Below are 57671 nucleotides of genomic sequence, written 5' to 3'. Positions count from 1 at the left end.
CAATTTACCAAGGAACTTTAGACTTCGGCACAGGGCTCGGATACCCGAGCCGGCCGCAGCGCCCAAAAAACCTTAACGGAATGGTTACCAAGCCGAGGGCCGGTACCGCGCCGTCGTCTTTCTGCATGATGCCTCAACGCGTAGACGGAAGCGAACGACGGCGGGGCTCAGCTGTGGATAGCCAGGATGGCCGCCGCCGCAGGCGCGCGAGGATGCAGTGCGAGAACCGGATTTCCCAGACCCGTCGGCGGCGGTGCTCCTCGATGCCGACCACCTGTCGCGCCAGACCTTCGGCGACGCCGCGCTGGCCGCGGAGCTCCTCGGGCTCTTCGCGGACCAGTGCCACCGCCTCCTGCCGGGAATCGTCGATCCGGACCGGGAGCCGGCCGAGCGGGCCGACCTCGCCCACACCCTGAAGGGCTCGGCTCTCGGGATCGGTGCGGTCCGCGTCGCCCGGATCTCGGGGGCGATCGAGGACGCGCTGCGCGCCGGTGGGACGGACGTCCCCGCCGAAACGCTCGCCGCCGCAATCGCCGAAACCCTCGCGACCTCGACGCGACCCCTCTGAAATACCGGGCCCGGACGTCGCGTCGCGGATCGTCGATGGAACGGCGCGGCCGCTGCGGCGTAAGCGCAGGAAACATCGCCCGGTCGGCGAGCGCGCTTGCATTCGGAGGCCTGCCCCTTCAAGGCAGGCTCTGCGCCGCACAACCGGCCGTACTACGCGTTGTCCGAGCCCGGAGCCCCCGATGCCCAAGATCACCTACGTCGACCACGCCGGAACGGCCAGGACCGTGGAGGGCGACGTGGGATCGACCGTGATGGAAGCGGCGATCCGCAACAACGTACCGGGGATTGATGCGGAATGCGGCGGCGCCTGTGCCTGCGCCACCTGCCACGTCTACGTCGATGCGGCCTGGGCCGAGGTCGTGGGTCCCGCCGAGGCGATGGAGCAGGACATGCTCGATTTCGCCTCCGACGTGCGCGCGACCTCGCGGCTGTGCTGCCAGATTCGCATCACCCCGGAGCTGGACGGGCTCAGCGTCACGACGCCGGCGCGTCAGGGCTGAAGGGGCGCTCGGAGCCCGCCATCGCGCGAGGCCGCCCGAGCCCGGCGCCGGATTTCCGATGGCGGTAGAGTAATTTACCGGACCAAAGTCCGCATCGCCGCATCGATGCCTTCGAGGTTGAGCGGGAACATGCGCTCTCCCATCAGCCGGCGGATCATCCCGATCGACTGGGTGTAGGCCCAGTGTTCCGCCGGAACGGGGTTCAGCCAGACCGTCTTCGGAAACCGCTCGAGGATGCGGTTCAGCCAGACCTCGCCAGGTTCCTCGTTCCAGTGCTCCACCGATCCGCCCGCCATGGCGATCTCGTACGGGCTCATGGAGGCGTCGCCGACGAACACCACGCGATAGTCCGGCGGATAGGTCCGCAGCACGTCGAGGAGTGGCAGTGTCTCGTCGTGCCGGCGCCGGTTCTCGCGCCAGACGCGCTCGTAGGGGCAGTTGTGGAAGTAGAAGTGCTCGAAGTGCTTGAACTCCGAGCGGGCAGCGGAGAACAATTCCTCGGCCAAAGCCACGTGGAAGTCCATCGAGCCGCCCACGTCGAGGAACAGCAGCACCTTCACGGCATTGCGCCGTTCCGGCCGGAGCCTCACGTCGAGATAGCCCTTGGCGGCGGTCTCGCGGATCGTTCCGTCGAGGTCGAGTTCGTCCGCGGCGCCGCTGCGGGCGAAGCGGCGCAGGCGTCGCAGAGCCACCCGCATGTTGCGTGTGCCGAGCTCGACCGTGTCGTCCAGGTCCCGGAATTCTCGCTTGTCCCAGACCTTCACGGCGCGGAAGTTGCGGTTGCCGTCCTGGCCGATCCGGATGCCCTCCGGATTGTAGCCGTAGGCCCCGAACGGCGAGGTGCCGCCGGTGCCGATCCACTTGTTGCCGCCCTGGTGGCGCTCGCGCTGTTCGGCGAGGCGCTGTTTCAGGGTCTCGAACAGATTGTCCCAGCCGAGCGCCTGCAGTTCCGCCTTCTCGGCATCGGTAAGGTACTTCTCGGCGAGCTTGCGCAGCCATTCCTCGGGGATCGGCGTCGGTTCGGATGCCGCGCCCAGGGTCTCGATGCCCTTGAACACGGTGCCGAACACGCGGTCGAAACGGTCGAGGTTGCGCTCGTCCTTCACCAGGGCCGTACGGGCCAGGAGGTAGAACTCCTCGATCCGCTTCTCGGCAAGGTCCCGGTCGAGCGCACCCAGGAGCGTCAGGAACTCCCGCAGCGTGACGGGGACCTTGGCGTCGCGCAGGGCGGTGAAGAACTGGAGCAGCATGGGGTGACAACGCGGGAAGCCGGTGTCGTGGTCAAGACCCGACCCGCGCCCGACGCCTGGCCGAGTCACATACGTTAAGCTGGGTATAACCCAGGATTTCTGTTGATAGTGCCAAGCGGACGTTATTCCAGCGAACAGGACTTGTCATCTGAATCGAACATCTTGGCCCCACGGTCTCGTGCAAGTCAGGGCAAGTCGTCAGGGCGCATGGTCTTCGGGTTGAGTTGGGAGTGACCGACATGGCGCTCGCGTTGCGCTCGTTGAGCGATTTCAAGCGGTTCCTTTCGGAGCCGGGCGCGACGATTCAGGTGGTGCGCAACACCTTCATCGACCGGCAACCCGCCTCCTTCGCGGACGCCTACCGGGCCAAGGGAATGTACGAGCCGCGCACCATCCGGGCGGTCTCCAAGAAGGCGGCGATCTTCTCGATCCAGGGGCATCCGACGACGATCTGGCTTTACTGGGACAAGGGCACGCGCAAATGGCGCTTCAACGACGATACGGTGACGATCCCGCTCGACACCGGCCTCGGTCCGCCGGACGAGATCGTCTATCGCTGCAGCTACGCGCCCGGCATGGATCCGGCAGCCCATTCGTCCGTCCGTCGGGCCAAGCCCCGAACGCCGAAGCCGCCCGTTGCCCTCAAGCCGGCATCTCCGAAGCTGCCACCGGGGCTCAAGGCCGGGCGGAGCGGCACGGTCCCCAGTCCATCCAAACCATCCGCTTCGAACTCCCTGTCCGTGCCCGTGATGCCCCCCCGTGGCCAGGGCCGGCTGCTCTGAAGCGCTCGGGTTCGTTCCTCAGGCGGTCTTGCTGACCGATTTGGCCTCGTCCGCAGGCGTCGCGTCCCGGACTTCCACGACCTTGCCGACGGTGCGGCGAGCCCGAAAGGCCGGCCGGACCTCGGTCTCCTTCCGCTTCAGCATCGCCCGATACTCGTCGCGTCGTTCGTGGATCGAAGCGATCACGAGCCCCATCGGCACGCCGACATCGACGAGGACGGCTTCAGAGAGCTGGAGCGACGCCTCGATGGTTTCGGGAACCGCATCATCGACGCCCATCTCATAGAGCGCGGTGGCGTGTCGGGCATCGCGCGCCCGCGCCACGATGGTGATATCGCGCCGCTCGGCCCGGGCTGCTTCCACTACCGCCTCGACGGCCCTGGGATTGTCCAGGGTAACGACGAGGGCCCGGGCATTGGCGATGTCGCAGCGGCGCAGCAGCTCGGGATTGGCCGAATCCCCAAAGTAGACCGGATTACCCAGACGCCGATGTTCCGAGACTCGGGCCGCATCCGCGTCGAGGGCGAGATATGGAATCTTGTGTCGGACCAGCATCTCGCCAACGAGCCGCCCGACGCGGCCGTATCCCGCGATGATGACCCGGTTCTGCTGACGATCCGGCACCGGCTCGGCCCGCGCCCGGCCGAGCTGCGCGGTCGAGAGCCGCTTGCCGAGGCGTCGTGCCAGCACGGCTAGGGCCGGGATCGCGATCATGGTCACCGTGGTCACGACCAGGGCGGCCTGCCCGACCTCCTCGGGCACGAGCCCGCCCGCCAAGGCGCCACCGATCAGCACGAAGGCGAACTCGCCGCCGGGACCCAGCAGAAGGGCTGCTTCGACGGCCACTGCCCGGGACAGCTTCAGGAAACGCGCGGCGATGACGATGACGGCGCCCTTGATGAGGATCAGGGCCAGGGCGAGCCCCAGCACCGCGCCCGGGGCCGACATGAGGTGGGCTGGATCGAGATTCATGCCCACGGAGACGAAGAATACCCCCAGCAGCAGGCCCTTGAACGGGTCGATCGTCGCCTCGATCGCGCGGCGATACTCGGTCTCCGCCAGCAACAGCCCGGCCACGAAGGCGCCGAGGGTCATCGAGAGCCCGGCGGCGGCAGCCGTCACGGCGGTGCCGATGATGACCAGGAGGCAGGCCGCCATGAACAGCTCGGGCGAGCGCGTTCGGGCCACCAGCTGGAACAGCGGCCGCAGCGCCACGCGTCCCACCACGACGATTACCACGATGGCGACAGCCGCCTGACCGAGCGCGAGGGCGAGGGCGCCCCCCACATCCGAGCCGTCGTTCCTGCCGAGCACCGCGATGGCAAACAGGACCGGGGCCACCGCGAGGTCCTGGAACAGCAAGACCGCGAAGCTTGCGCGGCCCGCCGGGGTATTCAGTCGCTTCTGGTCCGCCAGGACCGGCAGCACGATCGCGGTCGAGGACAGAGCGAGGGCCAGTCCGACGATGATCGCGGCGGCGAGCGGCACTGACAGGGACAGGAGGATCAGGCCGATCACGACCGAGGAGGCAAGGACCTGGATGGAGCCGAGGCCGAAGACGAGGCGGCGGAGCGTTCGCAGACGCTCCCACGAGAGCTCGACGCCGATCATGAACATGAGGAAGATCACGCCGAACTCGGCGAGGTGCGCGATCTCCGCCCGGTTGGCGATGGTGAAGGTCGAGACCCAGTGGTGCGTCTCGGCGAAGCGTCCGAGACCGAAGGGACCGAGGAGTGCGCCCGCCCCGATGAAGCCCAGCACCGGACTGATGCGCAGCCGATGGAACAACGGCACCACCACGCCCGCGGTGACGAGGAATAGGATCGCTTCCTTGTAGGAGCCGGCGTGCACGTCCGTCATCAGTCGGGGATGTCTCCAGCGGCCGGAGCAATGGACGGGCGCGCCCCGGCCCAGTCCGTCTATGACCATGGGCACCGGGGCCATCCCGGCGCAACAGCGCACACACGCGGAAACAACAAAATGGTCGGCTGCGACCATTCGGATGGGGAGACCGTGCTGGTCAGCACCGCTGATGCGGCGCAAAAACGGCACAATATGCGCATAAGGCAAAGCCTTAACGGACGGTTAAGCGCGCAGCGTCGCGTTTCGAGACACGAGTGCCCCATGCGAAAGACGCCGCCCAACCGCGACGTGCAACGTGAAGCCCGAGACTGGCGCCGGGAGTCCGACCGCTGGACTCACGAACGACATATCGAGAGGGGCTACCGCATCAAGTGGGGCTACGTCGCGATCGCGTATCTCGTCGAGTTCATGGTCATCGGTGCCTCGCTCTGGGGAGCGTGGCTGTTCGCTGGCGTCTACAGCGACGGCGACTCGCAGGCGTTCTACTTCATGCTCCTCGCCCCGCTGGTCTACGCGGCGGTGGAGCTGTGCCGCGTCCCCCTCGGGATTCTGGCCCGCACGCAGCGCTCTTATTTCATCCGCGCGCTGGCGATCGTCGGCATCATCTTCGCGGCCGGCGTTACCACCAAGTCGGTGTCTCAGCTCGGCGAAATGATGTTTCATCCGCGCCTGATGGACGCCGCCAAGGCGAAGACCGCCCTGAAGGACGCACAGGCTGATCGCGGCACCATCGACAACCGCATCGCCACGGCGGATGCGCGGGTCGCGCAGTACACGACCGAGCTCGATCAGATCGAGAAGCGCGCTGCCGAGAACGCCAGCCAGCTCGCCGGCTTGCCGGCGCAGCGCTGCGAACGCGTCTACGGCACCAACAGCCGTGGTCAGCGCTACTCGAACATGAAGTGCGTCACCGATCCGCGCACGGCGACCCTCAATGCGAGCGTCGCGAAGGCCGGCTCCGACCGGGGCGCCGTGACGAAGATGCTCGAAGAGGCACGCAAGGCCCGCGGCGACCTCGATCGGGGCGCGGCGGAGCGCAAGGTCGCCGACGCCGAGCAGGCCTATCGCAACTCGGTCAACCGCTCGCAGCTGCACTCCTTCACCGCCATGGTCTACGGCGTCGACCCGATCGACGTGAGCGAGGCGCAGGTCCACGCCTTCCTGCGGATCTTCGTGTTCGTGCCGGCGGTCTGTGCCGCTTTCGCGTCGACGATCCTCGCCCTCTGCGCCGTGTCGGTGCGCAAGACCTTCATGGACGAGGATGACCTCGGTGCCACCGTCGACCCGGCCGCGACCCCTTACATGCTCGACTCGATCACCGACGCCCTGCGCCAGGAAATGGCCTTGAGCCAGCCTCGAGGCGTGCCGGATGAGCCTTCCGTCGCTGCCCAGGCGCCGGCCCCCGCGGCTCCGGCTCCGGCAACGGCCGCGGCCGGCGGCGCGGTGATCCCGATCGATCGACGTGGCTCTGCACAGGCCGCGAGCGCAGGAGCCGGCGCGTGAGCATCCATACCTCCGGCACCCCCGAGAATGTCGTCCTCGCTCAGAGCGTGAACGGACGCCTTCGGGCCGAGGCGCGCATCATCGCCGCGCGCGCTTTCCTGTTCCGCTCCATCGGGGCAGGCGCCTTCCTGCTTCTCGCCGGCGCCGGACTTGGCGCGGCGTCCTACGGCTATGCCTACATGAACCAGTTCGATTCGGCGGCGGAGAAGATTGCGGCCGCGATGCAGGCGGCCCTGTCCGACGTGACCCTGAAGACCAAGGGCGAGGTCACACTGACGGATAACGTCCTCAAGCTCGAGGGCGGGGTGCCGAAGGCGGGTGGAGCGCCGATTCCGACGAAGGCGCAGCTCGGCAACGACGCCGCGCCGGCCTCGAAGGCCCCCGTGAACACCACCTTCACCGTGTTCAAGCAGGTGCCCTACATGGACGGCCAAATCGTCACCGGCTGGAACTTTCGTGCGAACGAAGACCAGCCGTTCCAGCAATACTGCTACTTCTCCCGGCGCCAGAACGAGGCGAAGGGGCAGGTCGAGATCAAGATCGATCTCGCTATGGACGGAAAGACGCTGCCCCAACCGCAGAAATCCGACGTCAACCTCGGCATCCTGGCATCGAACTGCGTCTGGCACGACGGAAAGACGCTCTAGCACGACCGGTCTTCGTCGGCCGCGGACGGTGCCTTGCGGGGATCCCGGCCGCGCCCTAACCCCGGATGTCTCAGCGTCCCCATCCCGCGAGTTCCGCCATGCGCTTCACCGGTACCGCCGACTACGTCGCGACCTCCGACCTGACCACGGCGGTGAACGCCGCCATCGTGCTGGAGCGACCGCTGCTGGTGAAGGGCGAACCCGGTACCGGCAAGACGGTGCTGGCCGAGGAAATCGCCAAGGGCCTCGGTGCGCCATTCCTCACCTGGAACGTCAAGTCGACCACCAAGGCGCAGCAGGGCCTCTACGAATACGACGCAGTCTCGCGCCTGCGCGACAGCCAGCTCGGCGACCCGCGCGTCTCGGATATCGGCAACTACATCCGGCGCGGCAAGCTGTGGGAGGCCTTCACCGCCCCCGAGCGCCCGGTGCTGCTCATCGACGAGATCGACAAGGCCGACATCGAATTTCCGAACGACCTCCTGACCGAACTCGATCGGATGGAATTCTACGTCTACGAAACCGGCGAGACGGTTCGGGCCGAACGGCGCCCGATCGTCATCATCACCTCGAACAACGAGAAGGAGCTGCCGGACGCCTTCCTGCGGCGCTGCTTCTTCCACTACATCAAGTTCCCCGACGCCGAGACCCTGAAGGCCATCGTCGAGGTACACTATCCGGGCATCAAGCACCGTCTGGTCGAGGAGGCCCTGCGCGTCTTCCTCGAGACCCGCGAGGTCCCGGGTCTGAAGAAGAAGCCCTCGACCTCCGAGCTACTCGACTGGCTCAAGCTTCTCGTCTCCGAAGACGTGGCGCCCGAGACCCTGCGCGAGCGCGATGGGCGCAAGCTGATCCCGCCGCTGCACGGTGCGCTCCTGAAGAACGAGCAGGATGTCGGGCTGTTCGAGAAGCTCGCCTTCCTCATGCGGCGCGAGCAGCGCGGTAACTAAGCCGCACCATCGGGCGTCGGCCCCTGGCCCGGCGCATCGGCGGAACCCAGATAGATCGGGTGGCCCGCGCAAGGTTCGTCTCCAGTGGAACGCTTCCGATGAATCTGAAGAAGCTCGGCCGCACCGGCCTCGACGTCTCGCCTCTCTGCCTCGGCTGCATGACCTACGGGGTTCCCGAGCGCGGTCCCCATCCCTGGACCCTGCGCGAGGACGAGAGCCGGCCGATGATCAAGCGGGCGCTCGATCTCGGCATCAACTTCTTCGACACCGCCAATGCCTATTCGGACGGCACCAGTGAGGAGATCGTCGGGCGCGCCCTGCACGACTATGCCGACCGCGACGCCGTCGTGCTCGCCACCAAGTGTTTCTTTCCTCTGAAGAGCCAGCCCAATGCCGGTGGACTCTCGCGCAAGGCGATCTTCGCCTCCATCGATGCCAGTCTCAAGCGCCTCGGCACCGACTATGTCGACCTCTTCCAGATCCACCGCTGGGATTACGGGACGCCGATCGAGGTCACGCTGGAAGCGCTCCACGACGTGGTGAAGGCCGGAAAAGCCCGCTACATCGGCGCCTCATCGATGTACGCTTGGCAGTTCGCCAAGGCGCTCTTCACGGCCGACCGCTACGGCTGGACCCGCTTCGCCACGATGCAGGACCACTACAACCTGCTGCACCGGGAAGAGGAGCGCGAGATGCTGCCGCTCTGTCTGGATCAGGACATCGCGGTGCTGCCCTGGAGCCCTCTGGCCCGGGGTCGGCTGACCCGCGACTGGGATGTGCGCAGCGCGCGTCAGGATAGCGACGAGGTCGGCCGGCATCTCTACGCCTCCGCGGATGCGGCCGATCGGGCCATCGTCGCCCAGGTCTCGACCATCGCCACCACGCGGGGCGTGCCGCGCGCCCAGGTCGCCCTGGCCTGGTTGCTCCAGAAATCGGTGGTGACCGCGCCAATCATCGGCGCGTCAAAGCCGAGCCATCTCGCGGATGCAGTCGCGGCTCTCGATCTCGACCTTACGAGCGAGGAGGTGAGTGCCCTCGAAGCGCCCTATACCCCGCATCCCGTCGTCGGATTCACGTGAAAGTCCAAGCCCGCATGCGTCGCCTGATCCTCCTGCGTCACGCCAAGTCCGACCGTCCGCCCGGCATCGCCGATCTCGATCGCCCGCTGAACAACCGCGGCAAGCGCGCCGCCCCGCAGATGGGGGCGTACCTTTCGGCCGAAGGCTTGATTCCCGAGGCGGTCGTCGTGTCTCCGGCACAGCGCACCCGCGAGACCTGGGATGCGATACAGAGCGCCCTGCAGGGGCCCGAGGCCGAGATCGTCCCATCGATTTACGAGGCGCCGGAAACGGCCTTGCTCGCCATCGTGCGGTCGACGCCGAATATGGTGGGGAGCCTCCTGATGATCGGTCACAATCCCGGCCTGCAGGATCTGGCGATGCGGCTGGCCGGCTCCGGCGACAAGGACGGGCGCAAGCGGCTGGCGCTGGAGTTTCCCACCGCTTCCGTGGTGGTCCTGGATTTCGACGGGGACGCCTGGAATGCGGTCGCTGCCGGGATGGGACGGCTGGAGCGGTTCGTCGCCCCGAGGGACATCGACATCGCGGATTGAACCCTTCTGGCCCGGACGCCGTTGCCCTGATCCCGAACAAGCTTCGCAGATCCCGTGCTCCTGACCACGCTCCTCGTCCTCTCGACGCTGCTGCCGCGCCTGGAGGGGACGATCGAAGATCTTCGACCGGACGCGACGCGCTGGCGGACGACATCTGCGGCATCCGAAAGGAATTCTGCGCCCTTCCCGGTCTTCGAATCCGAGGGCCGGGCCGTCTCGAACTGGCGCTATGAGGCAGCCGAAAGCCTGCGCCCCGCCTCGCTCGCTCTAGTGGCCCGCTACACATCCGGCGCCCCGGCCTTCGTCGCCCGTTGCGTCAAGCTGAACAATTACTGGTGCATCAAGAAGGCCCGCTGGAACGGAGAGATCGGCGCGGACAGCGAGGGTCATACCGGATTCGCCACCGCGGCCGATGGCGCCGATGCGGCGGCGCGGCTGCTCCGGCGCTACTATCGCGAATTCGGCCGCCGGTCGGCCCTCGCCATCGTGCGGCGCTGGGCTCCCGCAGAGTGCCGGATCGGCGGGTCGGTCGCACCCCTCACGAGCCGTCGAACAGGCACGAGGATTTCTCCGGAGATCGCGCCCCGCGGGATCGGCGGCACGCTCCGGGCCCGCTTCCTGGCTCGCCATTCGCGCGGCGGCATCTCCCGCGCGGCCATTGTGGGACGGGGCGGCCCTCTGCGGATTCAGCCTTGGTCGCCCCTGGCGCGCCTACGGGGGCGTCCGAGCCCGGTGCGCGAGACAGCCAAAGGTCCAGCTTCCACGAAGTTGGCAGCGGCGACGCCATCGAAATCGGCACTGCTGGTCCGCCCTTCCGAAATTTTGGTGAAGCCCTCGACGATGATCGCCAGGCCATCCGTGCTTCTCGTCGAGCCGAGCGCTGTTCTGAGCGCCGCATCGACGGCTCAACAGCGTGTGCCGCCTACGAAAGCCGGGTCGGTGGCGCGTCTGCAGGAGCGTTTCGTGGCGGAGTCCGCCGCTCTGCCGGCGATTGCGGCGGGCGCGTCGAGCCTGCCGCTTCTCGATCTGAGCGTGCCGGCGCCGGTCTGCGGCAACGATGAAACCCGCATCCGTAACTATGCCACGCGGATCGCCGCCAGCGTCGGCCTGAAAGTCGAGGACGACCTCGAGCTGTTCGGACCCGACGGACGTCCATTGCCGAACCTGCGCCCGGTCATGCAGACGATGTCGAGCGTGGAGCTCGGGGCCCTGCGCGCAGCCCCGGCCCTGGTGGAGACCGCCATTGAGCGTCTCGATGCCAACACCCTTGCCGCCGCCAACGCACCGGTCACGGCACCCTGAGCAGCGAGGCTTGACCCGCACGTCTTGCAGCGGCGTCGTGGTCGCGCCACCTCAGCGACATCGCTGCGGCGTCCAGCCTCGCCTTCCCCAACCCGCCCCATGAGAAGGTTGCCATGAACAGCTTCGCCGCGCGTGCGGGTTCCGCGGTCAAGGCCTTCGCCGAGGCATCGAGCGACCTGCTGATCCAGCCCACCCTGCGGCTCGGCGTCACCGGTCTCGCGCGATCGGGCAAGACCGTCTTCACGACGGCCCTGATCCATCACCTCGTCGAAGCCCATGCCCTTCCGGCCTTTGCGCCGGCCCACGAGGGCCGCCTGCGCCGGGCGCGCCTCGTGCCGCAGCCGGACGACGACATTCCGCGCTTTCCCTATGAGGACCACTACGCTGCCCTGACCGAGCAGCGACTCTGGCCACGCTCGACCGACCGGATCAGCCAGTTCCGCCTCGCCATCGAGTATGAGAGATCCGGAGGCTGGCGCTCCGGTCCGGGCACATTGATGCTCGATGTCGTGGACTATCCGGGTGAGTGGCTTCTCGACCTTGCACTGATCGATCAGAGTTACACCGCCTGGTCGCGCGCCACCATCGCGGGCACGCGCCGAAGTGGCCGCGGAGCGATGGCCGCGCCCTGGCTCGAGATGCTGAGGGGTCTCGACCCGCACGGCCCCCTTGATGAGGTGGTGGCCGAGCGCGCCAGCACCGGTTTCAAGACCTATCTCTCGGCCCTACGCGCCGGTCCCGAAGCCGTGGCGACCACGCCGCCCGGACGCTTCCTGATGCCTGGCGATCTCGCCGGCTCGCCGGCCCTGACCTTCGCGCCCCTCGACAACCTGCCTGAGATCCTGGCGCCGGACAGTCTCGCCGGACTCATGGAACGCCGCTTCGAGGCCTACAAGGCGAAGGTCGTCGAGCCGTTCTTCCGCAACCACTTCCAGCGAGTCGATCGGCAGATCGTCCTCGTCGATGTCCTGGCGGCGGTGGATGCCGGGCCGGCCGCGCTGGCCGAGCTCGAGGAGGCGCTCGATGCCGTGCTTCTCAGCTTCCGCATCGGGCGCAACACGATTCTGTCCCGGCTGTTTGCGCCACGCGCCGAGCGGATCCTGTTCGCCGCCACCAAGGCTGACCATTTGCACCAGACGAGCCACGATCGCCTCGACGCCCTGCTACGGCTGCTCGTTTCGCGGGCGATGCGGCGGACGGAGGCGGCGGGCGCACGGGTCGGCACCGTCGCCCTGGCCTCGGTCCGGGCAACGCGTGAGACCACCGTGCATGACGGAGACGAGATCCTCCGTGCCGTATCCGGTACGCCGGAAGCGGGTGAGCGCGTCGGGGACGAGATCTTCGACGGCTTGAGCGAGGCGGCGATCTTCCCCGGTGAGCTGCCGCAGCGCCCGGAATTGGTATTGGAAGGAGCCGTCCCTCCCGGGTCCTTACGGTTTCCCCGCTTCCGACCGCCCCTCGTGAAACCCGATGCCCTCGGCCGGCCTGGTAACCTGCCGCAGATCCGGCTCGATCGCGCCATGCAGTTCCTCATCGGCGACAAACTCGCCTAAGACCTCCGGGATGTCCCAGTCATGAGCTCGAGCAACCGCCCCCGTGCCTTTCGCATTCCGCCGAGCGGATCCGAGGAGATCGCCGACGGCATTGCGCCGTCTCCCGCGGCGGCGGCCCATGTCCGCATCGTCGAGGAGCCCTTCGAGGTCGTCGATGCGGCCGACGGTGTTGCGGTGCCTGTCGCCCCCAAGGCGCGCGCTCCGTGGCTCAGCCTGCTTCTCATCGCTCTCGGAGGTCTCGTATCCCTCGGCGTCGGGTTGTCGGTGGAGCGCCTGATCGCAGACCTGTTCAGCGCCGCCCCCTGGCTCGGCACCGTCGCCCTGGTCCTGCTGGCCGTCGCGGCAGTCGCATTCCTGGCCCTCGTCGCCCGGGAGTTGTCGGGGATCTGGCGCGAGCGCCAGATCGAGCGGGTCCGCGCCAAGGCGATCGAGGCGATTGCCACCCGCGACCATTCCGCCGCGCAGGCCGTTGTGCGTGACCTGACGGGTCTCTATGCCGAGCGTACCGCGTTGGCGGCGGGCCGTGCTCGTCTCGCCACCCTCGGCGACGCGATCCTCGATGTGGATGACCGCATCGGCCTCGCCGAACACGAGTTGCTCGCGCCCCTCGATCGCCAGGCTCGCAACGCCATCGCGGCCTCGGCCAAGCAGGTGTCGGCGGTGACCGCCCTGAGCCCACGTGCCATCGTCGACGTCGCCTTCGTGATCTTTGCCGCCGTGCGCCTGTTGCGCCGGATCGCCACGATCTATGGCGGACGCCCGGGCTTCTTTGGCTTCCTGCGCTTGGCGCGCGCCGCTTTCGCCCATCTCACCGTGACGGGGGGCATGGCGGTCGGCGAAAGCATGATCCAGCAGGTACTCGGCCTCGGCCTCGCCGCCCGCGTCTCGGCGAAGCTGGGCGAGGGTGTCCTTAACGGCCTGATGACGGCCCGCTTCGGCCTTGCCGCGCTGGCGGTCTGCCGGCCGCTGCCGTTCGTGCGTGAGGCGCCGCCGCGACTTTCGGACGTGGCGGGCGAACTGCTCAAGCCGCTGACGGATGAGGCTAAGGGCTGATCGCTACAGGGTCTTCATGAAGCCGGCGAGGCGCATCAGGCCTTCCGGCCAGGGACCGTGCCCGCTCGCCACGTTGATGTGCCCGGCCTCCCCCGCATCGACCACGACGGCACCCCAGGCATAAGCGAAGTCCTCGGCACGGGCGTAGCTGCAATAGGGATCGTTGCGGCTGGCGACCACCAGGGACGGGAAGGGCAAGGGAGAGCGCGGCACCGGTGCGAAGGCGGTGACGCTGGCGGGCAGGTTCGGCGTCGTCTCCACGTCCGGGAAGGCGACGAGAAGCGCACCGCGCACAACGCCCGGCGCGAAGTCCGAGGCGGCCTGCACCGCGGCCACAACGCCGAGGCTGTGCGCGATCAGGATCACGGGGCGGGTCGCGCCGTTCACAGCCCCGACGATCCGCGCGCGCCAAGCTTGAGCATCAGGGTGATGCCAGTCGTCTTGTACAACGATTCGACCCGTGGAAAGCCGATCGGCCCAGCGAGCCTGCCAATGCTCGCCTTCAGAGCCGGCATAGCCCGGCAAAATTAGGATCTCGCAGTCGGCAATCTTCATGGCTCTGCGATACCGGCGGGGCTCCGCGTCGTCGAGTCGTTCGAAATTCTCGATGTGGAAAGGGGCGGCACGATTGTGTGCCGCCCCTTTCGTGCCTGACTCGAAAGATCCGCGTGATCGATCAATGCGCCTTGGGCGCGGAGGACGGTGACCGAGCTTGTGCCGGAGCGCCGGTCTCCGGCTGCTCGTTGCCGGCGGCCCGCTGAACGGCGGCGTTGAGGTTCTCTGGATCGAGGGCGCTCGCGACGAAGTCCCGTCCGCGATGGGTAACGTCGCGGGCGTAGCGAAGGCCCTGGTCACGCACTTCGTCCGCCCAGGGACCGACATTCTCGTCCTCGGTGCGGGTCCGCGGAAGCAGAGCGCCGATGAGGAGACCGGCCGCGAGTCCGACGACGCCAACGAGGAGTGGGTTTTCAGATACGAAGTCCTCGACGGCCGAGCGGCCATCCTGGAGGCGCGCACTGCTACGCTCGCTAAGATCGTTGATGCGGCGGCGCCCCTCCTGGCGGGTATCCGATGCCCAGCCTCGGGCGTCGTCGTAGACATCCGAAGCCCGTTCACGCAGGTCCTGAACCGTGTCGGAAACGCGGTCGCGGACGTCGCCTGCGGTCTCAGCCGCGCGGTCGCGGAGGTCGCTGGCGCGGGCCTTCACCTCGTCTGTGGTCGAGGAGCCATGGCTGCCCTCCGTCGTGTAGATGCTGTGTGCCTCGGTGCCGGAGTGGTGGGAGCCCGGGCTCGGCACATCGTGCAGGGAGCCTTCGGCCTGACGGCCGCGCGGCATCCCGGCGGCGAGAGCGATATCGTCGGGGAGCGAGCGGTGCTCGTCACCGGGTTTCTGGGTCGAACTCATGGGTTGCTCCTGAGAGTCGCCGAAGGCCGCATGGGCCGGATCGGGTCACGTGCGGTTGTCCGCGAGGGCCTAGATCTGGGTTTCGCTGGCGATATGGTTGACGGGATGCTGAGTCGGAAGATCCGGATCGTAGACGCGGTCGGCGCCCGTCTTCGTCACTGGAAGGCCGTCGACCGCGAGGCGCGCGCGCCGGCGGATTCCCGGTGTCGTCGGATTGGTCGACATGCGGTGGATAAGCCAGCCGACTCCGGCGGCGATGAGGAGCACCGGAACCGGATTGCGCCGCACCGCCTCCAGAGCCCCGTCATAGGCGCCGCTGAGCGGCGTACGCCGAGCGTTGCCCAGCATCTCGTCGACGATGCTGGAGACTGAAAGCCGCTCTTGAATTTGGTCAATGGTCTGGTCGAGACGGGCACGGCTCGCCTCGATGTCCTTCTCCAGATCGTTCAACGATTCGGTCATCCCGAGACCCTCTCAGACAATGTACGGGCGTCCTCGCGGACTTGGCGGGTCGTGCGCACGGGGGCGAGGGTCGAGAGCGACATGGCATTTCGCCCGATCAAGGCAAGCGCCACAGCGACGACGAGGAGGACGCCGCCGACGATCAAGGCGGCGAGCGCCTCCGAGTGAACCATGGTGGCAAGCCATTTCACCAAGGCATCGACGAGGACGAAGAGGGCGACGACGCCGAAGACGGCGGCGCCGACGAGGAGCCCAAGGCCGATGAACAGCGCTCGGACGTTGCTGGTCATCTCATTGCGGAAGAGGGCAATCTCCTTCCGTGCAAGTTCGTTGGTTTCCCGCAGGGCGTCGCCGATCAGGCCCTGGATACTGGATTGCGGACCGGTGGTCATCGAACGGTCCTCAGAGGCGATGGGAGGTCGGATGGGTACTGTTCAGAGGTGCGGCACTCGTCGACTTGATGAAGCGGGCCACCACGAAGCCGGTAAGGAAAGTCGCGACCGCAACCGCCACGGGAGCGCGCCGTGCGAACGCTTCTGCATCCTCGTAGAATTCCGAGAAGCTGCGTTCCTCGATCGAAGTGCCGAGATGCTCGAGACCATCGGCGGCACTGTCGAAGAAGGCCCTGATGTTAGGCTGCGCCTCGAAGGTCTTGCTGGACTCCCGGACGGACGTCGCGAGGTCGGTCACGGAGCGCGCGGCGTCGCCCTTGCGCTGGTCGATGTAGTTGGTTGCGTGCGAACGAGCCGCTTCGACGAAGCTGCGGCCACGCTCCGCCGCAACATCCGCGATCCCCTCGACATCGCCGCGCAGAGTCTTCCAATCGGCCGCCTGGTTCGCCGGCTCCGCGCCCATGGGGCCTGGGGGTTGGTTTGCGGTCACGGTGATACTCCTCGGCACGAGTTGAAAAGAAACGGCATTTGCGACGGTTAAACAGCAGCGGAAGAGACAGGGTTCCGCCTTGGGGTACCGCGTCTCGGACGAGGCCTGGGACGACCGGCGTCAGGCTCCGTTCAGCCGCGGTCTGGCAAGGCGCGAAAGCTTGAGCGTTGCGGTGTTCGGTAGGGTGTTCGGCGATGTCTGCGAGATGCAACGCCGGGCGCCGGAATGAGACAGGACGGGTTTTGAACTGGGTTTGTTTGCCGTGAACCCCACGCATTCAGGTCTTGACCCGGGTCCATCGAACGCGCTTGGCTGCACCGACGGATCGCGCTCGGCTTCCGCGCGTTCACCCAATGTATCAGTCTGGTCGCGCGCAATTCTGCGCGGGACCCGTGAGGACCGGAGCCGGCTTCGTGGCACGTCTCGTCATCGTATCGAACCGCGTTGCAATCCCCGAGGAAGGGGGAAAAGCCGTTGCGGCAGGTGGCCTCGCGGTGGCCGTCAAAGAGGCGTTCACCGCCTATGAAGGCCTCTGGTTCGGCTGGAGCGGCAATGTCGTCGAGAATCCATCCAGCGAACCGACCCTGATCGATCGGGGGCATATCAGTTACGCCGTGGTCGATCTGTCACCGCAGGACCATCGGGAGTATTATAGCGGCTTCGCCAACCGCGCCCTCTGGCCGATCATGCATTACCGGCTCGGCCTTGGAGCCTTCTCGCGCTCCGATTATGCCGGTTATCAGCGTGTGAACCGCATCTTCGCCCGAGCTCTCGCGAACCTCGTCGAACCCGACGACATCATTTGGGTGCACGACTACCACCTGTTGCCCCTGGCTTCCGAGCTTCGCGGGCTCGGGATCGCCAATCCGATCGGATACTTCCATCACATCCCGTGGCCGGCGGCAGACGTGTTCAACACGCTCCCCGCCAGTGGCGATCTTCTGCGCGGCATCGCGGATTACGATCTGATCGGTCTGCAGACCGATCCGGACGTCCACAACCTGACACGCAATCTCATCGACGAGCTTCGAGCGATTCCCCTCGGCGGTGGCTCCCTCATGGTGGACGGCCGCCGCACGCGCATCCGCAGCTTCCCGATCGGGATCGATGTGGCTGGCTTCAAGGAAGCGGCCGAGAATGCCGGGTCCAACCGTACCGTCCGCGAGACGATGGCGGGCCTGCGGACGCGCAAGCTGCTGATCGGCGTCGACCGCCTGGATTATTCCAAGGGTGTGCCGGAGCGGATGGAGGCGGTGGACCGTTTCTTCGCCTCCAACCCGGACCAGCGCGGGAACGTGGTCTATCTTCAGATCACCCCGAAATCCCGGACCGAAGTTCCGGAATACGAGGACCTCAGCCGCGAGGTGAACGAGACCGTCGGACACATCAACGGAACACTGGGCGAGCCGAACTGGACGCCGATCCAGTACGTCACCAAGGCCTATCCCCGTCCTGTCCTCGCCGGACTCTATCGGGCTGCACGCGTCGGTCTCGTTACGCCGATGCGCGACGGGATGAACCTTGTCGCCAAGGAGTACGTCGTCGCGCAGACGGAAGAGGATCCCGGTGTTCTTGTGCTGTCGAAATTCGCTGGCTCGGCCCGACAGTTGCCCGAGGCGCTTCTCGTCAATCCCTATGACCGCTTCGAAGTCGCGGAGGCGATTCGTACCGCGCTCTACATGCCACGCGGTGAGCGCCTCGAGCGCTGGAAGCCCATGGTCGAGCGTATGACGCGCGAGGATGTTGACTGGTGGGCGCGCAATTTCATGGCGGAACTCGAGAACTTTCGAACGATCGAGCGTGAGCCGCCCCGTACCGCCGCCGCTGCGGAATGATCTGTCGGCGTCGTCCGGCGACGCCTAAACCCGGGACGACACCAGATTCTTGATCGCAACTGACCACATGATCGGCGTCGATGACGGCGTGCCGGCGCCGCTCGGCGCGCATTTCGACGGGCGCGGTGTCAACTTCGCCTTGTTTTCGCAGAATGCCACGGCCGTCGACCTGTGCCTGTTCGATCCTGGCGAACGCCACGAAACTCGTCGAATCCGGCTACCCTGTCGCACCGACGACGTCTGGCACGGTTACCTGCGCGGCGTATTCCCGGGCCAGCTCTATGGCTACCGCGTCCACGGTCCCTGGGATCCGGCTCAGGGCCACCGCTTCAATCCAGCCAAACTGCTGCTCGACCCCTATGCCCGAGACATTCAAGGCCGCATCCGTTGGCATGATTCGCTCTACGGTCACCGCCGCGGACTCCAGCGCGCGGAGCAGATCGACCGGCGCGACAGTGCCGCATTCATGCCACGTGGCATCGTGGCGCCGCCGGAGGTGCCCGACCTCGCGGTGAGCCCGGTTCGACGACCGCTGTCGCAGACGGTGATCTATGAGGCGCACGTCAAGGCACTCACGCAGACCCATCCGGACGTGCCGGAGGCGGCACGCGGGACCTATGCGGCGCTCGCCCATCCGGCGATCATCGAGCATCTTCTGAAACTCGGCGTCACCGCCATCGAGCTCCTACCGATTCAATCCTTCGCCGACGACCGTTTCCTCGTCGAGAAGAACCTCGTGAATTTCTGGGGCTACTCGCCCCTGAACTACTTCGCCGCCGATCCACGCTACCGCGGCCCGGCCGGCATCGGCGGCCTGCGGGCGGCTATCCGCGAGCTCGCCGCCGCCGAGATCGAAGTGATCCTCGACGTCGTCTACAATCATACGGCGGAGGCCGATCACACCGGCCCAACCCTGTCGTTCCGCGGCATCGACAACGCCAGTTATTACAAGCTGAAACCGGACAATCGCCGCGAGGAAATCGACTGTACCGGCTGTGGCAACACCCTCGACCTCGACCATCCGCGCGTCATGCAGATGGTGCTCGACTCCCTGCGGCACTGGGTGACCGCCTACGGCGTCGCAGGTTTCCGCTTCGATCTGGCGACGAGTCTCGGTCGCAACCCGTATGATTTCAGCCCCAAGGCGGCCTTCTTTCAGGCCGTCGCGCAGGATCCCGTCCTCGCCCACGTGAAGATGATCGCCGAACCCTGGGACATCGGCGCAGGGGGGTATCAGCTCGGAGGCTATCCCCGCGGCTGGAGCGAGTGGAACGATCAGTTCCGCGACAGCATCCGGGGCTTCTGGCGCGGCGATCGCGGCACCCTGGCCAAGGTCACGCAGGGTCTCTCCGGCTCACGCGAAATCTTCGCGGCCTCCGGGCGGTGGCCGCTGTCGAGCATCAACTTCGCCGCCTCTCATGATGGCTTCACCCTGGCCGACGTCGTAGCCTACGAGGAGAAGCACAACCTCGCGAATGGTGAGGACAATCGCGACGGCCATGGACACAATCTCTCGCGTAATTACGGCGTCGAGGGCGAGACCACCGATCCAGTCATCCTTAACCTGCGGGCCCGTCAGAAGCGCAATCTCCTGGCGACAGTGTTCCTCGCGCAGGGCGTGCCGATGCTGCTTATGGGCGATGAGCGCTCGCGCAGCCAACGCGGCAACAACAATGCCTACGCGCAGGACAATCAAACCAGCTGGATGGACTGGGAGAACGATCCCGATCTCAGCCTCACGACCTTCGTCGGCAACCTGACACGCCTTCGCCGCGAGCAGCCCGCCCTTCGTCGGCGCGACTATCTCACTGGAGCACTGGTCGATGACGGGCCTCTACGGGACGTTCATTGGCTTGCCCCGGGCGGGACTGAGATGGCGGATGGCGATTGGGCGGATTCCGAGCGGCAAGCCTTCGGCATGCAGATCGGGAATGACCTACCGCAGGCGGATCGCCTGCTGATCCTCGTTAACGCGGCTGAGGAGCCCTGCGACTTCACCCTGGCGCCGATCATCGGCGGCCCCTGGACGCTCGTTTTCGACACCACCAAACAGACCGGTGCGGTACCGGCCGGACAGGCTCTGTTTCCGCCTGGGGCCGGGATCCGCCTCGATTCGCAGGCAATTTACGTCCTGCGCGCGAGGCCGGCTTCGGCGTATCGGGGATAAGCGCAGGGCGGATCGAAATCGTCGTCGGGGCTCGGACGAGGGCTCATCCCACCGATCCCTCATGGCACAGCTCATGACGCGCTTGTTCGAGGAACTCTTCGCGTTCGGAATTCGAAAGCGGTAGCAAAGCGCATTCGGAGGTCGGGTGGGCGTCGGCGCCGTCGGCGTCCCAGCATCGCTCTGCGTGACCCTTCCGGGCGAAATTGAGCTTGGCCCTCCCCAGGACCAGGACTGCAACAGTTTCTTTCATTTCGGATCTCAGAGCAGGGGCGAGCGTGTCCGTCGCGCATGAGGCAAATGTCGGACCGTGCCCGTATTGACGCCGAGAAGCCGGTGCGGTGCACAAAACTCTTTCGGCCGGTGGTTGTCGCTGCCGAGCCACGCCTTACCTCGACGGTGATCCCGCAGGGAACAACACGGTGCGCGCCGGCTTCTGCAAGGTGCGACGGACGCTCATGTCCCCCCGAAGCGTGCGAGAGACGGAAGATGGTGGCTTGATGCAGCGCGCCCACAGCATGGCTTTCGGCAGCGAAGTGACGAAGGACGGGGTTCGCTTTGCCTTCTGGGCGCCGACGGCCCAGGAAGTGAGCCTGGTCCTCGACGGGGCCGACCATCCGATGCCGGAAGCCGGTGCAGGCTGGCGCCGGCTCACGGTTCCGAACGCCGGCGGTGGTGCGCGCTACGGCTATCGCATCGACGGCGATCTCGTCGTACCGGATCCGGCATCGCGGTTTCAGCCCGACGACGTCTCCGGCTTCAGCGAGGTGATCGATCCGCGCGCCTACGATTGGACCGACAGCGCCTGGACCGGACGCCCCTGGGAGGAGGTCGTGCTCTACGAACTCCATGTCGGGACGGCAACGCCGCAAGGCACCTATGCGGCGCTGGAGGGCAAGCTCGAGGATCTGCGCGACCTCGGCATCACGGCCATCGAACTATTGCCGCTGGCCGACTTCAAGGGCACCCGCAACTGGGGCTACGACGGGGTGCTGCCCTACGCGCCGGACAGCGTCTACGGCCGACCGGACGACCTGAAGCGCCTCATCGACAAGGCGCACGCCCTCGGGTTGATGGTATTCCTCGACGCCGTCTACAACCATTTCGGCCCGGCTGGGAATTACCTCAACGCTTACGCCAAGACCTTCTTCACCGAACGACACCAGACGCCCTGGGGCGCCGGAATCAATTTCGACGGCGAGACCAGCGGACGCGTTGTCCGCGACTTTTTCATCGAGAATTCCCTGTACTGGCTCGAGGAGTTTCATTTCGACGGTCTCCGCTTCGACGCGGTCCATGCGATTCTCGACGATTCCGAGAAGCACTTCATTGGAGAACTCGCTGAGACGATCCGTGCAAGGCTGCCCGGCCGCCACATTCACCTTGTTCTCGAGAACGAAGCGAACCAAGCCCGCTGGCTTGAGCGCGATCCGCAGGGTGAGGCGATCCAGCACAACGCACAATGGGCCGACGATCTGCATCATTGTTGGCATGTGTTGCTGACCGGCGAGGATGCCGGATACTATGCTAGCTTCGCCGACAAGCCGGTTGAGCATCTGGCTCGCTGCCTGTCGGAAGGCTTCGCCTATCAGGGCGAGCCGTTCCCGACCCTCGACAACCATCCGCGCGGCGAGCCTTCAGCCCACCTGCCGCCCTCGGCCTTCGTCACCTTCCTGCAGAACCACGATCAGGTCGGAAACCGGGCGTTGGGTGAGCGACTGAGCGACCTCTGCGATCCGCAGAAGCTTGCGCTTGCCCGGGCCGGGCTGATCCTGAGCCCGCAGATCCCGATGCTGTGGATGGGCGAGGAGTGGTCGGCGACCGCGCCGTTCCTGTTTTTCGTCGATTTCGCGCCGGACGGGGAATTGAACAAGGCCGTTCGTGAGGGCCGCCGCCGGGAGTTCAACAGCTTCGCCGCCTTCGCCGACGACACGTCGGTGATCCCGGACCCCACCGAAGCGAAGACGTTTACGGATTCGCGGATCGACTGGTCCGAGCGCTCGGATGCGCCGCACCGCGCGGTGCTCGCCGATACGCGCAACCTGCTTCAGATCCGTCATCAGAGCGTGGTGCCGCTGACGAAGACCCGCTACCTCGGCGCGAAGACGACCCTCCCGCGGCCCGACATCGTCGACTGTACCTGGACCTACGCGGGCGGCTGGCTTCGCTTCGTGGCCAATGTCGGCAGCGAGGATTTTACCGTCGAGCGTGGGAGCGGTCAGGTCATCTGGTCGAGCGGGATGGGCAACGGATCGATCGTACTTCCGTCTTGGACGGGTGTTTTCCTGACGGGTGTGAACTGATGAGCCGCGACCTCGAACGCCTCGCCGACCTCCTTGGCGTCGCCGCCGGCTATACCGACGCCTTCGGGCAGCCGGTGGAGACCGCTCTTGACGTCCGGCGCGGGATGATCACCGCCCTCGGCTATCCCGCCGAGACCGATGCGGATATCGCCGCGAGCCTCTCCGAAGTCTCGACCGTGCGGAGCGGGTTGATCCCGCCGCTGCTGCCAGCCGAAGCCCGCCGCGCCACGAGTGTCCCGATCCAGGTGGCAGGCGCCGGCGGGACCTTGTCCTGGCGTCTGGTCGACGAGCGTGGGCATCACCGCGAGGGTCGTGTCGCGGTCACGGGCTCCAGCTTCGAGTTGCCGCCACTCACTCCCGGCTATCACCGCCTCTCCGTCGCGCTTGGTGAGCATCGCTCGGATGCTTGGGTGATCTCGGCGCCGCAGCGCTGTTGGCGCCCGCGGGCCTACGCCGATGAGGGAGCCCGCGATTGGGGGCTCGCGGCACAACTCTATGGCCTGCGCTCACCCGACAACCTCGGGATCGGCTCTTACGCCGATGCGGGGCGGGCAGCGCGGGCTGCGGGCCTGCGCGGTGCGTCCTTCCTGGGCCTCAGCCCCGTCCACGCGCTGTTCGCCACCGACCGCACCAAGATCTCGCCCTACTCGCCGTCGTCACGGCTCTTTCTCGAGACCCTGTTCATCGAGCCCGGTGTCCTGCCGGGCTTCGTCGGCTCGAAGGCGGCCGCTCTCCTCGCCTCCATGGCGGATCGCGTGGAGAGCCTGCGCGAGGCCAAGCTCGTCGAGCATGCTGGCATCTGGGCCGTGCTCTCGCCGGTGCTTCAGGCCCTCTGGCAGGAATCCGCGGCGCGCGACGGGATGGACGCGGGCTTTATCGCCTTCCGGGCCGCCGGCGGCCCGGATCTCGAAGCCCACGGCACCTTCGAGGCGCTCGCCGAGCATTATCAGGCACAGGGCGCCCAGTGGCTCGGTGACTGGCCGGAAGAGATGCGCCGCAACGGGACGCCCGCCGTGCGCGCCTTCGCCGAAGGCCACGCCGAGACCGTGACCTACCACATCTGGCTGCAGTACCTTGCGGATCGCCAACTGGAGGACGCATCCAACACCGCGCTCGCCACCGGCATGCGTCTCGGGCTCTACCGCGATCTCGCCGTCGGCGCCGACCGCGGCGGCTCGGAGATCTGGTCGCATCCCGAGCGGTTCGCGAACGGCGTCTCCATCGGGGCACCGCCGGACCTTCTGGCGCCGAAGGGTCAGGATTGGGGCCTGCCAGCCTTCCATCCCCTGGAGATGGAGCGCGACGGGCTCGCGGCCTTCCGCGCCCTGGTGGTGGCGAACATGCGCCACGCCGGCGCGATCCGGATCGACCACGCCTTCCAGCTCGCGCGCCTGTTCCTGATCCCGGTCGGACGCTCGGCCAAGGAGGGGGCTTACGTCGCGATGCCTTTCGAGCCGATGCTCGCGGTCCTGCGCCTGGAAAGCCACCGCGCCAAGTGCCTCGTGATCGCGGAAGATCTTGGCACTGCGCCGGAGGGCTTCTCAGACGCCCTGATGCAGGCAGGCATCCTGAGCTACCGGATCCTCGCCTTCGAGCGCGAGCAGGGCGCCCGCTTCAAGCCCCCGGCAGCCTATCCCCGCGATGCCCTCACGGCCATCACCACGCACGACCTGCCGACGTTCGTCGGATGGTGGCGGGGCGTCGACACCGACACGCGTCAGGCGCTGGGCCTCTACGACTCCGAGCGGGCCGATGCGGAGCGCCGCGAGCGCGTCGAGGAGCGCGCCCGCCTCACCGAGGCGCTGGCTGCTGAACAGCTGCTGCCGAGCTATGATCCGCCCGAGGCCGCGCCGTTCGAGGCTGCTGCCCGTTATCTTGGGCGCGCGCCGTCCATGCTGACGGCGGTCCAGTACGAAGACGTCGTGTCCGAGCTGTCCCAAGCCAACGTCCCGGGCTCGACGGAAGGCTATCCGAACTGGCGGCGTAAGCTCGATCGCACCCTGGAGAGCATCGCCGCCCCAGGGGGGCCCCTCGCCAAGCTCGCCGCCTCCCTTGCCGCCGAGGATCGCGGGCCGCGCTCGGGCGCCGCGCGCCTCGCATCGGCTCCCCCCCGATCGACCTATCGCCTTCAGTTCCACAAGGATTTCACCTTCGCGGATGCGGAGAAGATCGTACCCTACCTTGCCAAGCTCGGCATCAGCCACGTTTACGCCTCGCCGATCCAGAAGGCCCGGCCTGGCTCGACGCACGGCTACGACATCGTCGACCACTCCACGATCAACCCGGAGCTCGGCGGCGAGGAGGACTTCGTTCGCTTCTCGGACGCGCTGCACGGTGCCGGACTGAAGCTCCTCCTCGACATCGTGCCGAACCATATGGGCGTGGGCGGCGCCGACAATCCCTGGTGGCTCTCCGTGCTCGAATGGGGTGGCCTCTCCCCCTCGGCCGAGGCCTTCGACATCGACTGGTCACGGCTCGGCGCCAAGAACAAGCTTGTGGTGCCCTTCCTCGGCGATCGCTACGGCGAGGCCCTGGAAAAGGGGACTTTGGCGCTGAAGTTCGACCCGGAGAAGGGGGCCTTTAGCATCTGGCACTACGAGCACGAATTCCCGATCTGCCCGTTGCAGTATCCGACGATCCTGAACCGCTCGCTTGCGGCCCTCGGCGACATCGAGGACGCAGCTGCCCTGGAAGTCTTGGGCATCTCCGAGCGCCTGCGCCTCATGGGCGAGGAAACGACCGACGAGCGCCGTCGCGCCTTCCCGGCGGAGGCCGAGGAATTGAAGGATCGCCTCGTGGAGGCCGTCGAGGCCTCGCCGGCCATCGCGGCCGCGATCGGCCGCACGCTGAAGCTTCTCAACGGCGCCAAGGGGCACCCCGACAGCTTCGGCCCGCTGCACCGCCTGCTGGAGCAGCAATCCTACCGCCTCGCCCATTGGCGGATCGCCGCGAGCGACATCAACTATCGCCGGTTCTTCGACGTGAACGGCCTCGCTGGCCTGCGCGTCGAGAAGTCCGACGTGTTCCGGCGATCGCACGAGACGATCTTCCACCACATCGCGGCCGGGCGGATCGATGGGCTGCGCATCGACCACATCGACGGGCTCGCCGATCCCCTTGGCTACGCGCGCGCTCTTCAGGCCGCCATCGGCCCGGGCTTCTACGTGGTGGTGGAGAAGATCCTCGAACCCGGCGAGCGTCTGCGGCCCTGGCCCGTGGCGGGCACCACCGGCTACGACGTCCTGAATCAGCTCGACGGTATTCTCGTCGATAAGGGTAAGCGCGCGGAGATCCGCAAGCTCTACGAGAGCCGAACGCAGTTCGACGAGCCCTACAAGTTCATGCTTCGTGCCGCCAAGGCCGAGATCCTCGAGATCAGCTTCGCCTCCGAGCTCGAGGTGATGACCTCCGACCTCAAGGCGGTGGCCGATGCCGACCGGCGGACTCGTGACTTCTCGGTGAACGCCATCCGGCGGGCGCTCATCGAGACCATCGCCCGCTTCCCGACCTATCGCAGCTACCTGCCGGGCGACCTCGACGAGAGCGATGTCGAGGACGAGGATATCCGCCTCATCGAGACGGCGGTGAAGAAGGCCAAGCGCTGGAGTGCGCTGCCGGACCGCTCCGTGCACGACTTCGCCGCCGACGCCATGCTCGGCCGCATCGACGTGACGGGCCCGGGCAGGCCGGACCCGGAGGTGATCCTGCGTTTCCGCCGCCGCTTCCAGCAGCTCACTGGCCCGGTGATGGCCAAGAGCCTTGAGGATACGCTGTTCTACCGTTTCGCGGAGCTCCTCGCCCTCAACGAGGTCGGTGGCGATCCGGGCGAGTACGGCCTTGACGCGGAGCACTTCCATGCGCTCCAGGCGGCGCGGGCGCGCGACTGGCCGAACGCGATGATCACAACCGCGACCCACGACACCAAGCGCGGTGAGGATGCCCGCTCCCGCCTGCTCGCCCTGTCGGAAATCCCGCAGGATTGGGCCGCCGCGTGGGAGACCTGGACGAACCTCGCCCAGCCTCACCTGACGGTGATCGACAAGGAGCCGGTGCCGGACGCCAACGACCAGTGGATGTTCTTCCAGGCCATCCTCGGTGCGTGGCCGCTGGAGCTTCTCGACGCGGACGATCCCATGGCGATCGAGGATTTCCGTCATCGCCTCGACGCCTATGCCGAGAAGGCCCTGCGTGAATCGAAGCGCCGGTCGAGCTGGGTCAACGTCGACGAGGACTACGAGGGCGCGGTCCACGCTCTCTTCGCTCAGCTCATCGCGCCGGGGTCGGCGTTCCTGGCTCAGCTGCGCCCCTTCGCGAAGCGCCTTGCCCATCTCGGCATGATTGCCGGTCTTGGCCGAACCGTGCTGAAGGCGACCCTGCCGGGCCTTCCCGATACGTACCAGGGGACCGAGTTCTGGGATTTCTCGTTCGTCGATCCCGACAACCGGCGCCCCGTGAACTATCCGGCCCTGGCCCGTGCGCTCGAGGAGGGCCTGCCCGCCGCCGACCTGCTGGCACACTGGACGGACGGGCGCGTCAAGCAGGCGACTCTTGCCAAGCTTCTGGCTGACCGCGCCGCTCGCCCAAGCTTCTACGCCGACGCCGATTATCAGGCACTTCCGGCGTCCGGTTCGCAGGCGGAGCATGTCATCGCATTCACACGGTCCGATGCGACGACGGGTGAGGGCGATCTCGTCGTGGCGGTCCCGCGCCTTGTCTCGGGCCTCGTCGGCGAGGACCTCTGGTCGAGTGAGGCTTTTGCGGGCACGGGCGTGGCGGTGACGCCGGCCTCGGCCTGGATCGATCTCGTCACCGGCGACGAGATTGCTGCCGAGGATGGCCGGATCGAACTCGGACGGGCCTTCGCGCGTCTGCCCTATGCCGTCTTGAAGCGGATCCGCTGACGGCGCGTCGAACGCGTCTCGCATGGCGAGGGCGCACCGACACGATCGACACGGGGGAGGGATCGGCCTTCCCCGTCACGGCTTCGCCTTCTCGGGACAGCCGCTCGCCGGTTCAAGCGGTCCCTGCCGGGGTCCAGAGCCGTGCATGCAGAGACGAAATGGAGCACGCATGAACGCACCCAGTCCCGCAACGACCGCCGCCCAGCGGACCGCCGCCGGTCAGGTGCCGCTTCCCGCCGCCCTCGCGCCCCGGGCCGAGGGGCCCCGCATCTACAACCTCTTCCCGCTTCTCGTCGGCCGGGTGTCCGCCTGGACCGCCGAACTGCCTCGGATCGCCGCCCTCGGTTTCAACTGGGTCTATCTCAATCCCTTCCACCAGACCGGTGGGTCGCGCAGCCTCTATGCCGTGGCCGATCCGGACCGTCTGGACGAGCGCTTCCGCGACCAGGACGGAACTTCGGACGACGAGCAGATCCGTCGGTTCTGCGCCGCTGCTGCGGCGCACGGTCTCAGCGTGATGACGGACCTCGTGATCAACCACACTGCGATGGATGGCCCCCTTGCCAGCCAGCGTCCGGACCTGTTCGTGCGGGATGCCGAAGGCCAGATCGAGAGCCCCTACGCGGTCGACCCCGACGATCCGTCGATACGCACGGTCTGGGGCGATCTTGCCGAACTTGACTATCATTCGGACAGTGCGCGTCGCGAACTCACCGCCTTCTGGTCGGGCTACGTCAATCGGCTGCAGGATCTCGGCGTCCAGGGCTTCCGTTGCGACGCCGCCTACAAGGTCCCGGCTACGGTGTGGCGCGACCTCATCGGTGCTGCCAAGGCGCTGGAGCCGGATTGCCTGTTCGCGGCCGAGACACTCGGCTGCACCTTCGAGGAGGCGCAATCCACCGCCGGCGCCGGGTTCGATTACCTCTTCAACAGTTTCGCCTGGTGGGACTTGAAGGCATCCTGGGCGCTGGACCAGTACGAGCGCCTGCGCGTCATCGCGCCCTCGATCGCTTTCCCCGAGAACCACGACATGGCCCGCTTGGCGTCCGACCTCGACGGCGACGCAGCGACCATCGCCCGTCATCTCACGGCGCGCTATGCCCTGTCGGCGTTCTTCTCGGCCGGTGTGCTGATGCCGATCGGGTACGAATGGGGCTACCAGCGTGCCTTGCACGTGGTCGACACGACGCCGGAAGCGCGGGAATCGAACACCGGAATCGACATCTCGGCTTCGATCGCAGCGATCAACGCACTGCGGGCCGAACTTCCGGCTGCCAACGTCGAGGGCGCCCAGGCGCGCATCTCCTCGCCGGACGCGCCCTACGCGGCTCTGCTGCGCTCTGACACCGGACATGGCGCCTCCGCGCGCAGCGCCACGCTGGTCCTGTACAATCCGACGGAGGCTCCGGTGCCAGTGGAGCCCGGTGTCCTTCTGGCCCGGACCGGTGGCATGCTCGGCGATTTCGTCGATCGGACCCCTGAGGCGGAGCCCATCGATTTTCGCCCGGGCGTCGCTCTGACTCTGGCGTCGGGAGAAGTCCGCATTCTCGCCGCGGAGCGCGCGGACGTACAGGTTGAGCCGAAGCCGAGCACGCCCACCGGTGAGGGACGGGTGGTGATCGAGGCGGTGATGCCGGAACTCGACGGCGGTCGGTCGGCGGTCAAACGCGTCGTCGGCGAGAGCGTCCACGTCACCGCCGACATCTTCAGCGACGGCCACGAGATCATCGACGCCGAGATTCTCTCGCGTGTGGTCGGCGAGACCGAATGGCGGGCCGACCGCATGGTCTTCGTGGACAACGATCGCTGGGGCGGCCACTTCCCGCTCCTTCGCAACGCCCGCTACGAGTTCACGATCCAGGCCTGGCGCGATGGCTATTCGTCCTGGGTCCGCGACACCTTGAAGAAGCGCGACGCCGGGGTCGACGTCCGTCTGGAGACCATCGAGGGCGTGGACTTCGTGATGGGCGCGGTGGAGAACGCCGAGGGCCCGGACGGCGACCGACTGAAGGCGCTCGTGCGCGAACTCGCGGCGCAGCCGACTGGCTCTTCGGCGCAGCTCGACCTCATGCTTGCGCCCGCCAACGCGCACCTGATCCGTCGGCATGCCCCGCGCAACAACCTCTCGCGCTATCCCGTGAAGGTGCCGGTGATCGCCGACCGCCTCGCCGCCCGATTCTCGGCTTGGTACGAAATTTTCCCGCGCTCCCAGTCGATGGACGTCGACCGCCATGGCACCTTCGACGACGTGATCCGACGCTTGCCGGAGATCCGCGAACTCGGCTTCGACGTGCTGTACTTCACGCCGATCCACCCCGTCGGAAAGACCAACCGCAAGGGCAAGAACAACACCCTCAAGGCCCTGCCCGGGGATGTGGGCTCGGTCTACGCGGTCGGCTCCGAAGAGGGCGGGCACGAGGCCGTGCACCCGGATCTCGGCACCCTCGACGACTTCCGCCGCCTCGTGGCGGCGAGCCACGCCTACGGGATGGAGATTGCCCTCGACTTTGCGATCCAGTGCTCGCCCGACCATCCCTGGATCAAGAACCACCCCGAATGGTTCGAGTGGCGCCCCGACGGCACGCTGAAGTTCGCCGAGAATCCGCCCAAGAAGTACGAGGACATCTCCAACGTCCACTTCTACGGTGGCGCGCTGCCGTCCCTTTGGATCGAGCTGCGCGACATCGTCATGGGCTGGGCCGAGCTCGGCGCCCGGATCTTCCGCGTCGACAACCCGCATACGAAGCCGATCCCGTTCTGGGAGTGGATGATCGCCGAGGTGAATGCCCGCTACCCGGACGTAATTTTTCTCGCGGAGGCCTTCACCCGGCCGAAGATGATGAAGAAGCTTGCCAAGGCCGGCTATCAGCAGAGCTACTCTTACTTCACCTGGCGCGACACCAAGCAGGATCTGATTGCTTATTCGACCGAGCTAGCCGGAGAGATGGGCGAATATTATCGCCCTAACTTCTTTGCCAACACGCCGGACATCAATCCGATCTACCTGCAGACCAGTGGACGGGCGGGCTTCGTCGTGCGTGCGACCCTCGCCGCCACGCTGTCGAGCGTCTGGGGCATCTACAACGGCTTCGAGATGTGCGAGGCCGAGCCCTACCCAGGCAAGGAGGAATACCTCAACTCCGAGAAGTACGAGCTGAAGGCCTGGGACTACCACCGCCCCGGCAACATCCGCGACCACATCATCAAGCTGAATCAGATCCGGCGCGACAACCCGGCCCTATGGGACTTCCGCAACGTCGTCTTCACCGGCGCCTACAACGAGCAGATTATCGGCTACGCTAAGGTGACGCCGGACGGGGACAACTGCATCTTCGTGCTGGTCAACCTCGACCCGCGCAACCGCCAGGAATGCACCTACGAGGTGCCGCTCTGGCTGCTCGGCCAGCCCGATGACGGCGCGGTCGAGGTCGAGGACCTGCTCCTCGGCTACAAGTTCGCGCTGCGTGGGAAATCGCACCGGATCGCCCTCGATCCCGCAGAGCGCTCGGCGGTGATCTGGCGCCTTCGCGCCCCGAGCCGGGTTGCGTAAGCCGCGTGCCCGTGTCAGCAAAAAAACCGGCGGCCCAGGCGGGCCGTCGTCGTGTCGCCCGATTGTCGGCGCCTACCCCGCCGACGGACGCCGCGCTCGCCAGTCTCACCGCTGAGAGTGGTGCGGATGCCCCGGACACGCCCTTGAACTCGACGCATGAGGCAACGACGCGATGATCGATCGCAGCGATCCGCAATGGTACCGTGACGCCATCATCTACCAGATCCACGTCAAGTCTTTCTTCGACTCCAACAACGACGGGATCGGCGATTTCGAGGGCCTGACGCAGAAGCTCGACTATGTCCGCGACCTCGGTGTCACGGCCATCTGGCTGATGCCGTTCTATCCGTCGCCCCTGCGCGACGACGGTTACGACATTGGCGACTATCGCGAGGTGAATCCCTCCTACGGGACGATGGAGGAGTTCCGGAAGTTCGTGGACGCCGCGCACGAGCGCGGCCTGCGGGTGATCACCGAGCTTGTCATCAACCACACCTCGGACCAGCACCCCTGGTTCCAGCGGGCCCGCGAGGCCCCGGCCGGTTCGCCGGAGCGCGACTTCTACGTCTGGTCGGACACCGACACGCCGTACTCGGACACGCGCATCATCTTCCTCGACACCGAGGTCTCGAACTGGACCTGGGACCCGGTCGCGAAGCAGTACTTCTGGCACCGCTTCTACAGCCACCAGCCGGACCTGAACTTCGACAACCCGGCCGTGCTCGAGGCGGTCATCGAGGTCATGCGCTACTGGCTGGACATGGGCGTGGACGGCCTGCGTCTCGACGCGATCCCCTACCTGATCGAGCGGGATGGCACGAACTGCGAGAACCTTCCCGAGACCCACACGGTCATCAAGGCCATCCGCACTGCGCTCGACGCGAGCTATCCCGACCGCATGCTGCTCGCCGAAGCCAACCAGTGGCCCGAGGAGACCGCGCAGTATTTCGGCGACGGCGACGAGTGCCACATGGCATTCCACTTTCCGCTGATGCCACGCATGTACATGGCGATCGCCCGTGAGGACCGGCATCCGATCACCGACATCATGCGCCAGACGCCGGAGATCCCCGAGGGCTGTCAGTGGGCGATCTTCCTGCGAAACCACGACGAGCTGACCCTCGAAATGGTCACGGCCGAGGAGCGCGACTACCTCTGGTCGTTCTACGCCGCCGAGCGCCGCGCCCGCATCAACCTCGGCATCCGGCGCCGCCTTGCACCCTTGCTGGAGAACGACCGCCGCAAGATCGAGCTGATGAAGTCCCTCGTCCTGTCGATGCCCGGTACGCCGGTGCTCTATTACGGCGACGAGATCGGCATGGGCGACAACATCTACCTCGGTGACCGCGACGGCGTGCGCACGCCCATGCAGTGGTCGCCGGACCGCAACGGCGGCTTCTCGCGGGCGAACCCGCAGAAGCTGTTCCTGCCTTCCGTGCAGGACCCGATCTACGGCTTCGACGCGATCAACGTCGAGGCACAGACCCAGTCGCAGACCAGCCTGCTGAACTGGACGCGTCGGATGATCGCGATCCGCAACAATTCGGTGGCTTTGGGCCGCGGCGGCATGCAGTTCCTGTATCCCTCGAACCGCAAGGTCCTGGCCTGGATTCGCGAGTTCGAGGGCGAGCGCGTCCTCTGCGTCGCCAACCTGTCGCGGGCGCCGCAGGCGGTGCAGCTCGACCTATCGGAACTCCGCAGCGCTGTGCCAATCGAGTTGACCGGCGGTTCGGAGTTCCCGGCCATCGGCGAACTACCCTATCTGCTCACCCTGCCGTCCTACGGCTTCTACTGGTTCTCCCTCAGCGCGGCGAACGCCGGGAGCATCGGCCCGCAGCCGGAACTGCCGGAACTCTTCACCCTCGTCCTCACCGGCGGCATCGAGACCCTGATGGCCGGGCGCGAGCGCACGGCGTTCGAACGGACCGTCGCTCCGCGCTTCATCGCCACCCGCCGTTGGTTCGCCGCCAAGGGCTCGCGCATCAAGTCGGTGCAGGTCACCGACAGCGCGGCGCTGAAGGACAGCACCGGCGAGGCGAAGTTTCTTCTGCCCCGCGTCGCGGTCCACCTCTCCACCGGCGAGCGGCAGGACTACTTCGTACCGGTGGCCGTCGATGAGGGCCGCGAGGACGAGGCGATGCTTCAGCACGCCGTGGCCCGCGTACGCCGCGGTCCGCGCACCGGCCTGCTGCTAGGCGCGGCGGCTTCGCCGAGCTTCGCGGTCGCGATGATCGAGAGCATGCGCGAGGGTCGCGAGATCCCCACCGAGACCGGGCGCCTCGTGTTCTCGACCACCTCCGCCTTCGACAGCGACGTTACCGTCGAGGCCGGCGAAGTCCGGTCGCTCAACGCCGAGCAGAGCAACACCTCGATCGCCATTGGATCGAAGATGATGCTCAAGCTCCTGCGCCGCCTGCAGACCGGGATCCATCCGGAGATCGAGGTCGGTCGCTTCCTCACCGAGACCGCGCATTTCCATAACACGCCGGCGCTCCTTGGCGTTCTCGAACACGTCGACGCAAGAGGTACCCGCACGGCGCTCGCAGTGCTGCAGAAGTTCGTGCCGAACCAGGGCGACGCCTGGACGCTCATGCTGGAAGGCCTGCGCCGCGACTTCGATACCGTAGTGCTGGCTCCGGAGAGCGAAGCGCCGTCCCCGGCCGAGGCCTTCGAGACACATCTGCGCTGGGCAATCCTGCTCGGTCGCCGCACGGCCGAGATGCACAACGCGTTCGCGGTCGAGACCGACGACCCGGCCTTCGCGGCCGAGCCCTTCGACCACGCCGACCTCTACGCCCTCGGCGATGACACCCGCCGCCAGGCGGAGCGGGCCTTCCGCGGTCTCGACGGCCTCGCGGGCCGCGCCTCCAACGCGGCGAGCACCGAATTGGCGGGTCGCCGCCACGAGGTCGAGGCGGCGATCGAGACCCTCACCGCCAAGGCACCTCAGGGCGCCATGAAGACCCGCATCCACGGTGACTATCACCTCGGGCAGGTGCTGGCGGCCGAGGCCGATCTCATCATCGTCGACTTCGAGGGCGAACCTTCGCGGCCGGCCGACGAGCGCCGGATCAAATCGACGCCCCTGCGCGACGTCGCCGGCATGCTGCGCTCATTCGCGTACGGCGCCGAGACCGTGACTCGCGGAATCGCAGCCCGCTTCTCGGATTCCGAGGAGCGGGCCCGCCGGGCCTCGATCGCCTGGCGCGGCATGATCGATGCCGCCTTCCTCGACGGTTACCGCGAGGCCGTCTCGGTGAGCCGGGCCGCCGTAACCGATCCCGAGACCGAGAGCCGCCTCCTCAAACTCTCCCTCCTGACGAAGGCGCTCTACGAGGTCGATTACGAAGCCAACAACCGTCCGGACTGGATCGAAATCCCCGCCCGTGGGGTTCTCAACATTCTGGACGAGATCAAGAAAGGCGTTTAAATGATGGGCATCGACGAGACGTTCGCGAGCAGGACGGGCCAAGCGTCCGGCACCTCAAAATCGGCGGACGTTACGCCCGTTGCCCCCCGGGCGCCGCAGGCGGCGGCGCCCGAGACCGGTTCTCTCCACCCGGACGCGATCGCCGCCATCATGGCGGCGAACCATGGCGATCCGTTCTCGGTGCTGGGCCCCCATCAGGTCGGTCCGGGTGAGTGGGAGATACGTGCCGTCCTGCCCGAGGCAAAATCCGCCAGCCTCCTCGTGGGCGGCCGGCGCATCCCATTCGAGCGCAAGCACCCGGACGGCTTCTTCATCGCACGCCTGCCGAGCGAGGGGCGCCCACTCTACGAACTGTCCGTCGAGACCTGGGATGGCTTGGAGCGCTCGCGCCATGACCCCTATGGATTCGGCTCCTCCCTGCGCCAGGAGGACATCGACAACCTGCGCGAGGTCGGCAGCAACGTCACCTACCGCATCCTCGGTGCGCAGCATCGCCCCGTCGACGGCATCGACGGTTTTCGCTTCGCGGTCTGGGCGCCGAATGCCCGCCGTGTGAGCGTCGTTGGCGACTTCAATAACTGGGATGGCCGTCGACATCCCATGCGGCTCTGGCAGAATGGCGGGATCTGGGAGCTGTTCATCCCCGGCCTGAAGGCCGGCGCGCATTACAAGTACGAGATCCGTGGCGCCGATGGATCGCTCCTGCCCCTCAAGGCCGATCCCGTCGCCTTCGCGGCCCAGAAGCCGCCCGAGACCGCCTCCGTTCTCCAGGGTACGAACGATCCTGCGTGGCACGACGAGAAGTGGATGGCGACGCGTGGGGCGAAGGACCCGCGCCATATCCCCATCTCGATCTACGAAGTTCATCTCGGTTCCTGGGCGCGCGTCGCCGAGGAGGGTAACCGCTACCTAACCTACCAGGAACTGGGTGAACGCCTGATTCCCTACGTGAAGGAAATGGGCTTCACCCATATCGAGATGCTGCCGATCACGGAGTACCCCTTCGACGGATCATGGGGTTACCAGCCCGTGTCGTTGTTCGCGCCGACGAGTCGCTTCGGTACGCCAGACGACTTCGCCGCCTTCGTGGATGCGGCCCACGCGGCTGGGATCGGCGTCATGCTCGACTGGGTCCCGGGCCACTTCCCCCTCGATGCACACGGCCTGGGCCAGTTCGACGGTACGCACCTCTACGAGCACGCCGACCCAAGGCAGGGCTTCCACCAGGATTGGGGCACCTACATCTACAATTTCGGGCGGACGGAAGTATCCAGCTTCCTGGCCGCCAATGCACGGTTCTGGCTCGAGCATTACCACCTCGATGGCCTGCGCGTGGATGCCGTCGCATCGATGCTTTACCTCGACTACTCCCGTCGTCAGGGCGAGTGGATTCCGAACCGCTACGGTGGCAACGAGAATCTCGACGCCATCGAGTTCCTGCGCAAAACCAACGAGGCAACCTACGCCCATGCACCCGGCACTCTGACGGTGGCTGAGGAGTCCACCTCCTGGCCGGGCGTCTCGCACCCGACCTATACGGGGGGCCTCGGCTTCGGGTTCAAGTGGAACATGGGGTGGATGCACGACACCCTGAACTTCGTCTCGAAGGAGACGATCCACCGGCGCTACCACCACCACGACCTGACCTTCGGTCTTCTCTATGCCTTCTCGGAAAACTTCATCCTACCGCTGTCCCACGACGAGGTGGTGCATGGGAAGGGTTCGCTCCTCGGCAAGATGCCGGGCGACCGCTGGCAGAAATTCGCGAACCTTCGCGCCTACTACGGCTTCATGTGGGGCCATCCTGGAAAGAAGTTGCTCTTCATGGGCTGCGAGTTCGGCCAGGAGAAGGAGTGGAACCACAACCAGAGCCTCGACTGGCACCTTCTGAAAGACGGGCTGCATCAGGGCGTTAAGGATCTGATCCGCGACTTGAACCATCTCTACACGGCGACGCCAGCCCTCCATAGCCGGGACACCGAGGCCGGTGGCTTCCAGTGGCTGGTGTCTGACGATCAGGACAACAGCGTCATCGCTTGGGCCCGGAAAGGTCGCGAGCCCAATGAGATTGCGGTCGTGGTGTCCAACTTCACGCCAGTGCCGCGCGAGGGATACCGGGTCGGCGTTCCCGCTGAGGGCTTCTATCGAGAAGCGATCAACTCGGATGCGGAGCGTTACGGCGGTTCGAACGTCGGCAACATGGGCGGCGTTCAGGCCGAAGCCGTGCCGAGCCACGGCCAGCCCTATTCCGTGTCCCTGACGATTCCGCCCCTCGCGACGACGATCTTTATCCGAGAGGGATAAGAGCGTATGCCGCGCGTCCCGCCCTTCGGGATGGGACGTGGCACCCCCAGACACGAACACAGCCGGCGGGTGTCCCCGCCGGCTGTGTTCGTCTCATTGATGTGGACGTACCGAGATCAGGCGGCGCGCAGGCGCAGACCGGCCGTATTGCCGAAGGCACGAGCGTAGAGAGAGGCGTAGTTCATCGCGGCCTGGTCCCAACCGAACGAACGCGACATGGCGTGGCGACGCATCGCGTTCAGCCGCTTCTTTTGCGCGAAGGTGTCGAAAGCGCGCCGGATGGCGCCGGAGAAGCCCCGCGCGGAAGCCTCACCGAAAGTGAAGCCGGTGACGCCGTCCTCGACCGTGTCGGCGAGGCCGCCGGTGCGGTGAACGATCGGCAGGGACCCGAAACGCTGGGCGTACATCTGGGCGAGGCCGCAGGGCTCGAAGCGGGACGGCATCAGCAGAAAGTCGCTCCCCGCGAACATGCGGCGGGCATCGCGCTCCTCGAAGCCAACATGCACGCCGACGGAGGAGGGGTAACGGCGGGCAAGGTCGCGCAGCGCGCCCTCGAACCGACCCTCGCCCTGACCGATCACCACCAACTGGCCGCCCTCGGCGACGATCGACTCGGCCGCGCCGATGCTGAGATCGATGCCCTTCTGGTGCACGAGGCGGGAGACAACGGCAAAGAGGGGGCCGCGCGACACGGCCAGACCGAACTGTCGGCGGACGGTCTCGGCGTTGGCGCGCTTGCCCTTCCAGTCGTCGATCTCGAAGCGGGCGGCGAGATGCGGGTCAGTGCGGGAGTCCCAGCTCTCGTCAATGCCATTAAGGATGCCGGCGAGACGACCTTGCGCGGCTCGAGTTCGCAGAAGGCCGTCGAGGCCGCAGCCCGATTCCTGCGTGATGATTTCCCGGGCGTAGGTCTCGCTGACGGTCGTGACGTGCGAGGCGTAATAGAGCCCGGCCTTGAGAAAGGAGAGCTGCCCGTAGAACTCGACGCCATCCATCCGGAAGGCATCCTCGGGGATGCCGAGACGCCCGAGGGCCTCACGCGGGAAGACGCCCTGATAGGCGAGATTGTGCACCGTGAGGATGCTCGGCACCCGCAACCCGCTCCATGCGAGGTAGGCGGGGGCAAGGGCTGCTTGCCAGTCGTTCAGGTGTAGCAGATCCGCGGCCCAAGTCGGGTCGATGCCGCGCGCGATTTCCGCGGCCGCGAGGCTCAGGCGGGCGAAACGGATGTCGTTGTCCCCGAAGTCGCCCTGAGCGTTGCCGTAGGGCGTCCCATCCCGCTGATAGAGGTCTGCGTTGAGGATGACGTAGACTTTGAGCCCGTCGGTGGTCTCCACGAGTCCGAGATCGCTGGGCGGAATGCCGGCCTGGGCCGGCAACTGTGCGACGACCGGAATATTATCGAACTGCTCGATGACCTGTCGATATCCCGGAATCACGACGCGGACATCGTAATGCCTGCGCAGGGCCCGCGGAAGGGAGCCTGCGACTTCCCCGAGGCCGCCCGTCTTCACGAAGTCGGCCATCTCCGGCGTAGCGAAGAGGATACGGGGCTGGAGTTGATGACGGGATCTGGGGCTGTGGTGGAGGTCGATGGGGTCTTGCTGGTCCGCCACGCTCATGAATACGTTCCCGCGTCGAGCGGTGGGCGGGAACGGAGAGCGAGAGCCCAGCATCGACGTCGACCTCGTGAACGCAGCGTGATGGCTATTGTTCCGTTGCGTTGCACAATTCAAGCCACGTCCAGGAACTTTCTCGTTTTGCGACGAATGTGCCCGCTTTTTACACGGTGACGTGATGTCGGGGGTAAGCCCCGGCAGGGTCCCGGAGCAGGATCAAACCCTCATCGGCTTCGAGGACCATAGCGTCATCGGACCGGCTAATGGGCCGGTCCGGGCGCGTCGAAAGGAGAATGGCCCAGGTACTACCGTCTTCGGCGGTATCGATGATGGTTTGCCGCGATGCACTGAAGTTCAGCAATATGCGGAGCGTCGCATCACCGTCGTGCCGCTCATAGGCAAAGACGAACGCCGTTGAGGAGGGAAGGCTGCGAAATCCTCCGGTCGAGAGGGCGGTATGATCCCGGCGCAGGCGCAGGAGGCGGCGATAGAGGGTGAGAAGCGATCGGGCATCATCGCACTGGCACTCGACGTTCCGGGTTGCCGCATCCGGGCTCAACGGGAGCCAGGGCTCTCCTGCACTGAAACCAGCGTGGAACGAGTCGTCCCACTGCATCGGCGTGCGTTCCGGGTCGCGGCCATGGCCCGGCTCGTTGCGCTCCCAGGGATCCTGGACGCGGTCCGGTGGAATGGTCACGTGGGCGAGACCGATCTCGTCGCCGTAATAAAGGGTGGGCGTGCCGCGCAGGGTCAGCAGAAGCATCGCCGCGATGCCGGCCTGCGCGGCGCCGACCCGTGCCGCGATCCTGGACTGGTCATGGTTGCCGAGCACCCAGTTTGGCCAACCGCCAGGGGGGAGGGCGTTCTCGTAGGCGATTACGAGCTCGGCCACCGAGTGGGCGTTCCAGGGCGTCTGGATAAGCTGGAAGTTGAAGGGCAGATCGACGCCTGCCAGATCGGCACCGTAATAGGCTACGAGGCGCTCGACGGGCAGGTAGATCTCGCCGATCAGAACGCGCTCCCCGTAGGGCGCCAGCACGGCCCGCATCTCGGCGATGACATCGAAGATCTCCGGACGATCGGCGGAGTAGACCTGGGCGAATCGATTGATCTCAGCCTGTCCGGCGCTGAACCCCGGATTTTCGGGATTGTCGCGGAATCCCTCATCCTTCATCAGGTGCCAGATCACATCGACGCGGAAGCCGTCCACGCCGCGGTCAAGCCAGAAGCGAAGTACGTCATGCATCGCCGCGCGAACGCTCGGGTTGCGCCAGTTCAGGTCCGGCTGCTCGCGCAGGAAGGCATGGTAGTAGTATTGCCCGGTCGCTTCGTCGAGGGTCCAGGCAGGGCCGCCGAAATTGCTGATCCAGTTGTTCGGCGGGCCTCCATCGGGAGCGGGATCGCGCCAAATATACCAGTCCCGCTTGGCGCTTGTGCGTGCGCTGCGGCTGTCCGCGAACCACGGATGGGCGATCGAGGTGTGGTTCGGGACGAAATCGAGGATCACCTTGAGCCGCCTGAAATGGGCTTCCGCCACCAAGGCGTCGAAATCCTCCAGTGTTCCGAACAGCGGGTCGACGCCGCAGTAATCCGCGACGTCGTAACCGAAATCCGCCATCGGAGAGGGATAGAACGGCGAGATCCAGACGGCGTCGACGCCGAGCCAGGCTAGGTAGTCGAGGCGGCGGGTGATACCGCGCAGGTCCCCGATTCCATCCCCGTCGCTATCTTGGAAGGAGCGCGGGTAGACCTGATAGACGGTGCCGCTCTTCCACCAGACCGTATCCGCCATGCAATCCTCCGGCGACGCGTCCCGATCGCGTCCGGGCCGGACCCTAGCCGCAGACGGGACCCTGCGCGACCCGTTCGATCCGAAGGGCGTTCAGACAATATTCGAACGTGGTGTGGTCTCATTCCCGCACGGTTTGGCTGGGACTGTCGGACACCGTGACGCAGGTTTGAACGCTGGTGCAGGACTGTGGTCTCGATGGCGGCCCCACAGGGCACGTTCGCACAAGCAATGCTCCGCATCCTAAAGGGGTACCGAATTCTCAGGATGGGTGGAGTGCGGGAAAACGACTCCGGCGCGACGATCGGACACCAGACCAGAGAACGATCGCGAGTCCGGTGCAGCTAATACGGCACCGGTCCGTGAGACGAGACGAGGGGACGAGGCCGAACGCAGAACAGGAATGCCCGAGCGCATGATAGCCCCAGGGTTGTCATCCCGTCAGCGGCGTCCAAGTTTCACGGCCGAGAGGGGGACTGACACGTGCTGAAAGACAAACTCATCGGACGAGACAATTCCGACGCCACCGTTTCCTCGGAGGCCTCGGACGTGGCTCAGCGATCGCCTTCGCCGATGGCGCAAGAACGCACCCGACCGGTGCGTAAGGCATCCGGCGACGCGGTGGCGGACCTGCGGGAGGCCATCCTGGCCAAGCTGGTCTACGCCATCGGAAAAACGCCTTCGACCGCACGTGAGCGCGACTGGTTCGCCGCGACGGCACTCGCCCTGCGCGACCGGGTCGTCGATGCTTGCCACGATGCCGACGGGTCGATCCCGAACAAGCGGGTCTATTACCTGTCCCTGGAGTTCCTCATCGGTCGTCTCCTCTCCGATGCCATGAACAATCTCGGCCTCGTCGAGACCACCCGCGCGGCCCTGCGGGAACTTGGCGTGCAGCTCGGCGACGTGGAAGCGGCGGAGCCGGATGCTGCGCTGGGCAATGGCGGCCTCGGGCGCCTCGCCGCCTGCTTTATGGAAAGCATGGCGAGCCTATCGATTCCCGCTATCGGCTATGGCATTCGCTACGATCACGGCCTCTTCCGGCAGTCCCTGGAGGACGGTTGGCAAAAGGAAGCCCCGGAGACCTGGCTCGCGGAGGGTAACCCGTGGGAATTTCCGCGGCCCGACGCGACCTACACCATCGGCTTCGGTGGCCATGTCACGATGTCGGCGGTCTCTGACGGCGTGATCCGCCGCCATTGGCATCCGGCCGAAACGGTTCGGGCGGTGGCCCATGACGTGCCGGTGGTCGGTTGGCGGGGACGCCATGTGAATACGCTGCGCCTCTGGAAGGCCGAGGCCCAGGTGCCTGTCGATCTGGCCCGGTTCAATGGCGGCGATCATGTGGGCGCCGTCGCGGGGCGTGCCCGTGCCGAGGCGATCTCCCGCGTACTCTACCCGAGCGACTCGTCCGCCGAGGGCCAGGAGCTGCGCCTTAGGCAGGAATACTTCTTCACCTCGGCGTCGCTGCAGGATCTGGTGCGCCGGCATGCGGCCGAGCGCGGCGATCTGCGCTCGCTCCCCGACCATGCCGCGATCCAGCTCAACGATACGCATCCCGCTATCGCAGTGCCGGAACTCATGCGCCTTCTCCTCGAGGATCACGGGTTCAACTGGGAGGATGCCTGGCACGTCACCACGCATACCCTCGGCTACACGAACCATACGCTCCTGCCGGAGGCGCTGGAGACCTGGCCGGTCGAGCTGATGGAGCGCGTGCTGCCGCGGCACATGCAGATCATCTACCTGATCAACTGGATGCACCTCGAAGAGCAGGGCAAGCAGGGCCGGGGTTCCGCCGAGAAGCTCGCCGCCGTGTCGCTCATCGACGAAACCCACGGCAAGCGGGTCCGCATGGGCCATCTCGCTTTCCTGGGGGCGCGCAGGGTCAACGGCGTTTCCGCCCTGCATACCGATCTGATGCGCTCGACGGTGTTCAAGGAGCTCCACGCCCTCGACACCGACAAGATCGTGAACAAGACCAATGGCATCACCTTCCGGCGCTGGCTCCACAACGCCAATCCGGAGCTCACCGCCCTTGCCGTCGAGGCGGTCGGACCGGAAGTGCTCGATACGCCGGAACGGCTCGCCGGCTTGGCCGACGTCGCGTCCGACGCGAACTTCCAGTCCCGCTACGCGGCCATGCGCCGTGCGCGGAAGGCGGCTCTCGCGCAGGTGGTGGCCGATCGCACCGGTATCACGGTCGATCCGTCTGCCCTGTTCGACGTCCAGATCAAGCGCATCCACGAATACAAACGCCAGCTCCTCAACGTGATCGAGACCGTTGCCCTGTATCAGGCAATTAAGGCTGATCCGAAGGCCGCTTGGACGCCACGCGTGAAGATTTTTGGCGGCAAGGCTGCGCCAAGCTACGTCCAGGCCAAGCTCATCATCAAACTCGCCTGTGACGTAGCCAAGTTGGTCAACGCCGATCCGGACGTGGCGGGCCGCCTGAAGGTGGTCTTCTTGCCGAACTACTCGGTCAGCTTGGCGGAAGCGATCATCCCCGCCGCTGACCTCTCCGAGCAGATCTCTACGGCCGGCATGGAGGCCTCCGGCACCGGGAACATGAAGCTCGCCCTCAACGGTGCGCTGACCATCGGCACTCTTGATGGTGCCAATATTGAGATCCGTGACCATGTCGGCGCGGACAACATCTTCATCTTCGGCCTGGATGCGGCCGGAGTGCAGGCGCGGATGGCCGTGCCGAACTACGCCGAGGTCGCCATCGCCGCTTCGCCCCGCCTGAAAGCCGCTCTCGACCTCATCGAGGCTGGAGGCTTTTCGCCCGAGGAGCCGGACCGCTTCCGACCGATCGTCGACGACCTGCGCCACAACGACCGTTATCTTCTCACCGTCGACTTCGACGATTACTGGCGCGTGCAGCGCTCGGTGGATCGGGCTTGGAGCGATCCGAAGACCTGGTGGCGGACGGCCATCCTCAACACAGCCCGGATGGCGTGGTTCTCCTCCGATCGTTCCATGCGGGAATATGCCGAGGAAATCTGGCGGGTTCGGCTCGGCTGATCCGCCCGGTCTGCCCGGTTCTCAAGATGGGAACCGGGCAGGTCACGGCCGCAATCTTGGAAAACAAATGAGCTGCATTCCCGGGGTATGCAGCTCATTTCGTTCGATCGCCTCAGCGTGGACGAATACCGGGTCAGATGCCGGCGTCGATCAGGATCGGATGGCACCGGGCACCGGTCGTCGCAGCGAGCACCTCGACGGCCCCGACCGTCGAGGCGTCCCCGGCAACGTGAACCACATCTGTGCTGCGCAGCGACGGCAGGTGAGCGGTGAGGGGACCGGGACGAACTTCGGGCGGGCGCTGGCGGGCACGATCCGATACGGTGACGATTCGGGTCACGCCGGTCGCGCGCAGCCAATCCAGGGCCGGTCGCATGTAGAGATCAAGGGGATTGCGCGCACCCACCACCAGGATGATTTCGCGGGCCGGTTCGATGTAGCGCGCTGCATGGGCGATGGACCAGATTGGTGCGAAGCCGGTCTCTGACGCAACGAGAACGAGGCGTCCGCCCCCGGCGCGGTAGTAGCCGCGGCCGACAGGGCCTTTCACCTTCACCGGGTGGTCGCAAGCGAGAGCGTCTACCAATTCGTGCCCAAGACCGAATCCGTCGCGATCCTGCCGCAGATGGAACACCAGTTCGTTGAGCTCGGCCGATCCGTCGACACGCAGCGTTGGGCTCAAGGTGACGGGCGCGAAATTCTCGAAGGTGACGTCGACCCCGTGACCCGGCTCCAGGGCGAGCCGACGGGTGATCGTGACGACGACCTGAAAGGTATGCGAACCGAGGGCGGTGATCTCGGTGACCGTACCGGTCCGCTTCTGTACGGCGGTAGGCCGGCTCGGCAGCACGAGGCGAGCGGGCGGCTCTATGGCAGCCGCGCGAGGTAGTGAGAGCTTGATGGCCTCACCGCGATGCGCGCGAGTTTGAGCCCGACGTGGGGCAGGGCCGATGCCCTGGCCACCGGCTCCGGGGGTGGCAGCGATCATCCCATCGGCGAGAGCGGCTTCCAGCGGGGTGTCGCCGGTGGAAACGCGCACGGACTTGCCGTTGACGACGAGCGAGCAGCGGGCGCTCATGGTCGTCCTTCAGGTGTGGGGAATGGGGTGGGCGCGTCGCATAAGGCTCGCCGGGCGAACCCTCGCCTCAGCGCGGTTCGTTGAGCAGATGATCGACGAGGGCGGCCCAACGGTCACGGACCGCCTGTGCCTCGGGTGACAGCGGCTCGGCGCCGTCGATCCGGCTGATGCAGGCGCGGAGCCGTTCGGCCTCGCGACGCTCGGCCCCAAGCACAGCTTTCATAACCATGACCTCGGCCTTGAGCCGCGATACCTCACCTGCCGCGGCCGTAACCGTCGTCGCGATCGCGACCGGTGCGGAAGCCGGGGCCTCGGGGGGTGCCGCGACGTCGGGCACCGCGCGAAGTGGGCGCGCCATCAAGCGTCGGACGAGGCCGGTGTCGATCTCGTCGTCCACGATTCGCAACGCAGCCTGCGCCATGACCCCATCTCCCTCGGCCGGCGCGTCGCACCTTGCCGCCCGCACATCAACTCGAAGCTGAGGATGCCGGATCATGGTTAAGGGAGGTTTAACCCGATGCGTTGGTTTGCCCGCATCTGCCTGATTTCACTCAGGCAGCTTCAGGCGCCGCACCAAGCAACTGCCGAGCTTGAAGCATCGACATCGGTTCGCCGAAGGCGAAACCCTGAGCATATTCACAGCCCAATTCGAACAGAATTTGGGTGTCAACCTCCGACTCGGCGCCTTCGGCGATGATCGACAGGCCGAGTTCCTGTGCCATCTTGACGATCGATCGCAGAATGGCGGTCTGGCCCGTCGCGATCTGGCGTACGAAGGACTGATCGATCTTGATCGTGTCGAAGGGGAAGCGCTGAAGGTAGGAGAGGGCCGAGTAGCCGGTCCCGAAATCGTCCAGGGACAGGCCCGCGCCAAGGTCGTGGATGCGGTGAAGCATCTGCGCTGCGTATTCCGGATTCTCCATGACCAGGCTCTCGGTCATCTCCAGCTTCAGTGAGCCGGGGATGACGCCGGATCGGGCCAGGATCGTCTTCACGTCATGCAGGAGATCGTGGCGCAGGAGCTGCCGCGAGGAGATGTTGACGGAAGCGAAGATCGGCGGTTCTACGTCGAGGGAGCGCTGCCAGGCCGCCAGCTCGAGGGCGGTCCGCTCCAGGGCAAAGATACCCAGATTGACGATGAAGCCGCTCTCTTCCGCGATCGGCAGGAAGGTTGCGGGACCGATACGGCCGAGCTTCGGATGGTCCCAGCGCAGGAGGGTCTCGAAGCCGGCGACGGTGCGGTCCTCCAGGCGGACGATCGGCTGGAACAACACCTTCATCTCGTTGCGATCCAGCGCCCTGCGCAGATCAGCCTCCAGCATCATGCGGTCGCCACGCTCGTTGCGCATGGTGGCACGGAAAACCTCCGTGCGATCCCCACCGCCGCGCTTGGCCTGGATCATCGCCATTTCGGCGTTCTTGAACACCTCTTCTCGTTTCAGGTTCGCCCCACCCTCGTAGAGGGCGAGACCAACAGAGACCGTCAGGAAAATTTCGCGATCCGCATAGGTGATCGGCGTCGCGATCGCTTTGCGGATCATTTCCGCGAAGGCGAGGATGCGGTCCGGCTCCCGCTCCGAGATCAGGATCAGGGCGAACTCATCGCCAGCCACGCGCGCCAGGGTATCCTGCGGTCGGAGGAGGCGTCCGAGCCTGCGCGACAGCGTCAGCAGGATCGAGTCACCGGCCGACAGACCGATGGCGTCGTTGATGGCCTTGAACCGGTCGATGTCGAGGACGATCGTCGTCGGCCGAAGTCGGGGATCCTGGCTGGCGAACGCCAGTCCTGCATCGAGGCGGTCGTAGAAGAGTTCGCGGTTCGGCAGGCCTGTCAGACTGTCATGCACTGCATCGTGAAGGAGGCGTTCCTCCGCCGTCTTCACCTCAGTGACGTCGCTGATCGTGCCGACGACCCGGATCACCTCTCCGTCGGAACCGATCACAGGTCGCGCTTTCAGGCGATACCAATAGTACGGCCCGGCAGTGGAGCGCAGGCGAAAATCGTGCACGATGCGGCCACGGCGCTCCTCGATGACCGTGTCGAGGGCCGCCGAGTAGCGCTCGACGTCGAAGGGGTGGACCAGGTTGAGCCAGTTGGCCGCTGGGCCTTCGAGGGCACCGCGTTTCAGACCGAGCTGTCCCTCGATCTCCTGACCGGCGAAGACCCGGTCACCCGGTACGTCCCAATCGAATACCACGTCCCCTGCGCCCGTGAGGGCCAATGCGCGCCGCTCTGTGTCGGAGACGAGAGCATGGGTCAGGCCACCGCCCGCGAAGGCGTGCTGCATCACGGTGAAACCGATCAGCATGACGATCAGCACGAGCCCGCCGATGAGGGCGGGCTGCACCAGATCGCTGCTGATCTGCCCCGTGATCGCGAACCCGGCAGCCACCACCCAGACGAGAAGTAGGCACCAGGTGGGCACCAGCAGGATGGCGCGGTCATATCCGTTATGCGCCGCGAGATAGACGATCAGCAGCAGGCCGACGCCGGCCACCGCCGCGATGGAGATGCGGGCGACGCCGGCCGCCACGGGCGGATCGAACACCGCGAGGCCCACCAGGCACGCCAGGAACAGGAGCCAGATGATCGCCACGTGGCTGTAGCGCACGTGCCACCGGCTGAGGTTGAGATAGGCAAACAGGAAGACCAGGAGCGTCGCGCCGAGAACCGCCTCCGTCGAGGCGCGATAGACACGCTCGGCAACTTCGGTGATGGGAAACACACGCTGCAGGAAGCCGAAATCAATTGAGGCATAGGCCAGCACGGCCCAAGCCAGGGACGCGGCGGCGGGAAAGATGATCGCGCCCTTCACGACGAAGATAATCGTCAGGAACAGGGCGAGGAGACCCGCAATGCCGATGATGATACCCTTGTACAGGGTCAGGCCGTTGGCCTTCTTGCGGTAAGCTTCCTGATCCCAGAGGTACACTTGCGGGATGTTCGGCCCTCGCAACTCGGCCACATAGGTTACGGTCGCCCCGGGATCGAGGGTGATGACGAACTGATCGGCTTCCGGGTTCTCGTCGCGCTCCGGTCGAATACCCTGGCTCGCCGTGATGGCGGCGATGCGCGAGCCTCCGAGATCCGGCCAGACAACACCCGAGCCCACGAGGCGGAAATGCGGGGCGACGAGGACCCGGTCCACCTGCTCGTCGGTGTCGTTGGTGAGGGCGAACACCATCCAGTCGGGACGGGCGCCGGTCTCACGGGCCTTCACCACGATGCGGCGGACGATCCCGTCCTTCCCCGGGGCGGTGGAGATCTGGATCAGGTCGCCATCGGAGCGATAACGTTCGATCATCGGCGTGAGATCGATGACGGGCGCGTCGAGGGTGACGCGGACCGCCTCGACGGCCTGCGCCGGTCCTCCGACGATCAGGGCACTGAGCAGTGCCGCAGCGAGGGCGGCCAGGACGGGGGCGAATCTACGCAACGGGCGAGTGTTCCGGCCGGGCGAGGCATGATCGATGGAAACAGGCGACGGGAGACGGCTCAGCTGTGCATCCAGTCGTATCGGTGGGGGCCTCGACGAGCAAGGCGAACGGTCGCCTTGCGCGACGGCGTTCACCGTTTGTGAACCGTGGCGCCGATGAATTTCGATCGCCTGCCTTTGCGGCCAAAACAAGCCGCGTCGGCCAAGCTCATGCCGCCTGCAGCGCCGCCGCGATGCGATCGAGGGTCGGAAGCTTCTTGATCGGACCGATGGCGGCCAGGGTCGGAGCGCCCTTCAGCAGGCGCCGACCAGCCTGGCGGACGTCGTCGACCGTCACGGCATCCACCTTGGCGATCACCTCGCTGGCCGGGATGACGCGGCCCCAGGCCAGGATCTGTCGGGCATTGCGCTCGATCCGGCCGCCGGGCGTCTCCAGGGCGGAGAGCAGCGCGACCTTGAGCTGCGCCTTTGCCCGAGCGACTTCGATCGTGTCGGCATCCGCCGCGGCGCGGATCGTTGCGTCCAGCGTCACCTCCATCAGCTCGGCGAGGTCACCCCCGGATGTGCCGGCACCGATGCCGAACAGGCCGCAATCGTAGAATGCCCAATGGAAGGACTGGATCTCGTAGGCAAGGCCACGCGTCTCGCGCACCTCGTGCCACAGCCGCGAGGTCAGGCCGCCGCCCAGCACCTGCGCGAAGATGTGGAGCGCGTAGTAATCGTCGTCGCGAAACGACAGGCCCGGCAGGCCGAGGACGACGTTGGCCTGCTCGAGTTTCTTCGGCAGCCGCTTCTCGCCGCCGCCATAGATCCCCGGCACCGTCTCGGGCGCCTGCATCGGCTTCAAGTCGCCGAAATAGCGCGATGCCGATTCGACGATTTGGTCATGTCCGATGGCGCCCGCCGCAGCCAGGACGATGCGGTCGGGCGTGTATTCCCGGGCGATGTAGGCTTCGATCGCGTCTCGGTCGAAGCTGTTGATCGTCTCAGGCGTGCCGATGATCGGACGGCCCATTGGCTGGTTCGGAAATGCCGCCTCGGTGAAGGCCTCGTAGACGACGTCGTCTGGCGTATCCTCGATCGCCGCATATTCCTGCAAGATCACGCTCTTCTCGCGGGCAAGCTCGCCGGCATCGAAGACCGAACCCGTGAGGATGTCTCCGATCACGTCGAGGGCGACGCTCGCATCCTCGCCAAGCACGCGTGCGGTGTAACTCGTTCCCTCGGCACTCGTCGCGGCGTTGATGTCGCCGCCCACATTCTCGATATCCTCGGCGATGCGGCGAGCGGATCGGGTCTTGGTGCCCTTGAAGGCCATATGTTCGATGAGGTGGCTCAGACCGCCCTCGTCGGTGCGCTCATGACGCGAGCCGGCACCGACCCAGACGCCGAGCGTCGCCGTCGCGACGCCCGGCATCGCCTCGGTGACGACGGTGACCCCATTGTCGAGCTTGGTGATCTTGAGATCGGGCGATGCACCGTGCGTGGCGAAATGCTGGTTCATGAGCCGTTACGCTCCCTTGGTGATGCGGGCGCGCTCGCGGATGAAGGTCTCAACCGCCGCCTGATCGTTGGCAACGCGCGAAAAGGTCTCCTTACGGTCCATTAAGTCGGCGAGGTGCGGCGGAAGCTCAGGACGCCGCCCGCCGATCGCCTTCGCGACGGCGTCGGGGAACTTGGCGGCGTGCGCGGTGGCGAGCGCGACGACCGGCGTGCGCGGATCCTGGCGCAAGAGCTTGCGTGCCGCATGCACACCGATGGCGCTGTGGGGATCGATGACGTGTCCGGTCTCCGCATGGGTGCGGGCGATCTCAGCCATGACTTCCGGCTCGGCGACGGCGGTGGCGTCGAACTCGCTGCGCACGGTCTTGAGAACCAAAGGATCGAGGTGAAAGCCACCCGACTGCTTCAGCCCGGCCATCAGCCGGCCGAGGCTCGTGGAATCGCGCCCCAGAGCTTCGAACAGCAGGCGCTCGAAGTTCGACGAGATCTGGATGTCCATCGAGGGCGAGGTGGTCGGCTGCACGCCGCGGACCTCGTAAGCACCATGCTCGAGTGTCCGGGCCAGGATGTCGTTGGCATTGGTTCCGATCATCAGGCGCTCGATCGGCAGTCCCATGCGCTTGGCGACCCAGCCGGCGAGAATGTCTCCGAAATTTCCGGTTGGAACTGCGAAGGAGATCGGCCGGTGGGGGGCGCCCAGGGCCACGGCCGAGGTGAAGTAGTAGACCGCCTGCGCGGCGACCCGGGCCCAATTGATCGAATTGACGCCCGAGAGCCGAACGTCGTCGGCGAAATCAGCGTGCTGAAACAGGGCTTTGACGATGTTCTGACAATCGTCAAAGTTGCCGTCGATGGCGATGGCGTGAACGTTGTGTGCCCCCACCGACGTCATCTGCCGGCGCTGGACTTCGGACACGCGCCCTTCTGGGAACAGGATGAAGATGTCGACCTGATCGAGACCGCGAAAGGCCTCCACCGCGGCGCTGCCGGTATCGCCCGACGTCGCGCCCACGATGGTAGCCCTTGCATCGCGGGCGCGCAGGACATGGTCCATCAGGCGCCCAAGGAGTTGCATCGCCACGTCCTTGAACGCGAGCGTCGGGCCGTGGAAGAGTTCCAGCAGGAACAGGTTGTCGTCGAGCTGGGTAAGGGGGCAGACCGCCGGGTGCCGGAAGGTGGCGTAGGCCTCCTCGATCATGCGATCGAGGTCCACGTCCGCGATCTCCCCGTCGATGAGCGGGCGTAGAACGGTCTTGGCGGCATTGGCATAGCGCAGGCCTGCGAGACCGGCGATCGCCGGTCTAGTGATCTGCGGCCAGCTTTCGGGCACGTAGAGCCCGCCGTCGCGCGCAAGGCCGGCGAGAAGGGCGTCGGAAAAGCTGAGGGGCGCCGCGGCGCCGCGGGTCGAGACGTGAAGCAAGGGGGCCTCCGGGAAGGCGCTCCGTCTACACGATGTCGGCGGGCGTGTCGAAAGTCTTGGACGTCGTCAGGCGTTGCTGCCCGGGGCCCTCATCAGGCGGCATCCCGTGATCCGCCAAGCGCCGTCCGGCTGCTTCTCCAGGCTGTAGAGAGCAGCCCAATCGGCCCCGTCCTCATCCTGCAAGGTGACGCCGAGGGCCACGCCGTCGTCCCCGGCATCCTCGATGCGATCCACGCTGTAGCGCCGATTTCGGTAGACGGCGCCGTAGCCCTGTCGGACCATTGCGATGAAGGTCTCGGGAGAGGGAAAGAGTCCCTGGATCGCGGGCGCGGCCTGGGCGTAGGCCGTAGCCGCATCGTCTCGACGGAATGCTTCGATCTGGCGTTCCACCGTGGCCTTCGCGGCATCCCGGGCGGCTGCGTCCACCGCGAAGGCTGTCGAAGGAATCCACATCGTTATCAGGATCAGGAGGATGGTGCGCATGGGGCCCACTCCGTAACGTAACCGCTCGTTCGAAGATAAGCTGGAACACATGCGCGGACGAAGCAAGTTTTCGGCTGCACGCGTCACTATTGCGCGGGGGGCTGATCCTCGTGGAGCCGGCGCCAAGCGAAGACCCCGAACACGCCGACGAGGCACGCCGCGATCCCGAACCACGTGAAGGCGTATTGCAAGTGGTTGTTCGGCAGATCGACCCGGAGCTGACCGCCCTTCGGCCAGCCGCCCGGGTTCGGCGTCGCATCCGCCTCGACGAGGTAGGGCCGGGGATCGGGGAGGCCGCGTGAAGCGCTGATGCCGGCGATGTCGCGGTTAAACCATTCGTTCCGTGCCGGGTCCGGCGCTGGCACGAACATCGTCCGTGGTTCGGACCCCCGGAGTATGCCGGTGACGGTGGTGACGCCCTCGACCTGCCCGGCCGCGCGGTTTGCGGGCGCCTTCAACTCGGTGGGCACGAAGCCGCGGTTGATAAGGATGGTGCCACCATCCTCGAGCAGGAAGGGCGTCAGGAGATAATAGCCCTGAAGGGCTCGCCCCGGAACCTCGCCCGCGGCGAGACCGTGGACCAGCGTCTCGGCTTCGTGCCGAAACCGGCCGGTGATGCGGACACGCCGGAACTCGTCCCGGGCTGGATCCCAACCCTGCGGCAATGGAAGCGCGGTTGGCGGCTCGACCTTCGATCGCGCCAGGATGCGCGTGATTAGGGCTTCCTTCTCGCCCTTGCGTGCGAGCTGCCAGACTCCGAGGCCGAGAAGAATCGCGAGGCAGATCAGTGAAACGAGGCTGGGCATCAAAATGCTGCGCCAAGCGCCGGGACGGAGGGGCGAAGCCATGGTTAACGGAAGCGTCCTTGCTCGGCCTTATTGGTGAATTGCAGGGCCGCGAGGACGCCCTTCAGCGGCCGCACCAGGAGAAGGCTGAGGCCAATCGACAGGGTGCCGGCCACCAGGGCGTGAACCCAGATCGGCGGCTCGTAGGTGATCTCCATCCAGAGAGCCAGCCCGACGACGATGATGCCGACGATCGACATGACGAAGAAAGCAGGGCCGTCTCCGGAATTGAAACTGCCGTAGTCGAGGTCGCAGACCTCGCAGGAGGGGCGGAATGTGAGGAATCCGTCGAACATATGCCCCTCGCCACAACGGGGACAACGGCCGCGCAAGCCGGCGGAGACGGGGGAAGGCTTCGGCCGCGATGCGTCCAAGATGGAGAACTCCTCGTACGGCGCTGCGCCGTATCAATCCAGATGGGCATGGAAGGTGCGCGCTTCAGGCACGAGCATGAAAAAGGGCGGCTCGCGCCGCCCTCTTCAACACTGGCATGCGGTGCAAGCCGGGCTCAATGAGCCGCGTGACCGACGCCGGCGCCCCAGACGTAGATCGAGGCGAACAGGAACAGCCAGACCACGTCGACGAAGTGCCAGTACCAGGCAGCGAATTCGAAGCCGAGATGCTGTCGGGTGGTGAACTGACCGAGATAGACGCGGTAGAGGCAGATCGCGAGGAAGATCGTGCCGATGATGACGTGGAAGCCGTGGAAGCCCGTCGCCATGAAGAAGGTTGACGAGTAAATGCTGCCGGAGAAGCCGAAATGGGCGTGTGCGTACTCGTAGGCTTGGCAAGCGGAGAACAGAACGCCCAGGATGATCGTCAGCCAGAGGCCGTACTTCAGGCCCTTCCGATCATCATGCAGCAATGCGTGGTGCGCCCAGGTGATCGTCGTACCGGAGGTGAGCAGGATCAGGGTATTGAGAAGGGGCAGATGCCACGGGTCGAACGCCTCGATGCCCTTCGGCGGCCAGGTGCCGCCCGTGAAGTCGACGCGCGAGGCCTGGATCGGATCGGCGGTGTAGAGCGCCGCTTCGAAATAGGCCCAGAACCACGCGACGAAGAACATCACCTCGGAGGCGATGAACATGATCATACCGTAGCGGTGGTGCAGTTGCACGACACGGGTGTGATCGCCCGTGTTGGCCTCGTGCACGACGTCCTTCCACCAGGCAAACATGGTGTAGAGAACGCCGAGCGTTCCTGCGCCGAAGATGTAGGGGCCCGGGGTCAGGGTGCCAATCTGAAGGCTCTTCATCCAGAACACGGCGCCGAATGCCATCAGGAAGCCCGAGAACGCGCCGATCAGCGGCCAGGGACTCGGGGCCAGAATGTGGAAGTCGTGATTTTTGGCGTGCGCCTCGGCCATTGAACTCTTCTCCTACCCCCGACCTCCGGACCGTCACCGGCCCTCGATCCACTGAATGCATCGTCCTGACCGGGTTGCCCCGGATTGTTGTGGCAAACCCTTACCCAGGGTCGCGCGCTGTTGTCACGCTTGCGCCGTCAAAAATTCGACTTCGTCCCCGTGCCGCCCGTTGTCGCAAGCGCGGCCGTGGGCTGCCCGTTCTTCGAAGCGAAGTAGGTATAGGAGAGCGTCATCTCCGACAGATGTGCGGTGTTCGAGTCCTTGCGGACCTCGGGGTCGATGTAGAACACCACCGGGAAATCCATCGTCTCGCCTGGCTGCAGGGTCTGCTCGTTGAAGCAGAAGCACTGCACCTTGACAAAAAAGCTGCCCATCAGACCCGGCTGAACGTTGAAGGTCGCTATGCCGGTGGAAGGCGTGCTGCCGGTGTTCTTCACGCGGAAAAAGACGGTCTTGGTCTCGCCGAGCCGGGCCTCAACCTTCGGCGACTCGGCCTGGAAGCGCCAGGGCAGGGTCGACGACACATTGGTGTCGAAGTGGACCACCATGCTGTCGTCGATCGCCGCAGCGGTCGGGGCCCGGCCCGTACGCGGCGTCCCGTCGTAGCCGGTCGCCTTGCAGAACATGTCGTAGAGCGGCACCGACGCGAAGGCGAGGCCGATCATCCCGAAGGCGAGGCCTGCGCAGGCCAAGGCCGTCACGCCGGCCTTGCGGCCGGTTCCACGCGGTGGCGCATGTCTGGGGTCGACCATCAGAAGGGTACTCCGTTGTCCGGCGCGATCAGATCGGACGGTTGAGGACCTGCGGCCCGAGCTTCGCGATCGTGAGCACGTAAAAGATGGTCACCAGGGCGAACAGGACCGCCGCGATGGCGATGGAGCGCTTGCGCCGGCGATGCGACTCCTCGGGCGTCAGCGGGCGGGGCGTCCCCGGTGGGCCGGGGCGATCGCTCACAGGTTCACCGCGCGGAAAAGGCCGAGGCTCTGCTCGGCGAGCAAGGCCGCAAACATCAGGAAGAGGTGCAGAATCGAGAACCCGAACATGCCCATCGCCGCCTTGCGCTCCGGCTCGCCCTCACGATTGCGAAACACGTGGACGCTGAAGGCCAGCATCCCGAGACCGCCCAGCAACGCAGTGACCGCGTAGAGCCACCCACCGAAACCAAGGGCGACGGGCGCGAGGCCCAGGGGGAAAAGTAGGATCGAGTAGGCGATGATCTGGCGACGAGTTGAATCCGGCCCGGCAACGTTCGGCATCATCGGGATGCCCGCCTTGGCATAGTCGGCGGACTTGATGAGGGCCAGGGCCCAGAAATGCGGGGGCGTCCAGATGAAGATGATCATGAACAACACCAACGACTCGACGCCGACGGTTCCGGTGACGGCCGCCTGGCCGACCATCGGGGGGAGGGCGCCGGCGGCGCCGCCGATGACGATGTTCTGCGGCGTCGCGCGCTTGAGCCACATCGAATAGACGACGGCGTAGAAGACGATCGTGAAGGCGAGGAGTCCGGCGGCCAGCCAGTTGGAGGCAAGGCCAAGGACAAGCACCGAGCCCACCGACAGGACGATGCCGAAGGCCAGCGCCTCATCCGGGCGGATACGACCATCCGGGATCGGACGCTTGGCGGTCCGGGTCATCACGGCGTCGATGTCGGCATCCCACCACATGTTCAGGCAGCCTGAGGCGCCTGCGCCTACGGCGATCATCAGTAGCGAGATGGAGCCGACGACCGGTTGGATATGGACGTTCGAGACCAGCATGCCGACTAGGGCGGTGAAGATGACCAGCACCATCACCCGCGGCTTCAGCAGGGCGAAGAAGTCCGACACCTCGCCGCCGACCGGCGACAGAACTTGCGGCTCGGCGCCAGCGGATAGGCTGTTCGACAGGCTCGTCATGGGGTCCCGATACGGTTTTGTGTTTGGTGGGGCTTCGGATCGCGCCGCGCGGCGCCGCCCTTTGCGGGAGGCCTCGGGCAAACACGCAGAGTGAACTCCGAGAGCTTGACCGGGGCCTCCTGGAAAGAGCGAGGACCGCTCGCGCGGTCCTCGCAATCCTCGAAGCTTAAAGCAGCTTCAGTGGTGGCCCGGCTCGTCGATGATCCGGGGCAGGGTCTCGAACTGATGGAAGGGCGGAGGAGAGGACAGGGTCCACTCCAGTGTCGTCGCACCCTCACCCCACGGATTATCTGCGGCGCGCCGGCTGGAGCGGAAGGCCAGGACGACGCCGATGAAGAACACCACCATGCCGAGGGCGAAGATGTGTCCACCCCAGGTGGAGACCTTGTGCCAGCCTGCGAAGGCCTCCGGGTAGTCGGCGTAGCGGCGCGGCATGCCGGCGAGGCCGAGGAAGTGCATCGGGAAGAACAGGACGTTCGCCCCGATGAAGGCGAGCCAGAAGTGCAGCTTGCCGGCCCATTCGGGGATGATGTGACCGGTCATCTTCGGGAACCAGTAGTAGACGCCGGCGAAGATGATGAACACCGCACCGAGCGAGAGCACGTAGTGGAAGTGCGCCACGACGTAGTAGGTGTCGTGCAGGTACTTATCGACCGCTGAGTTCGCGAGGACGACGCCGGTGACGCCGCCGACCGTGAACAGGAAGATGAAGCCGACCGCCCAGTGCATGGCAGCGGTGAAGCGGATCGAACCACCCCACATCGTCGCGATCCAGGAGAAGATTTTCACCCCCGTGGGCACCGCGATGACCATCGTAGCGAAGACGAAGTAGGACTGCGTCTGAAGCGACAGGCCGACGGTGTACATGTGGTGCGCCCACACGACGAAGCCGACGACGCCGATGGCAACCATGGCGTAGGCCATGGCAAGGTAGCCGAAGACGGGCTTGCGCGAGAAGGTTGAGATGATGTGCGAGACGATGCCGAAGGCCGGCAGGATCATGATGTAGACTTCGGGGTGACCGAAGAACCAGAACAGGTGCTGGTAGAGCACCGGATCGCCGCCGCCGGCCGGGTCGAAGAAGGTCGTGCCGAAGTTGCGGTCGGTAAGGAGCATCGTGATCGCACCGGCGAGCACCGGCAGCGACAGGAGGAGTAGGAACGCGGTCACGAGCATCGACCAGGCGAACAGTGGCATCTTGTGCAGGGTCATGCCCGGCGCGCGCATGTTCAGGATGGTGGTGATGAAGTTGATTGCGCCGAGGATCGAGCCGGCGCCGGAAAGGTGAAGGGCGAAGATCGCGAAATCCACGGCCGGTCCCGGGTGGCCGGAGCTCGACAGGGGCGGGTAGACGGTCCAGCCGGTGCCGGCGCCAGAGGAGCCGGGGGCGCCTTCCACGAACAGCGAACAGACGAGGCTGAGGAAGCCCGCGACCGTCAGCCAGAACGAGACATTGTTCATGCGCGGGAACGCCATGTCGGGCGCGCCGATCATGAGGGGCACGAACCAGTTGCCGAAGCCGCCGATCAGGGCGGGCATCACCATGAAGAACACCATGATGAGGCCGTGGCCGGTCACGAACACGTTGTAGGTGCCGGGATTGGCGAAGTACTGGAGGCCGGGCTCTTCCATCTCCATGCGGATGCCGAAGGACAGGAACGCACCCATGATGCCCGCGCAGAATGCGAACAACAGGTAGAGGGTGCCGATGTCCTTATGGTTCGTGGACAGGAACCAGCGGGAGAAGAAGGAGGGCATGTGGTGGTCGTGGGCGTCGTGATGCCCCGTATGTGCAGCGGCGTTCGCCATGGATGCAGACCTTAGTCCAGGTTTCTCGTGATCATCTCGATGGGTGGATCCGGGCGCCGCTCGAGGGCCCGGGTCCGGGATCCGCGCCCCTACCGGGCGTCGGCGAACTTCGACGGGTCGTCGATGCGGGCGAACTTGGTCTTACCCTCGGCGAGCCACTTGGCGTAGGCCTCCTCGCTCACGACCTGAACCGTGATCGGCATATAGGCATGTCGGGCGCCGCAGAGCTCGGAGCACTGGCCGTGGTAGGTGCCCTCACGCTCCGCCTTGAACCAGAACTGGTTCAGGCGGCCCGGAACGGCGTCGATCTTGAAGCCGAAGGACGGCATCGCCCAGGAGTGCATCACGTCGGCGGCGGTGACCTGGATCTTCACGATCTTGTTCACCGGTACGACCATGTCGTTGTCGGTGCCCAGCAGCTTGGGCTGCTTGTCCTCGTCGAGGTTGGCATCGAAGGTGAAGCCGCCCCCGTTTTCCACAGCCGGGTACTCGTAGGACCAGTACCACGCATGGCCGATGACCTTCACGAGGACGTCGGCCTTGGGATCGGAGAGCTGCGTGCGCAGCAGGCGG

41 protein-coding genes and 1 pseudogene (1 of these 42 only partly in view) are annotated in these 57671 nt (G+C 66.0%); 19 read left to right on the top strand and 23 right to left on the bottom strand.

The genetic code is table 11. The features are described 5' to 3' along the window. Positions 1-217: 217 nt before the first annotated feature. Both ASF20_RS00440 and ASF20_RS00435 read left to right on the top strand, forming a co-directional pair. Positions 218-568 (top strand): Hpt domain-containing protein, encoded by a 351-nt coding sequence (locus ASF20_RS00440; protein ID WP_082487177.1) that lies wholly within the window; start codon positions 218-220, stop codon positions 566-568. A 181-nt stretch (positions 569-749) separates the two neighbouring features. Further along, positions 750-1070 carry a 2Fe-2S iron-sulfur cluster-binding protein gene (locus tag ASF20_RS00435; protein WP_055954982.1) on the top strand — a complete coding sequence of 107 codons (321 nt, stop codon included), beginning with the start codon at positions 750-752 and terminating at the stop codon, positions 1068-1070. A gap of 74 nt (positions 1071-1144) precedes the next feature. Here the strand turns inward: ASF20_RS00435 and ASF20_RS00430 are convergent, their stop codons facing one another. Continuing rightward, the gene (locus ASF20_RS00430; protein ID WP_056269663.1) at positions 1145-2320 is read right to left on the bottom strand and encodes a VWA domain-containing protein; all 1176 of its coding nucleotides are present in this window, start codon (positions 2318-2320) and stop codon (positions 1145-1147) included. A gap of 239 nt (positions 2321-2559) precedes the next feature. Here ASF20_RS00430 and ASF20_RS25335 point away from each other — a divergent pair. Beyond that, positions 2560-2895, top strand: a pseudogene (locus tag ASF20_RS25335) (hypothetical protein); the annotation flags it as partial. Between the two features lie 225 nt (positions 2896-3120). Here ASF20_RS25335 and ASF20_RS00420 read toward each other — a convergent pair. Beyond that, positions 3121-4962, bottom strand: a complete 1842-nt coding sequence (locus ASF20_RS00420) for a cation:proton antiporter (RefSeq protein WP_056269660.1) — start codon at positions 4960-4962, stop codon at positions 3121-3123. Positions 4963-5226: 264 nt separating this feature from the next. On the opposite strand from ASF20_RS00420, the gene ASF20_RS00415 reads away from it, so the two are divergent. From ASF20_RS00415 to ASF20_RS00380, 8 genes are all read left to right on the top strand, one after another. Next, complete coding sequence (locus ASF20_RS00415) at positions 5227-6468, top strand: hypothetical protein (RefSeq protein WP_056269657.1); 1242 nt, start codon at positions 5227-5229, stop codon at positions 6466-6468. Next, positions 6465-7115 (top strand): hypothetical protein, encoded by a 651-nt coding sequence (locus tag ASF20_RS00410; RefSeq protein WP_056269654.1) that lies wholly within the window; start codon positions 6465-6467, stop codon positions 7113-7115. Before ASF20_RS00415 ends, ASF20_RS00410 begins: the two co-directional genes overlap by 4 nt. Positions 7116-7213: 98 nt before the next feature. Continuing rightward, positions 7214-8065 carry a MoxR family ATPase gene (locus ASF20_RS00405; protein WP_056269651.1) on the top strand — a complete coding sequence of 284 codons (852 nt, stop codon included), beginning with the start codon at positions 7214-7216 and terminating at the stop codon, positions 8063-8065. Positions 8066-8163: 98 nt separating this feature from the next. Then, complete coding sequence (locus tag ASF20_RS00400; protein WP_056269645.1) at positions 8164-9144, top strand: aldo/keto reductase; 981 nt, start codon at positions 8164-8166, stop codon at positions 9142-9144. A gap of 14 nt (positions 9145-9158) precedes the next feature. Then, positions 9159-9677, top strand: coding sequence for a histidine phosphatase family protein (locus ASF20_RS00395; RefSeq protein ID WP_056217228.1), 519 nt, complete (start codon positions 9159-9161; stop codon positions 9675-9677). A 732-nt stretch (positions 9678-10409) separates the two neighbouring features. Continuing rightward, positions 10410-10979, top strand: coding sequence for a hypothetical protein (locus tag ASF20_RS25330; protein WP_348271537.1), 570 nt, complete (start codon positions 10410-10412; stop codon positions 10977-10979). Between the two features lie 113 nt (positions 10980-11092). Further along, positions 11093-12532: a YcjX family protein gene (locus tag ASF20_RS00385; RefSeq protein ID WP_056269640.1), complete on the top strand. Its 1440-nt coding sequence runs from the start codon at positions 11093-11095 to the stop codon at positions 12530-12532. A 21-nt stretch (positions 12533-12553) separates the two neighbouring features. Then, the gene (locus ASF20_RS00380) at positions 12554-13585 is read left to right on the top strand and encodes a TIGR01620 family protein (protein WP_056269636.1); all 1032 of its coding nucleotides are present in this window, start codon (positions 12554-12556) and stop codon (positions 13583-13585) included. 3 nt (positions 13586-13588) lie between these two features. Here the strand turns inward: ASF20_RS00380 and ASF20_RS00375 are convergent, their stop codons facing one another. The 5 genes from ASF20_RS00375 to ASF20_RS00355 form a co-directional block, all read right to left on the bottom strand. Then, positions 13589-14140 (bottom strand): alpha/beta hydrolase, encoded by a 552-nt coding sequence (locus ASF20_RS00375; protein ID WP_056269633.1) that lies wholly within the window; start codon positions 14138-14140, stop codon positions 13589-13591. 121 nt (positions 14141-14261) lie between these two features. Continuing rightward, positions 14262-14990: a hypothetical protein gene (locus ASF20_RS00370; RefSeq protein WP_082501103.1), complete on the bottom strand. Its 729-nt coding sequence runs from the start codon at positions 14988-14990 to the stop codon at positions 14262-14264. Between the two features lie 69 nt (positions 14991-15059). Further along, the gene (locus ASF20_RS00365) at positions 15060-15452 is read right to left on the bottom strand and encodes a DUF3618 domain-containing protein (protein ID WP_056269630.1); all 393 of its coding nucleotides are present in this window, start codon (positions 15450-15452) and stop codon (positions 15060-15062) included. Continuing rightward, positions 15449-15844 carry a phage holin family protein gene (locus ASF20_RS00360; RefSeq protein WP_056217248.1) on the bottom strand — a complete coding sequence of 132 codons (396 nt, stop codon included), beginning with the start codon at positions 15842-15844 and terminating at the stop codon, positions 15449-15451. The genes ASF20_RS00365 and ASF20_RS00360 overlap by 4 nt, the downstream gene beginning before the upstream one ends. Before the next feature lie 10 nt (positions 15845-15854). Then, positions 15855-16334 (bottom strand): hypothetical protein, encoded by a 480-nt coding sequence (locus ASF20_RS00355; RefSeq protein ID WP_156389794.1) that lies wholly within the window; start codon positions 16332-16334, stop codon positions 15855-15857. Positions 16335-16747: 413 nt separating this feature from the next. Between ASF20_RS00355 and ASF20_RS00350 the strand changes: the two genes are divergently transcribed. The 7 genes from ASF20_RS00350 to glgB all read left to right on the top strand — a co-directional run bounded on the left by ASF20_RS00350 (position 16748) and on the right by glgB (position 36821). Further along, entirely contained in the window at positions 16748-18169 is a 1422-nt protein-coding gene (locus ASF20_RS00350) for a trehalose-6-phosphate synthase (RefSeq protein WP_055954941.1), read from the top strand. A 67-nt stretch (positions 18170-18236) separates the two neighbouring features. Beyond that, positions 18237-20336, top strand: coding sequence for a glycogen debranching protein GlgX (gene glgX / locus ASF20_RS00345; protein WP_056269622.1), 2100 nt, complete (start codon positions 18237-18239; stop codon positions 20334-20336). A 497-nt stretch (positions 20337-20833) separates the two neighbouring features. Next, a complete protein-coding gene (gene treZ / locus ASF20_RS00340; RefSeq protein ID WP_056269618.1) occupies positions 20834-22636 on the top strand; it encodes a malto-oligosyltrehalose trehalohydrolase in 1803 nt (600 codons plus the stop codon). After that, on the top strand, positions 22636-27537 hold the full coding sequence (locus ASF20_RS00335) for a malto-oligosyltrehalose synthase (RefSeq protein WP_056269615.1): 4902 nt from the start codon (positions 22636-22638) through the stop codon (positions 27535-27537). Before treZ ends, ASF20_RS00335 begins: the two co-directional genes overlap by 1 nt. 169 nt (positions 27538-27706) lie before the next feature. Then, entirely contained in the window at positions 27707-31087 is a 3381-nt protein-coding gene (locus ASF20_RS00330) for a maltotransferase domain-containing protein (protein WP_056269613.1), read from the top strand. A 172-nt stretch (positions 31088-31259) separates the two neighbouring features. Beyond that, positions 31260-34517, top strand: coding sequence for a maltose alpha-D-glucosyltransferase (gene treS, locus ASF20_RS00325; RefSeq protein WP_056269609.1), 3258 nt, complete (start codon positions 31260-31262; stop codon positions 34515-34517). Next, positions 34518-36821, top strand: a complete 2304-nt coding sequence (glgB, locus tag ASF20_RS00320; protein WP_056269605.1) for a 1,4-alpha-glucan branching protein GlgB — start codon at positions 34518-34520, stop codon at positions 36819-36821. Positions 36822-36937: 116 nt separating this feature from the next. Here glgB and glgA read toward each other — a convergent pair whose 3' ends face one another. Together glgA and ASF20_RS00310 are read right to left on the bottom strand one after the other, a co-directional pair. Continuing rightward, a complete protein-coding gene (gene glgA, locus ASF20_RS00315; protein ID WP_056217274.1) occupies positions 36938-38443 on the bottom strand; it encodes a glycogen synthase GlgA in 1506 nt (501 codons plus the stop codon). 160 nt (positions 38444-38603) lie between these two features. Then, positions 38604-40232, bottom strand: coding sequence for an alpha-amylase family glycosyl hydrolase (locus tag ASF20_RS00310; RefSeq protein WP_056269602.1), 1629 nt, complete (start codon positions 40230-40232; stop codon positions 38604-38606). A gap of 570 nt (positions 40233-40802) precedes the next feature. Here ASF20_RS00310 and ASF20_RS00305 point away from each other — a divergent pair. Then, positions 40803-43256, top strand: a complete 2454-nt coding sequence (locus tag ASF20_RS00305) for a glycogen/starch/alpha-glucan phosphorylase (protein ID WP_156647922.1) — start codon at positions 40803-40805, stop codon at positions 43254-43256. A 133-nt stretch (positions 43257-43389) separates the two neighbouring features. Here the strand turns inward: ASF20_RS00305 and ASF20_RS00300 are convergent, their stop codons facing one another. From ASF20_RS00300 to coxB, 14 genes are all read right to left on the bottom strand, one after another. Then, positions 43390-44334, bottom strand: a complete 945-nt coding sequence (locus tag ASF20_RS00300; RefSeq protein WP_056269596.1) for a ferredoxin--NAD(+) reductase — start codon at positions 44332-44334, stop codon at positions 43390-43392. A gap of 67 nt (positions 44335-44401) precedes the next feature. After that, the gene (locus ASF20_RS00295) at positions 44402-44755 is read right to left on the bottom strand and encodes a hypothetical protein (protein ID WP_056217286.1); all 354 of its coding nucleotides are present in this window, start codon (positions 44753-44755) and stop codon (positions 44402-44404) included. Between the two features lie 130 nt (positions 44756-44885). Then, on the bottom strand, positions 44886-47750 hold the full coding sequence (locus ASF20_RS00290) for an EAL domain-containing protein (protein ID WP_244476284.1): 2865 nt from the start codon (positions 47748-47750) through the stop codon (positions 44886-44888). A 229-nt stretch (positions 47751-47979) separates the two neighbouring features. Next, a complete protein-coding gene (locus ASF20_RS00285; RefSeq protein WP_056269588.1) occupies positions 47980-49275 on the bottom strand; it encodes a pitrilysin family protein in 1296 nt (431 codons plus the stop codon). 6 nt (positions 49276-49281) lie between these two features. After that, on the bottom strand, positions 49282-50694 hold the full coding sequence (thrC, locus tag ASF20_RS00280) for a threonine synthase (protein WP_056269585.1): 1413 nt from the start codon (positions 50692-50694) through the stop codon (positions 49282-49284). Positions 50695-50760: 66 nt separating this feature from the next. Beyond that, entirely contained in the window at positions 50761-51177 is a 417-nt protein-coding gene (locus ASF20_RS00275) for a DUF4864 domain-containing protein (protein WP_056269582.1), read from the bottom strand. 86 nt (positions 51178-51263) lie between these two features. Continuing rightward, positions 51264-52025 carry an SURF1 family protein gene (locus tag ASF20_RS00270; protein ID WP_056269579.1) on the bottom strand — a complete coding sequence of 254 codons (762 nt, stop codon included), beginning with the start codon at positions 52023-52025 and terminating at the stop codon, positions 51264-51266. Between the two features lie 2 nt (positions 52026-52027). Beyond that, positions 52028-52399: a DUF983 domain-containing protein gene (locus tag ASF20_RS00265; RefSeq protein WP_244472614.1), complete on the bottom strand. Its 372-nt coding sequence runs from the start codon at positions 52397-52399 to the stop codon at positions 52028-52030. 131 nt (positions 52400-52530) lie between these two features. Then, positions 52531-53388 (bottom strand): cytochrome c oxidase subunit 3, encoded by an 858-nt coding sequence (locus ASF20_RS00260; RefSeq protein ID WP_056269574.1) that lies wholly within the window; start codon positions 53386-53388, stop codon positions 52531-52533. Between the two features lie 137 nt (positions 53389-53525). Next, complete coding sequence (locus ASF20_RS00255) at positions 53526-54140, bottom strand: cytochrome c oxidase assembly protein (protein WP_056269571.1); 615 nt, start codon at positions 54138-54140, stop codon at positions 53526-53528. Positions 54141-54168: 28 nt separating this feature from the next. Continuing rightward, on the bottom strand, positions 54169-54342 hold the full coding sequence (locus ASF20_RS24530; protein ID WP_056269568.1) for a hypothetical protein: 174 nt from the start codon (positions 54340-54342) through the stop codon (positions 54169-54171). Then, positions 54339-55289: a heme o synthase gene (locus ASF20_RS00245; RefSeq protein WP_056217316.1), complete on the bottom strand. Its 951-nt coding sequence runs from the start codon at positions 55287-55289 to the stop codon at positions 54339-54341. The genes ASF20_RS24530 and ASF20_RS00245 overlap by 4 nt, the downstream gene beginning before the upstream one ends. Before the next feature lie 177 nt (positions 55290-55466). Further along, entirely contained in the window at positions 55467-57098 is a 1632-nt protein-coding gene (gene ctaD, locus ASF20_RS00240) for a cytochrome c oxidase subunit I (protein ID WP_056269564.1), read from the bottom strand. A gap of 89 nt (positions 57099-57187) precedes the next feature. Further along, positions 57188-57671: the 3' portion of a cytochrome c oxidase subunit II gene (coxB, locus tag ASF20_RS00235; RefSeq protein WP_055954876.1), read on the bottom strand. It continues 356 nt past the right edge of the window; the window shows 484 of its 840 coding nt (coding positions 357-840); the start codon falls outside the window, past its right edge; the stop codon is at positions 57188-57190.

It is taken from the genome of Methylobacterium sp. Leaf88 (assembly GCF_001422795.1).
Taxonomy (GTDB): Bacteria; Pseudomonadota; Alphaproteobacteria; order Rhizobiales; family Beijerinckiaceae; genus Methylobacterium.
This window is presented reverse-complemented; position numbering and strand designations above follow the sequence as displayed.

Bases quoted from the DNA above. Each gene is read 5' to 3' on its own strand.
- ASF20_RS00435 (WP_055954982.1), top strand. From the start codon at position 750: ATGCCCAAGATCACCTACGTCGACCACGCCGGAACGGCCAGGACCGTG.
- ASF20_RS00430 (WP_056269663.1), bottom strand. From the start codon at position 2,320: ATGCTGCTCCAGTTCTTCACCGCCCTGCGCGACGCCAAGGTCCCCGTC.
- ASF20_RS00420 (WP_056269660.1), bottom strand. From the start codon at position 4,962: ATGACGGACGTGCACGCCGGCTCCTACAAGGAAGCGATCCTATTCCTC.
- ASF20_RS00415 (WP_056269657.1), top strand. From the start codon at position 5,227: ATGCGAAAGACGCCGCCCAACCGCGACGTGCAACGTGAAGCCCGAGAC.
- ASF20_RS00405 (WP_056269651.1), top strand. From the start codon at position 7,214: ATGCGCTTCACCGGTACCGCCGACTACGTCGCGACCTCCGACCTGACC.
- ASF20_RS00400 (WP_056269645.1), top strand. From the start codon at position 8,164: ATGAATCTGAAGAAGCTCGGCCGCACCGGCCTCGACGTCTCGCCTCTC.
- ASF20_RS00395 (WP_056217228.1), top strand. From the start codon at position 9,159: ATGCGTCGCCTGATCCTCCTGCGTCACGCCAAGTCCGACCGTCCGCCC.
- ASF20_RS00385 (WP_056269640.1), top strand. From the start codon at position 11,093: ATGAACAGCTTCGCCGCGCGTGCGGGTTCCGCGGTCAAGGCCTTCGCC.
- ASF20_RS00380 (WP_056269636.1), top strand. From the start codon at position 12,554: ATGAGCTCGAGCAACCGCCCCCGTGCCTTTCGCATTCCGCCGAGCGGA.
- ASF20_RS00375 (WP_056269633.1), bottom strand. From the start codon at position 14,140: ATGAAGATTGCCGACTGCGAGATCCTAATTTTGCCGGGCTATGCCGGC.
- ASF20_RS00370 (WP_082501103.1), bottom strand. From the start codon at position 14,990: ATGAGTTCGACCCAGAAACCCGGTGACGAGCACCGCTCGCTCCCCGAC.
- ASF20_RS00365 (WP_056269630.1), bottom strand. From the start codon at position 15,452: ATGACCGAATCGTTGAACGATCTGGAGAAGGACATCGAGGCGAGCCGT.
- ASF20_RS00360 (WP_056217248.1), bottom strand. From the start codon at position 15,844: ATGACCACCGGTCCGCAATCCAGTATCCAGGGCCTGATCGGCGACGCC.
- glgX (WP_056269622.1), top strand. From the start codon at position 18,237: ATGATCGGCGTCGATGACGGCGTGCCGGCGCCGCTCGGCGCGCATTTC.
- treZ (WP_056269618.1), top strand. From the start codon at position 20,834: ATGCAGCGCGCCCACAGCATGGCTTTCGGCAGCGAAGTGACGAAGGAC.
- ASF20_RS00335 (WP_056269615.1), top strand. From the start codon at position 22,636: ATGAGCCGCGACCTCGAACGCCTCGCCGACCTCCTTGGCGTCGCCGCC.
- ASF20_RS00330 (WP_056269613.1), top strand. From the start codon at position 27,707: ATGAACGCACCCAGTCCCGCAACGACCGCCGCCCAGCGGACCGCCGCC.
- treS (WP_056269609.1), top strand. From the start codon at position 31,260: ATGATCGATCGCAGCGATCCGCAATGGTACCGTGACGCCATCATCTAC.
- glgB (WP_056269605.1), top strand. From the start codon at position 34,518: ATGATGGGCATCGACGAGACGTTCGCGAGCAGGACGGGCCAAGCGTCC.
- glgA (WP_056217274.1), bottom strand. From the start codon at position 38,443: ATGAGCGTGGCGGACCAGCAAGACCCCATCGACCTCCACCACAGCCCC.
- ASF20_RS00310 (WP_056269602.1), bottom strand. From the start codon at position 40,232: ATGGCGGATACGGTCTGGTGGAAGAGCGGCACCGTCTATCAGGTCTAC.
- ASF20_RS00305 (WP_156647922.1), top strand. From the start codon at position 40,803: ATGGCGCAAGAACGCACCCGACCGGTGCGTAAGGCATCCGGCGACGCG.
- ASF20_RS00300 (WP_056269596.1), bottom strand. From the start codon at position 44,334: ATGAGCGCCCGCTGCTCGCTCGTCGTCAACGGCAAGTCCGTGCGCGTT.
- ASF20_RS00295 (WP_056217286.1), bottom strand. From the start codon at position 44,755: ATGGCGCAGGCTGCGTTGCGAATCGTGGACGACGAGATCGACACCGGC.
- ASF20_RS00285 (WP_056269588.1), bottom strand. From the start codon at position 49,275: ATGAACCAGCATTTCGCCACGCACGGTGCATCGCCCGATCTCAAGATC.
- ASF20_RS00275 (WP_056269582.1), bottom strand. From the start codon at position 51,177: ATGCGCACCATCCTCCTGATCCTGATAACGATGTGGATTCCTTCGACA.
- ASF20_RS00270 (WP_056269579.1), bottom strand. From the start codon at position 52,025: ATGGCTTCGCCCCTCCGTCCCGGCGCTTGGCGCAGCATTTTGATGCCC.
- ASF20_RS00260 (WP_056269574.1), bottom strand. From the start codon at position 53,388: ATGGCCGAGGCGCACGCCAAAAATCACGACTTCCACATTCTGGCCCCG.
- ASF20_RS00255 (WP_056269571.1), bottom strand. From the start codon at position 54,140: ATGGTCGACCCCAGACATGCGCCACCGCGTGGAACCGGCCGCAAGGCC.
- ASF20_RS00245 (WP_056217316.1), bottom strand. From the start codon at position 55,289: ATGACGAGCCTGTCGAACAGCCTATCCGCTGGCGCCGAGCCGCAAGTT.
- ctaD (WP_056269564.1), bottom strand. From the start codon at position 57,098: ATGGCGAACGCCGCTGCACATACGGGGCATCACGACGCCCACGACCAC.